Raw genomic sequence first — 57671 nt, 5'->3', positions numbered from 1 at the left:
TAATGATACAAATAAAAATTCGCTTTCACAAATTGAATGTCTTCCCCGATTTATAAAAATGGTCTTCAGAGAAAAACAAGCGATTACCTTCACACACTATTTCAAGCAGACCCACTCTTTTTATGAGTTCATTATCTGCCAGTCGTCCGAAAAGTACACCATAGATATTTTCGGGGTTGACATCACAGCACGCAATGAAGCGGAAAATGCGTTGCGGGAAATCAATAAGAAGTTGGAAATGACCTTGAGCGTGGCCCGAATCATTCCTTGGCGCTGGGATCTGAAAAGCGATATGATTACTTGCGAATCCGAACAGATACTGGCCCATATGAATTTTGCCAAAGAAGAAGGATCCACTCCCCAGGCACACATCATAAAAGCCTCCGAATACTTCCGGAAAATACACCCGGAAGATGTGGAACGCATGGAGCAAGTGCATGCAAATCTTGTATCCGGAGAATTACAGCATGCCCAAGAAGAGTTCCGCATCATCACCGAAGTGGAAGGACGGAAATTTATAGACTGGCTGGAAACCAATGCTGTAGTAGACCAATACGATGAGCAAGGATGTCCGGTATCCTTGGTAGGCTCACTGCTATTGATTACAGAACGCAAGAGGCAAGAAAAGGCATTGATAACAGCCAGAGAGAAAGCCTTGGAATCCGAACGGCTAAAATCTGCATTCCTGGCTAATATGAGCCACGAAATACGTACGCCATTAAACGCTATCGTAGGATTCTCCAGCCTGCTGACCGCCACTGAAGATGAACAAGAACGTGAAGAATTCATCAGTATCATAGAGAATAACAACCAACTTCTCCTGCAACTTATCAGCGACATTCTGGACTTGTCAAAAATAGAAGCAAATACACTTGAGTTCAATTACCAGAACGTTGACCTGAACGGATTGGCAAGAGACGTGGAAAGTACAGTACGGCGCAGGCTGAAAGAGGGCGTCGTTCTGGAATTCATTCCCGGAGTTAGTGAGTGCCATGTGCAAACCGAAAAAAACCGGCTCTCACAGGTACTGATCAATCTGCTGGTCAATGCCACAAAATTTACTCCGGCAGGCAGCATCACATTCGGTTATGAAATCCGTGGAAAAGAACTTTATTTTTATGTAAAAGATACAGGTTTAGGTATTTCACAAGAAGACCAAAATAAAATATTCGAACGGTTTACCAAAGTGAATACTTTCACCCAGGGAACGGGACTGGGGCTTTCCATCTGCAAAAATATTATCGAAAAGATGAAAGGTCGTATCGGAGTAGAATCCAAAGGAAAAGGTAAAGGAACTACATTCTGGTTTACAATACCGTATAAACCGGAAGTAGTTGCACAACAGAAGATACAGCAGCCTGTTGATTTTGCCCCCAAAGCACCTCAGCAAAAGCCTGTCATCCTGATAGCAGAAGATAACGAAAGCAACTACCTGCTATTCAATTCCATTCTTAACAAAGAATACGATCTGGTGCATGCCTGGAACGGTGAAGAAGCCATAGAATTATACCGGAAATTCCATCCGCATGTCATCATTATGGATATCAATATGCCCAAAATGGACGGATATGAAGCAGCGAGAGAGATACGGAAATTCTCAGAAACAATACCTATTATTGCCGTTACGGCATATTCTTTCTCTTCGGATAAAGAAAAAGTCATGAAGAACGGATTCAACGGCTATGTGCCCAAACCGGTTGACGCACATGTCTTGAAAGAGAAACTCTACAGTACAATCAAACAAAACATTGCAGCAATATAATAGTAAGGAGGGCCTCCCCCTCCTACTATTCATTTTCTTGCCTTAATCCGAATTTTCTTTTTCTGCCGTTCCTTTTCCCCTATATTCACTGGGGCTGACCCCGAAGTGCTTCCGGAATACTTCCCTGAAATATTTCGCATCGCAGAAGCCGGTCATATCCGCAATTTCCGTGATAGAGCGCTCTCCTTCCTTCAACATCCGGGCAGCACACTGCATACGTATGAGACGAACATAATCTGCCGGAGAACAATCAGTCAATGCTTTCACTTTGTTGTAGAAACTGCTACGGCTCATATGGTGAAGTGAACAAAGCATGTCTACCGTAAAATCCGGATCGGCCATATTCTTCTCCACATTTTCACGGACAGAAACAATGAACTTCCAGTCAAGCGTATCCCGGCACCCTTTCGGCCATTTTTCATTCTCGAAATCCGGACTGCCATACTTTTTATACAGCAAAAGCCTGTTGGCTATCAACCGGTCGATACTTGCCTTCAGGATATTGATGCTAAAGGGCTTGGCCATATAGTCATCCGCACCGATTTTCAGCCCTTCCAGCATGTTCTTTTCATCTCCTAATGCAGTCAGCAGAAGCACCGGAATATGAGAGGTCTCGATATTCCCCTTTATAGCCGCACATAATTCATCTCCCGACATTTCCGGCATCATGATATCCGACAGTACAAGATCCGGCTTGAACCCGGGCAAAATTTCAAGCGCTTCTTTCCCGTTAAGACAAGACTGCATCTGATAATCCTCACCAAGCGTATTTGTCAGGTAGATGCGTAAATCATCATTATCTTCCACTACAAGGATACGTCGCGAAGAATCCGGATTCTGTTTGGGCGTAACTGATGGAGAAAACGGAGAAATAACCTCGGGCACAGTGACGGGATGCTCCGATGTCTGGGATATGATAGTGGCTTTATGAAAATGTTTGTTTCCTTTAGGGAAAATGATTTTCACTTGCGTGCCCTGCTCCGCTGTACTCTCTATAGAGATTTTACCACCATGTAAATGTACTAATCTATGCACCAGCGCCAAACCGATGCCACTGCCACTCACTTTAAGGTTGATGACATTACTACCCCGGAAATATGCATGGAATAATCCTTTCTGCTCATTACGGGGAATTCCGATACCCGTATCTTTCACTTCAATACACCAGTTATCCCCACACTCCGAAGCGGAAACATGAATACTTCCATTTTCCGGCGTATACTTCATGGCATTCGACAGGATATTCTTCAAAATAGAATCCATCTTGTCTCTGTCAAACCAGACATTCAGATAACTGAAATTATCCTCATAATCCAGCCTAATATGCTTGACACTTGCATACGAACGGAAAGTATCGCAAATGCCGGACATATACGCACCCAGTTCATACTCGGACACATACAAGCGGGATGAGTAAGTGTCGATACGTTCAAAATTGATGAGATTGGTCGTAAGCCGCAAAAGTACATCCACATTCCGCAATGCCATACTTACATGGCTCTTCCCTTCTTCATTCACCATGTCCCCATTCCGCAGTTCCTCCAACGGAGCTTTTATCAACGTCAGAGGCGTCCGGATATCGTGGGCTGTATTGATAAAGAAACGTGCCTTTTCTTCTGACGCTTTCTTCTGCTTTCTCAACGTGATGATACGGAACAGAACCACACATACCAGAACCGCCAACAGGACATAACCGGCTATAGCCCACGGAGTAGCCCATAGCGGAGGGGAAATGATAATCAATATACTGCGCTGTTCATAACTCTTATATTTCTCTTCATTAGAAACCGAACGCACATGAAGCATATACTTACCCGATGGAATATTGGTAAAACGCATCAGTCCGTTGGCCGAAGGAGTAGTCCACTCTTCATAAAAGCCTTCCAATTTCCAAGAGTATAACACATTGGAGGGATAATCATAATTAATGGAAGAGGCCCTCAGTGAAAAGGTATTCTGTTCATAATCAAGCTGCAAGACTTCCGTACTGTTGATATCCGTCTTCAGGGGAGATTTCTCATCACCAGGATACATCAGCTGATAAGATATACGCAAATCACTGAGTATCATCGGAGAAAAACTGGGAACCGGAATGTGCATATCCGAAGGAAAACCGATAACCCCATCATTACTTCCCAAGACAAAGCGCCCGCTGCTATGCAGAATTCCGGCACCGGGATTGAAGCAGACACTCATAAGTCCTTGCTCACGGGTCCAGTTATTGAAAGACATCTTGCGGGGAGAGAAGTGAACAATTCCGTTTTCCGTACTAAGCAATAAGTCTCCATCCGGTTTAGGAAGAATCGTATAAATATTGTTGGAAATAAGGGCGCAATTGTCCGTATAGTATTGGGCAAAAGCTTCTTCTTTAGGGTCATAAAGCACCAGACCGGAACCGCTGGTACCCACGTACAGCACACCGTCGTCTCCCTGATACAAAGCACAAATATGCGATGATTCCACCGGCATATCAATGCTGCGGTACTTCCCGGAGACCTTGTCGAGCAGATACAGTCCCATCGAAGTACCGATCCACATTGAGGAGCTATCCTTTTCATGAATACAAGTGATAGAACTCAGTCCCGGATATAAACGGGATTTTCCACCCGCCAGATCAAAGCACTTCAGGTTATAAAAACCGCCTGACCAGATATTGCCTTCCGAGTCTTTCTTAATATCACGTATATACTGATCGGGACGCAAATCCAGATGAAAGAAAAGCGAAGAAGCTATATAATCTACCGTAAGGGTACGTTTGTTTATTTGGTAAAGTCCGGAAGTGAAACCGCCTGCCAGAATAACACCGGGAGAAATTTCACAAAGTGTAAGAAAGATGTGGTTCTTATCTTCCAACTCATGATCAAAAGTACTGATAAAAGAATGCCAGTTACCCGTAGCAGAGTTATACAGACTTATCCCATTACTTGTACCGAACCAAAGATCACCATCACTGTCTTCAATGACATCATGCACCTGATCATTGACAAGCGACTGGCGGTTACCAACCGAATGACGAGTCCAGCGATAACCTCCATAGCGGTTGTCACGAATGGTTATACCACTGGGATAGTTGGCAATCCAGATACGCTCATCACCGTCCACATACACATCATTAATATTGTTACCATTCATTCCATTATGGATGGTATAATCAGCTATGATATAAGGAACCGCATGACATGAATCCACATTCATACGATAAATACCTTTTCCATCAGTAGCTATCAGTACTTCTTTCTCACCAAAAGGCACAATCCGTTTAACGTTCACATCATTCAGGGTTCTATCTGAACGCGTCTCCGAGGACGTTTTAAGATCACAAATCCATATTCCCTGTTTAAAAGTACCGACAAAGAGTTTTTTCAAGGCAGTCGAGAAAAACAATTCACTTACCGGTATGTGAAGATTGTAGGCTGGTTGACATGTAAGTGAAGTATCTTGTTCATCCAACACAGCCTGATACAATCCTGATTCGGTACCGATAAAGAAATTCGTTCTGTCGACCTGTTCTATGGAGGTAATATTACCGACTATACTACTTCGCAACGAGGTTACCTGTCCCGTGTGCGCATCAAACAATGATATATGTTCCTTGCTGCAAAGCCAGATACGCCCGGTTTGATCCATATAACTGTAGGTTATATTCGGTGAGGCAATTCCCTTTTCCGGTAAAGACGGCATATACACCTGTTCAAAACGGTCGCGTTCGGGTTCATAACGAAAAATACGCCCTTTCCGCCCTATGCCCCACAAAGCACCGTCAGCAGTCATATAAAGCCAATTCAAGTTAAACTGCATATTAAGCTTTTTCCCTTTATCCGTCAGCTCGTAATGTTTGATTTCCTTGCCGTTGTAACGATTCGGCCCTTCCTGCGTAAGGAACCACATGTATCCTAAAGTATCTTGCAGGATACGGTAAACTTTCTGACTACCCAGACCATCCTCCATGCTTAAATATCTATATGCCTGGGCCGCACATACTTGAGTAAAGAATACAAGTATGGTAAACAGCATGGAGGTGTTTCTCAATAGATGGAATTCTCTCCTGTTCATTACAATTCGTGTGTGTTATCACATTAAAATACAAGATTAATATGCAAATTTAACAAAAAAGGAAGAAAAAATCATAGGATAAAAAACGTTTTTTTTCATATTACGAATCAGCTATTATCACCTTGGTAATATTTTTAAAATGACAAAATATAGAAATCAATAAATCATAAAAACAAAAGGGACTGGTTTTCATAAAAATAGAATATAATTAATGAAAAAATTCCGTATTTGCATGTAAATAACATTACAATAGAAATAGAAGCACAGTAAAAGCACACTTCAAAGCCAATATCAAAGTCACCTTTCTGTCATAAAAAAGAAACTTTAGAAAACATAAAATACCAATCATTAAGTCATAATACTTTTCTATTTATTATCCTACTGAAAAGTTGTATATATTGTCAGTTTATATCCACACATAAGACCTACCTCATAATATTACTCACTTGCGGCTGACAAGCCTGCCTCTTTCTCTTATTACTCTTCTTAATCACTTATTTGACAACTTTTTAGCTCTTCCGTTTGTTTAAGATAAATAGTAATCTATAATCCATAATCCATGAAAGTACATGAATATCAGGCAAAAGAGATTTTCTCCCGTTATGGTATCCCGGTAGAACGGTACGTGTTATGCAACACGCCCGATGAAGCTGTGGCCGCCTTCCGGCAATTAGGAGTGAACAAAGTAGCCATCAAAGCCCAGGTGCTGACCGGTGGACGGGGAAAAGCCGGAGGCGTCAAGCTGGCAGACAGCGAAACACTTGTGAGGCAGCATGCTCAGGAAATCCTGAACATGACCATCAAAGGATTTCCGGTGACCCGAGTCCTGATTAGTGAAGCCGTAGACATCGCGGCTGAATACTACACCAGCTTCACCATCGACCGCAATGCCCGCTCAGTCGTCCTCATCATGAGTGCAGCGGGCGGAATGGATATTGAGGAGGTGGCCCGTAAAACTCCGGAAAAGATTATCCGCTACAACATTGACCCGTTGATAGGACTACCCAAATATTTGGCACAACGTTTTGCATTCACGCTCTTCGAACAAGCGGAACAGGCCAAACGCATGACCACTATCCTACAGGACCTTTACCAAGCGTTCATAGAAAATGACGCTTCACTGGCCGAAATCAATCCACTGGTACTGACGGCTAAAGGCACATTGCTGGCTATCGATGCAAAAATGGTATTCGATGATAACGCACTCTACCGCCATCCCAACGTACAGGCTCTTTTTGAACCCACTCCGGAAGAACAACTGGAGGCTACGGCCAAAGAGAGAGGATTCAGTTATGTACGCATGGACGGTGATATCGGCTGCATGGTGAATGGAGCCGGACTGGCAATGACCACAATGGATATGATTAAACTCTATGGCGGTTCACCGGCAAACTTCCTGGACATCGGAGGCAGCTCAAACCCTGTGAAAGTGATTGAAGCCATGAAGATACTGTTGAATGATTCGAAGGTAAAAGCTGTCTTTATCAATATATTCGGCGGAATCACCCGTTGTGATGATGTGGCTATCGGCTTGATACAGGCTTTCGACCAGTTGCAAACGGACATACCCGTAATTGTAAGGCTAACGGGAACCAACAAGAATATCGGCAGGAAATTATTAAAGGACAGCAACCGTTTTCAGGTGGCGGAGACTATGAATGAAGCCACCCTGATGGCAGTAAAATCTGTGAAAGGAGGAACATTATGAGCATACTTATCGATAAATCGACCCGCCTGTTGGTGCAAGGAATCACAGGCCGAGACGGGCATTTTCACGCTATGAAAATGAAAGAGTACGGCACTCATGTGGTAGGCGGTACCTCTCCCGGAAAAGGCGGCAGTACCATTGATGGACTTCCCGTTTTCAACACCATGTACGAAGCGGTAGAAAAGACGCAGGCCAATGCCTCCATCATATTCGTACCGGCAAGCCATGCGGCAGATGCCATCATGGAAGCGGCGGATACGGGAATCAAACTGATTATTTGCATCTCCGAGGGCATCCCTACCCTCGATGTAGTAAAAGCCTATCGCTTCACCCAACTAAAAGGTGCAATGCTCATCGGACCGAATTGCCCCGGCTTAATATCTCCGGAAAAGAGTCTGGCAGGTATCTTGCCCGGTAATGTCTTTAAAAAGGGAAATGTCGGAGTCATCAGCCGCAGTGGCACATTGACTTACGAAATCGTTTATCACCTCACTGTCAATGGCATGGGACAGTCCACCGCCGTCGGTATGGGAGGCGATCCCGTAGTGGGCCTTTACTTCCGTGAACTGCTGGAGATGTTCCAGAACGATGAGGACACAGAAGCCATCGTCATGATTGGTGAAATTGGCGGGAATGCGGAAGAACTGGCAGCCGAGTATATAAAGAAACATGTGACCAAGCCTGTCGTAGCCTTTATAGCCGGGCAATCGGCTCCTCCGGGGAAACAAATGGGGCATGCAGGAGCTATTATTTCCGGCAGCTCAGGTTCGGCAGAAGGGAAGATTGCAGCACTCACAGCAGCAGGCATACGGGTGGCCAAAGAACCGGCAGAAGTTCCGGTCTTACTAAAAGATTCACTACCAAACAAATAACATAGCTCATAAGGGGTTGGTCCGGAAGCGGATTCAGCCCCTTATCCCAATCAGATCAATTCGTAGCTGGCACTTTGGATAGGCATATCCAGATTATGCAGCACCTTTTCAAGCAAAATACCTTCCCGGTTATCATACTCATAACCGAAAGTGGCACGGATGCCCTGAAGAATAAATTGCGTGGCACGGTCCAACGCAATGGGAAGACTGTCGCCTTGCAATAAAGCTCCAGTAATGACGCTCGTAAAGGTATCTCCCGTTCCCGGATAATGGGCGGGCAGATATGGGCAGGTAATTTTCCAGTAGCGATCTCCTACCCGGTTGTAGGCATATACCGAAGTTTTGTGGCTTTCACCATGGACGGGAACACTCGTAATAATGACTACCTGCGGGCCTGCATCGGATAAAAACCGTAGATAGGTCTTCAATTCTTCATCGGTATTATCCGCTTTGTAAGGCTTATCCATCAGATAGAAGAGTTCGGTAAGATTCGGAGTAATCACGTCCGCCTTTGCAGCCAGATGGCGCATTTCCCGAATCATCGACTCATCAAAGTTAGTATATAACCGCCCGTTGTCTCCAAGTACCGGGTCCACCACTACCAGGTCATCCGGCTGGCGAAAATCATCTATAAAGTCCGAAACAATCTGCACCTGTCGCGGAGAACCCAGATAGCCTGTATAGAAAGCATCAAACTTTACATCCAGCTTTTTCCATTCGGCAATAATCCGAGGCATTTCATCCGTCAGGTCGAGGATGGAAAACTGCGGGTACTGCGTATGGCTGGACAATACGGCTGTCGGCAAAGGACAGACCTGAAAGCCCATTGAAGACAAAACAGGGATGACAACCGTGAGGGATACGCGTCCAAAACCAGACAGGTCATGAACGGCAGCTATTCGCTTTACTTTATTTGTGTACATCTTGGTTACTGCATTTTTCTTTCACATAAAAAATTCCCCGCAAAGATAATCTTACGGGGAATAAACAACAAGCTAAAAGAGGAAATGTTTAACTTGAATAATTCACACTCTATAGTTAGAGGAGTTAGCTGTATCATTCAAACCGGAAAACAATACGTCCTGTTTGCGGGCCATCCACCCATTTAGGTTGTGAAGAAGGGCCGCACAAATCGGTGGAGTTTACTTTATTACGTACCGGAGGTATTACATTCAAAACAGATATTCCGCTTTCGGGAAGTGTATACAGTAACCGGTCACGACCATCACGGGGCTGATATACTCCGATATAGGAATCAGGAGTTTCATTCGTCAGGCAGATGGTCCCCTCTTTCGTACGAATGTTCATCCAGGAGACACTGCCAAAATATCCCTTGAATTCAGGATAGGTGAATGTCTCACCCGGAATAGGATCATTATAATCATTCTCCCAGATATCATACTGCGTACCATGAATACGATTCTGCCATACACGATACGGACCTGCTCCCAACCAACGCTTGCTGACCACTTGTTCTTCAGGATAATCAAAGCAAATACCCATCAGGTCTACCACACCGGAAAAGTTGTAGGTATAATCAAGGGTGGCCACACCATCCGGATGAATAGTCCACCGAGCTTTGTCTAAATTACCCAGTTTATAATTAGCGGTGATGATCAGATTACCACCCTCTTCTTTTACATCCAGTTTCGTGAAGACTGCCGCATCGGGAAATTCAGTGTAAGTACGGTCCTTTGCCTTGGCTTTTCCGTCATCATGATTATAGAACTGATCCAGGGAACGGTCTGCACGACGTGCACCGATAAAACGGGGACCGTTGGCAAAACTAATCTTACGGTTATTGACAGATACATCTTTCAGCTGCCCGTCTTTCTTTGAAAAGACAAAAGTACGCCCGTTCGCTTTTGCCGTAATATCATTTTCCGTTTCCGTATAGGATGCACGGCCGGATAATGCAGAAAGCTGTTCAGTTTCCCGATTCAGTTTATCTACGGGGAAAGTCCAACGCCATAGCTCATGTCCATATTTATCTATAGCTGTCAGGAAAAGAGCATCGGCTTCGGGGAGGATGGAAGTCTTGATATCCACCACTCCCACTCCATGGGCTGCTACATCGTTTCCCCGCACTTCACCTTGTTTCAGAATCCGGGTAGTTGTATTGGAAGCATCCGTTACTGACGGGAACTTCACTTGCTGCCAGATAAAACGACAGGTGTTCAGGTTCAGATAATCATAACGGTTCTCCACAGAGAATCGGCCGTTGAAATTCCGGTCGATAGCGGTATTCGTAACCTGCACCGGACTCCATAACTGCTTGATAGTGTAATAGCTGCCTTCCTTTTCATGGTGAGGGCCTACAATTCCGTCAGCTCCGAAGTTTCCCTGATTGTCTATGAAACCGTCCATATCCACACGCTTCACGCCTTCATCCGCCAATACCCACAAGAAACCACCGATACAGCGCGGATGTTTGCGCATCATCTCCCAGTAATCATACAGGCCGGCACCATGGCCTCCGTCGTACAAGCCATGCAAGAACTCGGTAGGCATAAAGATTTCCGGCAGACGCATGTAGTTCTGGCTTTCTCCATACGAACGGTAGTGCATCGTTTCGAAACCAGAGAAGTTGCCTTGCGGATGGATAACCGGACGCTTTTGCGGGTCGTATTTATGGAATTCCCCATCCAGTTCGGTGTTCCAGCCTTTTTCATTACCATTGCTCCACCAGATGATGGACGGATGGTTCACATCACGTTCTATCATACCTTCAATCAGGCGTACTCCCGTAGGGGTGTCGTACTTGCCATGCCAACCACCCAGTTCATCCATCACATAGAGTCCAAGAGAATCGCACGCTTCCAGAAATTCCGGGTCTGCCGGATAGTGGCTCAGACGGACAGAATTCATATTCATGCCCTTCATCAGAAGTACATCTTCTATATTCTTCGCTTTACTTAGAGTACGGCCGCTTTCGGGACGGAAACAATGACGGTTGACACCACGCACGTTGATACGCACCCCGTTCACATACAATCCGTCACTTTCACGAACTTCGATAGTACGGAAACCGAATGTCTCGGTCTCATGGTGCAGGACTTTACCTTCTTTATCCAGCAGTGAGAAGTGAGCTTTATAAAGGTTCGGAGTTTCGGCTGTCCATAAGTCGGGGGCAGAAACATTCAATTGCAGAGCAGTCCAGTCGCTTCCGGCTTTCAGGGGTACGATGGTATCTGCCAGCCGCTTCCCTTTCTGGTCCAAAATCTGTGCGCGGATACTCATTCCTTCACCGGAGATATTCGTGTAGCAATTAGCACGGAATGATCCGTCCATTTGTGCATCAATAGCAATATGACGGAGGTTGACGGCAGGTTTTACTTCCAGAAATACCGGGCGGAAGATACCGCCAAAGTTCCAATAATCGGCGCGCCGTTCGGCAAGGTTCACACTGGCGTTCTCACTCTCTTTGGAGACGGTTACTTCCAGCAGATTCTTCTTGCCGTATTTCAGTAAATCCGTGACATTGTATGAAAAGCGGTAGAAGGCTCCCTGGTGTTTCGATCCTGCCTTACGTCCGTTAACCTTAACTTCCGTATCAGTCATGGATGCTTCGAACACAAGGTTGACCTGCTTACCACGGAATTCTTCGGGAACTTCAAACTCATATTTATACATTCCTTTCTCACCGGCAATGCCTTCGGGAAAGGCTTTACCATAAAAACTGATTCCATACTGATAGGTACCAAAACCCTGCAACTCCCAGCAAGACGGGACGCCTATTTTGGCCCACTTGCCGGAGTTACGTCCGTCGGTACAGAAAAAATCCCATTCTACCATGTCATCACATCCGTGTCCGGAAAGGTATTGCCGCTCTGTCTGCGGAAATGTCTGGGCAGTCAGGGTGGTGGCTAATGCCAGGGTTGATAATAAAGTGGTTACTTTTCTCATTGTTACTTTCATTATTGTATTAGTTATTCTCATTTATTGATACCAGCGCAGCGCTGAAGCAGGTTTTCCTCCGGCGTGCTGTCTTGTAGGCATTACTATCTCAATTCCCCTCCTCCAGCACTATGCCGGCTCCTATTTCTCATTACGAATCCGTATATGCAAGGTATGTTCCTTCTTATCAATGGCATACTTCTTCAGTACGCCCGGCCCGCAACTGCTGTTACCCAATCCAAGTACGGCGGCATCCAAACTCAGGATAACCTCAGGACGTGGTTTCAGATTACAGTCATGCGTTTCTTTATATAAATCCTGTGCGGTATAGTGCAGGGCGGAAGCAGAAAAGACATCTTCTACAGCATCTATACGAATACCTTTGCCGTGCCTGTCGGTCAGCATAAGGCGACGCACTTCTTCTTTATTCCCACCGTCTTGCGGACGGGGATAATGTACATACTGGTCGGCAACCGATCCTTTCCAAAGCCCAATGGCGGCAGAAGTCTTACGGTCAGGATAGTTATCCTGCGGACCGCGGCCGTACCAGATAAAGGTATTGTAATCGGGTGAAAGGCAGAATGCTATTCCCAGACGAGGTAATTCTGGTAGTACGCCCTGCGGTTGGAAAGTAGTCTTCAGGTCTATGGTTCCATCCGAAAGGATGGTATAAAGAAACCTGGTTACAATCATACCTTCTTTATAATGATTCCTGGTCTGAACCCAGACAATGACTGCCCCATCCTCACGCATCTCATGCTTCAGAAAATCCAGGCTGATACGGGGATTATCCATTTGATGCAAGCTCCAGTCTTTGGCCAGCCAGTTGCCGAAACTCTTGTCATTATCTGTCGGTGCACGGAAGGCCTGCGTTACGGGTTGGAAGGGGAAATCAGCCGGATGAGCCAGCATTTCTTTTCCATCGTAGATAAGGGAGGTCAGACTACCAGCTGTATGTCTCTCCCATTGGATGGAAAAGCCACTCCCGCTGATGGACAAACGGTCTCCATCTTCCCTGACCTTCAGTTTCCCTCTATTCTCAAGCTTGGAAGACAACAGTGTGCCTTCCTGAATGCAGAACTGTTCCCATGCCACTTCATGCCCGGCTTTTGCCCAAAGGGCATCCGACTTCAACAGGATGCTTATCGTGAGGCGGAGGTCAGAGGTAGCCTTTGCCGAAGCTCTCTTGCTGGCTATGGAAGCGGGTAAAGAAATCGTTTTACTCTTCCCAGGGGCTACTTCGGGCAGTGTTATTTCGCCTTGAGCCTTCTGCTTCCCATCTATGGACAACGTCCACAAACAGCGATATTGGGACAAATCCGTATGATGATTCCTATTCGTCACTTTCAGCTCTCCACTCTCAACTCTCAACTCCACGGGTGAGTATACTTTCTTCACCTCCCAATATTTCGGGGTCGTTTCGCGGTCACTCATCAGCAGACCATTGAAGCAAAAGGCCTTCAGATTCGGTTTGTCACCAAAATCACCGCCGTAAGCTACCATGGTACGCCCATCGGGTAATTCCTTGTAGATGCCCTGATCTACCCAATCCCAGATAAATCCGCCCAGCATACGGGGATTACTGTATATCTCGTCCCAATATTCCTTAAAATTCCCCAGAGCGTTTCCCATGGAGTGGGCGTATTCGCTCGTCATTACGGGGCGGTTGTCATTGGTACGTTCGGCAATTTCCAACAGCCGCTCCCAACGTGCATTTTCCGCACGTTCCTTATCCTCTCCCTCGGCAATGCCGGGGTTCAGATATTCCTGTTTCACCCGGGTATAGAAACGGCTGATTACATCTACCGTCTTCGGATCGGGTGCACCGCCGACTCCCTGTGCGCCTTCATAATGTACGGGACGTGTCGGATCGAAGTCATGCAGCCAGGCGGAGATGGCGGCAAAGTTGGAACCATAGCCACTTTCATTACCCATACTCCACATTACGATACTCGGATGGTTTTTATCCCGTTCCGCCATCCGCACGGCGCGGTCCAGAAATGCGGCATGCCAATCGGGAGTGCTGGCTAAGGTTCCGCGCAAACCATGTTCCTCTATGTCAGCCTCATCCATAACATAAAGCCCCAGACTGTCACAAAGCTCATACCAGCGGCTGACATTGGGATAATGGCTGGTTCGCACGGCATTGATATTGGCTTGCTTCATCAGGAGGATATCCTGCAACATACGTTCTTCGCTCATGACACGAGCCGTACGGGGATCGTGTTCATGGCGGTTCACCCCACGGAAACGAACCGGTGCGCCATTAACCAGCAATTGTCCGTTTCGTATTTCCACTGAACGGAAACCGACAGATTGTTCTGCCTGCTCTATTACTTCACCTTCGGCAGTTTGCAGAGTCAGGTGCAGTTTATACAAATAAGGAGTTTCAGCAGTCCACCTTTTCGGAGATTTCAGGGTTGTCGACATGCGCCCCAGTTTACGGGGACCACGTTGGGGATACCATTCGTTCATCCTGCCCGCTTTATGTTCCAGGTCGAGGATGTCTTCCACATCTCCTTTCAGGGATGTGATTTCCCGTCCGGAAGCATCCCTTAATACTGCCTGCAAAGTATAGCCTTTTCCGGTCATACCTCTGTAAACGCTGAATTGGGGATCTATCTGCAAGATGAAATCCCGATAGTCCGCAGAAGCGGGAAGAGTGCGGACTGTATAGTCGCGGATGCGGATATCAGGTGTGTGCAATAGATGGATGCTGCGGTGAATACCGCCAAAACGCCAGAAGTCCTGGTCTTCAAGATAGGAGCCGTCGCTATAGCGGTAAACTTCCAATGCGATCTGATTCTCCCCGGCATGCAGATGGTTCGTAATGTTGAATTCGCTTGGCTCCATACTTCCCTGGCTATACCCTACCCGTTCGCCATTTATCCAGACATAGAAAGCGCTCATCACTCCTTCGAAACGAAGAAAGGTCTGGCCTCTTGCTTCCCAGCCGGCAGGCAGCAGAAACGAACGGCGGTACTGTCCTACGGGATTCCGCTCTTTGTAAGTGGTATACCCCACCTTCGGTTCACCCATCACCCGGGGCGGATCTATCTTGAACGGATAGCCTGCCGAAACGTATATCGGCGTACCATATCCGTTTACTTCCCAATTGGCGGGTACGGGAAAGCTGGCCCAGTCTTTATCATTGAAGTCCGTCTGATAAAATTCCACAATCCTTTCATCGGGCACAGGTGTCCAGCGAAACTTCCATGTTCCATCCAGACAAATGGAACAATCTCCCTTCTGTGCGTGGAAAGGAGTAAATGCGGCCCGCGCCGGTTCGCGGTTGATTTGAAGTACATGGTGATTCTCCCAGTCATGCACAGTTTGTGCTGACAACTGACTGAAGAGCAATAGACCAAAGAGTAAAGTATATATCTTCATTCGTTATGCTATTAATATTAGGATAGACGGATGAAGATGTATTTTGTACTCTGATATTTATTGAAGTGGTTAGGCGAATTGATGCTTTTCGGACAGGTTATGAATATATTTTAGACACGGATTTCACGGATTACACTGTTGTTTTTATATACTGCAACAGTGTAATCCGTGAAATCCGTGTCTAAAATATCAATTAGCTTTTACCTCCTTTCTTTTCCGAATGGCGCTGATCACTTATCACTAAACCCTAATCACTTTACTGAATATCCAATGCGTCAAACGCCAATCCCTCCATATCTTCCGCCGAAAGCAGCACTTTATAATAGCCCGCATTGATGAATGTTCCGGTAGTGGTACTCATCATCTTCCACTTATCGGGCGTCTCAGGGAAAGTAAGGATATCATCTTTCAACGTCACACCTTTGGAGTCGATGAACTGCATGCGTACAGGCAACGGCTTGCCCGCTGTATTCATATACTTAAACCGGAGAGCGTAGATTTGGGCCAATCCGGTAGAAACACTCCACTCGATGCTGTTCCTACTTCCCTTTCCGAAGAAGATACCCGTCTGCTTACGATGCTCTTTCTTCGTAAAAGCACCTTTTACAAAAGCCGTCTCAGCCTCATACGCCACACTGGTACGAGCGTTTTTATCTTCCGGGAGCATCTCTTTAGGTGTCTTTTCCAACCGGTCCCTGCCGGCCTTCTCCCAACTCCAATCGGTTGCCGGGAGTGGTGTAGACTTCGGTTCCAGTCTCGGTTCCCGATTCGTCGAAGCGATTGCAATCCCGGAAATCAACGCCTGTCCGGCCTTCACTTCGGGGAAGTATATCTTCAGAATGCCTTCCCCCTTTACCGTAACGCATACAACTTTTTTACATGCACCGTCATGACCGCTTTCAGCCCATACATCCAGATCATCCAAGACGAGGGAGTCGTTCACCATTACATCAAATATGCGCAAACCTTCACAATCGGTAGAAGCACTTCCTCCCGTACCATGCCAGGGCTCTGTAAAGTAGAGTTCGATACGATAGGTTCCGTCGGCTACAGGAAAACGATATTCCAACTGGTGACGGCCAAAGCGGAAGGACTGGAATAACGTCCAGTCACGCGTGCCACGTATCGGATCAGACGTCGTACGCTGGCTGGCAAGATAAGGATTCAGACCTTCAAAATTTGCAGCCCATGAGCGGGAATACCCCAGGTTATCCTGTGACCAGAGTTGCCCGAAACTATCCGTATATTCATCTCCACCGCAATTGATGCGATACAGGTAATTATATCCCTCCTCTCCCTTCAGTACAGGCTTTGCTTCCTGATAAAGCGCATCAAAGCGAGGCGCCTGCTCTAATCCTTCCAGAATGATTATATCTTCCGCAACAGGTTTTCCTTTGTAATAACCTACTGCACGAAGTACATTGTAGCGGATATCCCGGTTCTCCCACACGAAGTGAGTTCCTATTCCATTATTTTTCTTCCGTCCGAGGAAAGTGACTTTCCCATCAGACATATCGTTATAGAGCAATACAGAATCGCAATTACTGTAAGCCTCGACGGTAGCCCGGCGACGCCCCTTCTCAAAACGATCCGTCCAGGTATGTGATACAAGGTAAACCATAGGATCTTTGGCTGCCGGAACATAGTTGGCACGATACATGTAATATACATCCAGCGGCTCTTCCCACGGAGTTACCAATCCTTTATAGTTGAATGGCCCTACTTTATCTATCCTCCGGTAAGCCTCATCCGGCTGGCGGCGTCCGGGATTGTCATGACTGCTGTATATCCATTGGAATTGTCCGCAAACACTATCTCTTACCTGCTCTGCCAGACGGATTTTAGTCTCCATCAGCCGGCACATGCGGTCTTCACTCCATACTCCGTTCACCTCAAACTCTCCGGGTTCCGTATGCAATCCGATGCTTCTCCATGCACCATATTCTCCGTTCAGCAGTTGGTTCTTCCGGGAGAGTTCTTTTCCATATTCGGTAACATCTCCCCCATACGTGCCGCTCCAGTTCTGGATTACATTCCAGTCGGTTCCTTCTCCACCATTACAGGTAGTGATGACACGCATCGTACGCGCCGTTGGATCCATCTCCCGGATAATCTCACTACATTCCTGTGCAAATTCACGGGGCAATGTACTTTCATTCTGCAATCCCCACATCACTACTGAGGGGGAATTGCGACGTTCTTTCACCCATTGGCGGAGCAGCTTCTTGAAGTTCTCCCGGAATTCCGGTGTGTCATACCATACATGTGCGGAGAATTGCGTCCAGAACAAAATACCTTTTTCATCCCAGTATTTCTGATAATCGAGATGATGGGGCTGATGGGCGTCACGGAAACCGTTAAAGCCTGCCGCACATATCTGCTTTACCCTTGCAGCTACCTGCTCCCTGCTGAATGCATGGCTTTGTCCGAACTGATGCTCGTACTCGCAAACTCCATTGATAAAGACAGGCTTTCCATTCAAATAGAAACGTCCGTCTCCGTCATTCCGTTTCACCGGCCAGCTGATGGTACGGATACCGAAAGGAGTCGATATCTCATCCGTAGTCTTCGCATCCCGCTTAATCATGCTTGCCAGTTTATACAGATAAGGATTGTCCGTGCTCCACAACACCGGATTCTCTACAGGAGAGTGCTGGCGAACCACCTTCATCTCTCCCGGTGCCAATGTCACTTTCCTGGCCAGACGGAACACTTGCTTTCCATCCGCATTGCTCAATTTATTGACCACTTCAATCGTTTCCGTAGTCCCGCCATAGTTCTTAACCTCCGTATCGACAAATACATTAGCTGCTTTCTCATCATTCCATATGTGTACCCCGAAAGGTTCGATACGGATTTCATCCGTAACTTCCAACACCACAGGCCGGAAGATTCCCAAGGGTTGCGAGCCCTCACTGAATCCCCATTCCGAAGAACAGCCGCCACACACCCAAGGCATATCGGCAATCATTTCCGGGTGCTCAGCTTTTACTTCCAGATGATTGCTACCTTGCCTCAATGCATCGGTCACATCCAAGGTCAATGTGGTGCGTCCTACGGGATGCCGTCCAAAATCCTGACCGTTCAGCTGAATCGTGGCATAAGTGCCTACTCCTTCGAAACGAAGAAAGTAGCGCTTCCGGGATTGGTAATCGTCCAAAGTAAAATCTTTCACATACATAGCAGTGCCATGCAGATTGCCATGAGTGAGCTGACGATAACCATAGTAATCATCCCAGTTGTGAGGCAGTTGACAATTGATTGCATTATCACGCTGCAATGAATTAGTATTTGCCGGTCGTGAATGATCAATCAGCCATGTTTTCCAATCTTCATTCAGTTCGGTCAGCATACGACGGTTCTTCGTCTCCGGTTTTGGGAAACGGACGGCAGAACGTCCCATCGGTTTACTGGTAGCAACCGCAATCCCCCGTTGTTCCGCATTATTAACCGCACAATAGAAGTGATAGACCACTCCATCATGCTTTACCACATAACTTTTATGGGCAAACAGTTCATCATAGTTTTTAGAGGGAATAATAAGGTCTTCTCCGGTCCAGTCGGTCCAGTGCACCAAGTCATAGCTGGCAGCAAAAGTATTGAAAGCCTTGTATCTCCGTGAGGGTTCAAATGCTGAGAAGTAGAACATCACATACACATCTCCCATCTTCTGTATATGGGCATCTCCTGTGATGGTTCCATCGGCTTCGTGCGCAAAGACGGGATTCCCGGGATAACGTTTCCAGGTTTTCATATCTTTGGAAAGGGCTATCCCTACACGTTCTCCCTTCAGGTCTGTTTCCGGATGGCGGCCTCCCGCATTATAGAACATAACAAAGGGAGCACCCAACGTCTTATCCTTATCCCAATAGACGGTACTCTTATATTGAGTCAGCTTTTCCCACCATTGGGCATCCTTGTCATGGATACTCAGAATGGGCTTATTCAGAGACTCCCACTCGTGTGCAGTAGACAAATCTCCTTTCGTCCATGCCAGACCGACAAAAAGCGGTGCCTTCACAGCCTCGTACCCCGTTCCTTCTCCACCGATGTAAGTCATCCAATGACGGTCCTTATAAGTCTGAAGTTCATAGCTTCCTCCCCACTCCATATCCGGCAGGGCAGGAAATCCTCCTCTTTGATTGCAATCCCATTCACCATCCCGGTACGAGAGAACCCGCCCCAATGTGCGCCACTCAAGCAAATTATCACTTTCCGCCAGCCAGGTTTCATAACCACGGCCGTCTGTCCCTCCTTTACCGTTATAAACAACATAGGTCATCAGCCATTTGTCTCCCTGACGGAAGACCGTAGGGCAATCTATTTTATGGTGGTTGTCCTCCGGGGCAACTACCAGTCCATATTTATAGGGTGTTTTTGCTTCTTCGAAAATCTGTTCCATCCGCTCCTGCGCAACATCACGCTGAGCAAAAACGGACCAAACAGATATCATGCAAAAGAGTGTCAGTGATAGTTTTCTCATGATTCAGTATTAATAAAACAACCAATCCATTGTTTCTTCGTCTCCGGCCAATCCTGCATTACGGGCTTTCATATCCGCATCCGTAAATCCCAGAACCTGAAGATATCCTTTCGGCAACATCAGCGTATGCTTGCCTGCCTGAAAACTATATGCATGTACATTGGCCAGTGGCATTCCACTGATACGAACAGCATTCGTCAATATCGGTTCGGCCTGACCGTAATCATTAGCCGAAGCGTCAATCTCAAGTTTCGGTGCTTTGGCATATTTCTTCTGGTCATCCTTGAAATAGGCAACCAGCAATTTTACCGGCGCATCCGTTTCAAAAGTAATACTTGTTCCCTTTTCACGCTGCTCATTGGCATTGAAACGAAATGCTTTCAATCCTTCCAGTTCAGGAGCCATGGCTTCTATCTTTCCCGGCAGATTAGTAAACAGGGAAGCGCCCTCACTTAATTTAACGGTCGGATAACCGGATAGAATTTTCACGCCAGCGGAAGTCCAGGCCGGAATATCCACCGATTCAGCAGTTGCTTTTCCTGTTTGCTTTTCCTCCAGCAGGGCAAGGTTTGCCTTGAAATTCTCCAGTTCCTTTTCGTAATGTACCAGCAATTCTTTCCAAGTCTTATTGTTGCCGCCGTCTCCACCTATAGGAATACGGCGTTGAGCTGTCTGCATACTGTTGGCATACAGATAATGCGCATCTGTAAGTTCCACTAACTTACAATAATGTTCCAGACTCTGCTCCATCAGAGGGATGGCATTTTCCAGATTCTTCAAATCTTTCCCCCACTGATAATCCAATACCAGTTTGGCAGCTTTCACTTTCAGATTAAACGCGTAGGCAAACTCGCGATAACAATGCATATCATTCTGCAAACGTGCGAACTCATCTTTATTGGCAGATACGGAATTCGCTGCCTTATCAATGGCGGCTACTGCTTTATCTCCATGCTCTATGGCCTGTGCTATGATATCCAAGGGCAACTCACCTGCATGAGATTGCTTTTTCCATTCCTTTTCCACATATTCTATCAGTTTCTCGCCTTCCGGTCCGCAACTTTCATAGAATCCCGGATAGATGGTGTATTTGTATGGATTGACAAGCTGGCTCATAAACATGCCCAGCAACAATGTCTGGCGATTTCCTTCCGTGATGCCGAAACGACGCAGTAGCTTCGGTGCAATCTCACCGCTTTCTTCATACGCCTCACGAATAGATGCAGCCTTCTCATCAGATATACCATAGAATTTGGCTAACTGATGATTCCAGTAATCAATTTCCTGCGAACGATCACGACGACAGTTCCATGCATATCGTCCCCAGGTCTGATACCATATCCAGTCACGGTCAAGCTGAAATTCCCGCTTGCCGTCCGGTAATTTGTCGGCGGTGTATGGCCAATCCCAGTAAGAAGCCTGCGGATAAAGATGCAGAGCGTTCGCACCATGAACATCGTGCATGGCTGTCACTGCGCGTTGCACAAAATCGGGAGAACCCCAACGGAAAGGTTCCAGATTCGCCAGAATATGAACATTACTGATATGTATAGAACCGAGTGAGCTCAAATCCGTATGTATCTTTGCCCAGGGGCCGCGAGGCTCATAAGTGGTCAGTGATTCACCGTTATACTTATGCATGGTATAAAGATTCTTATAGAGTGGCAGGGCGGCATCCATCACTAATTTACAGTCCGTATCGTGTGCACGCAACAAGAGAGGCGGCTCATCTGTACGTCCAAGTGCCTGTAATCCATCCTTTACTCCGGGAATAATTGTCTTTGTGAACCATTCCACATCATCCTCCACTGTACACATGGCTTCACCCAGGCAAACAAGCAATCCTACATTAGGATATTTCTCAATAAAAGCGGCAATGCTCTTACGGGTATAGTCCGCAATTAAAGGAGTAATAGGACGGTTGCGGTCCTGTGTTCTCAGACCGTAATGTTCGGCAAACGGCTTTGACAGGATGATATTGTAGAACATTTGTATCACAAAGATACCACGTTTATCTGCTTCTTCCGTGAGGAAAGAGAACATCTCTTCGTTCTTCTTGAAGGTCTCCTCGTCCACTTCCAATGCAAACGGGTAGTCGTCCAACTTCACTAACGAAGCAAACGGATGCCCGTTCCAGAGATAAAGTGAGTTCATACGATTAGCAACCAGCATATCCAGATATTTAATCCATTGTTCTTTATCATAAAACCAGGGAAAACTCTCCGGTGTATAAGGATATTCATATACGCCGTGGCCCGGCAGATAAGTCATCTTCTGCAATCCTACGCAAGCACCACGCAATACCATCTCCGGCCCGTCCGTCAGTTTCTCGGGGAAGTTCAGTTTGCCTTCCGAACTACTCACACGGTCTATCAGTTCACGGCATCCATAGATGACACCGCTGCCATCCCTGCCTGATACTTTCGTCAGATTACCAACAGTTGTAATCTGAAAGCCTTCTTTCTTTAAAGTCGTATCATTGGTTTCTGTCAGTAGGATGGTTCGGACATCCGGGTTGGAGAGTATAGTATCTCCCTGTTGCATCACAACCTGATAGCCCGCTTTATCCAGAGTGGTTTGTAACTGTTCCGCACCAAACAGAATACGGTTCGACGCATCCGGCGGAGTTATAATCTTCACGGTTTGCTTGCCGCACGCTGCAAAAAGAAGTGCACATGCCGCAAACATGAATAATCTGATATTTCTCATATTTCTATTTATGATTACTGTCTCTCTCTTTTTCTACGGAAGAAGGGAAAGAGGAGAGTTTATAGTAAAAGACGCAGTAAGTACCCGTTTGTACTCACATACTGCTTCTCAGTCCTTCAATCCGGTAACAATTCTCTCTTCCGGAGTATCTATCCGGAGGCGCCAGGTATTCTCATCAATCTTTTCCACAGTTCCGATATTGGCCTTTGGCTGCCGACGGCTTTTTATCGTCAGATAACCTTTGCCTTCGGTCGCGCGTACCTTAACCGTTCTTCGGTCCATATAGATATGTATATTTCCGTTCGGTGTAGGTACACTGCCTTCCATCCATTTCAGACCTCCCAGTACCGGAGTTATAGAGAATTCCTTATAGCCTTCTTTCACAGGTTTCACTCCCAGGTAATATTTGCCGATCAGATAAATAGGACTTGCTCCCCAGGCATGACACAGACTCTTCCCATAAGGACGACCATACATGGAAAGATGCTGCGTACCGCTTTCCTCCGGATTATATTTTTCCCAAAAGGAAGTGGCACCTTCTTTCAACATTCCTCCCCAGTACGCTTTCATTTCCTGCATCACTGTTTCTTGTTCACCAAGCGCACAAAGGGCTTCTAACTCATAAAAGCGCATATAGGGAGTCGTGATCTTCAGGATGCTGTCATTCAAAAGAACGGAATGTTTGATGGCCTGCTGTTTCTCCGGACTCAGATAGTTGAAGAAAACGGAAAACATATTGGCATAACGGGTGACGGCATCACTCTGAACGCCATTGATACGGTTATGTACAAGGGCCTGTTTCGAGGCATTCCAGAATGTCGTTTCCAGCTTGGCTTTCAAGGCGGCAGCCAGTTTTTCATATTTCTGTTGGTTGATCCGGTCTCCCACCAACCCTGCACAGAGCGCCATTGTCTCAAGACTCCGGCAGAACAGGACTTGCTCAAAGGAGAGTTCTCCCTTTTTATCCAGATAACCGTCCGCCCAGTCTACAAATACCCAATCACCGGACATACCTTCGACCATGCCGTTCCGGTTGGTGCGTCCCAATACATAGTCCATCATTGTCTGCATACGTGGATAGAGTTGATTGACGAACTGCCGGTCACCACTATACAGGTAATAATCGTAGACGCTGAGAAACCAATAGAATGTATAATCCATAATCGTATTGCTATGACTGGTCACGGGATCTTTGCCGCGAAGCAACCAGATGGTGCGTTTCACCGACTCACTGTCAAAGAAGAGATAGTAGTTCATCAGATAGCTTTGGATGGCGTCTCCGCTCCACACCCAACGGTCGCGCTTGATGCCATCGATGAAGAACTCGCGGGTGGTGAGGTGCATGGTGTAGGCACCCACTTCCCAGATGCGGTTCAACTCTTCGTCGTTGCAACGGAAATTTCCACGATATTCTTCGGGAAGGTATTCGTATTGCATGGCTACTTCGCCTATCTGCACGCCCGGTTCGTGGGTGATGTAGACGTAGCGGAAAGCTTTGCTATTCTCCAGGGTATACTCGTTTTCGGAAGAGGAAGAGGATGTACGCCCGTTTTCGGAAGAGGATAAGGGGGATGTCCGGCGGATGGCAAGGTCGGTGACTTGTCCCGGTTCCAGTTGCAGTTTATCCAGTGTTTCGCAGTATGCCTTGTCTTTCGCTTCTTCCGGACTTTCACCGTAATAGATGTCGATGATGCCTTTGCCGGAGAGATTCTTCAGAGTGAGGTAACCGAATGTTTCTTTTCCGAAATCATAGAGGATTCCCCCTTCGGGTTGCACGGTGCGGGAGGTGGGTTGATGGGGTGTCCGCATCAGCCGGAATTGGGAAGGGCGTTCGGTGGTTCCGTCAAAGTTCCAGCAGCCGGCATCCATATAGATGGTGGCTGAGGTGTCACTGGCTTTGCCGCTTTCGTCAATCCATTCCTTGTCTTCGTAGGTCACGCGCCAGGTAGCATCGGAGTTTACGGTCTTGCCTTTTACGTAGATGGCAGGAGGAGTCGACTGATTCCAGACTTTAATATTCAGGTTATGTTTCCCGGCCGGAAGCAATAAGGTTTCCGGCATGCCGAATTGGAGTTTCCCATCCAGTTTAACGTTATACTTTCCTTCGGCGGCAATGAAGATCTCTTCCGGTTCGGAAAGGTTCAGTTGTTTGCTGAATTCCACGACTACATAGTGGCTGTCGGTCTTCCAGAAAGGAGGGAAAAAGGCACCGCGCTCCGTGCGGCGGTTATTCATCTGATTGCCTAACCATATTTCATAATCGCCCGGATACCATATCCAGGTCTGGGCTGAGGTGCAGGCGGCCAATGACATGGCGGCCAAGGTTATTATCCATTTGTTCTTCATTGCTACTATATATTTGAGTTATGATTGTAGAAGTTTGGACAAATGATGATTTAGCGGTGTGCATTTCCTAAGCCTGTAAGGCTTTTATCTTACAGCCCAGGGTAACACCCTGGGTAATGGATGATCCCACAATCTTACGCCCTGTAAGGGCAAAAGCCCATGTGGGCTGTTATGCCCTTACAGGGCGCAAAGAGAAACACATGGCAATCCCCCAGGGCGTTGCCCTGGGCTATAAGATAAAAGGCTTTCAGTCTACCAGGCACTATCACGTCAATTAGTATGCCGAAAGGAAACCTTGATCCAGCGCTACGCTGGTAAATCATCATTTATTCTTCAAGTCTCTATATTCCTCTTCCAGCCCTGCCCGCTCACGGATTGCCGCATCCACTCCCGGCCCGTTATTCTCCCACACATTTCCGGGGCCGTTGGCGTTTTGCAGATACTTCTCCCCTTCCGTCCAGTTATCGCGGACGGTGATGAAAGACGAACCTTCATCGGTATAGAGATAGAACCAGTGGTTGGGGTCGTGCACATAACCCGGCTTATAAATGCTATGCACACAATTCTCCGTCACGTATGTCTTGGGCTGGGAACCTAACGTATAAATACCTGCCACATCGTACATGTGCTTCGCATAGTGATGGATCAGATTGGCATGAACCTGATTGTTCTTCATGCAATTCACAGTCTGCGTCCATCCCCAGCCGAGGCTGATGCCGCTATAGGGCACTTCGCATATTTCATTGTGCACGATATGGATGTCGCTTACATATCCCGCGGCAATGGCGAGGCAGCCCCAATCTTCGTTACCCGTCTCCGTAAAATAACAGTTCTCGATTCGTTGATGTGTACACACTTCGCGGCGGTCGGCAGGATCATACGGAAGATGTGTCTCGTGGGCAGCCGGGGAGAAACTCCCGACCAATAAGCCATTCCCCGCAATATCACGGAAAAGGCAACCACGGACGATTCCTCCATGCACCGCTTCTTCATAATCCAACCCTGTGGAGCCCAGATGTTCGAAACGGCAGCGTTCAAAGTCTATCACCCCGGCAGCAGCCACCCGGACTGCCGCCGCAGGACGTCCCAGCCAGCCCTGGTTATCCAATGGATGATTCCTGTAATCCCGTTTCATCTTCGGGGTGATGCGATACCCGTCCGTCAGATACATGCCGGCCTGAAGGGGGACGTGCCCTTTCGCAGAAGGACGCATCCAGGTGGTATGGGAGAAAGTGATCCGCTCGAAACGAAGATTAGTAACCGGGCGATCCAAAGTACCTTCAACTTGCACCAATGTCTCAATGGCAGGCACAACCGCTTCCGCCGATTGCATATCTTCTCCCTCACGCGGATAATAATAAAGTTTACGGGTATCTATATCATGATACCACTCTCCCGGAACATCCAGCAATTCGCGTGCATTGGTCAGATAGAAAGCTGAATTGTGCCCGTCGGTGGTTACCATGGGGCGCGGCCAGGGATGTTCAAACTGGATACGACTCTCGGGCTGATGGAAACGGACTGCCGCACTGTCTCCCAAAACCTGTACTGAACGAATCCGGAGATTGGCCACACACCACATCTGGTGAAGCACCATTTCGGCATATCTTGACTTTAACGCGCCTTTCCCATCCGTAATCTGACGGACGGCGGAGGCAGGCACATAAAGCGTCTCAGTCTTCTCGTCGATACAGCAAATGCGATGCATCCTCTCGAAGTTCTCCACATCACGGGCACGTGTGGCCTTCCGCCCGTCCACCCACAGTTGGCGGAAATCCAGCGGACGGCCATTGAACATCGGTACATCCGCCACCCATAGTTTTCCTTGTCTCTTCCAGTTTCTGATAGGCACACCTCCACTTAATACGGCATCCTCGCCCGGAACGGAACGGATAACGGTGGGCGATTCCCGCGTCCCGCTATCTTCGGGACGGATGAATACCGGTTCATAGAGAGGATAGGTACCACCCTCCATATACACTGTGATGCCTCCCTGCACATGATTATCTCCTGTCCGGCGCCATTCGCGTGCCTGACGCAGGGCGGAGGCCAGTGTTGCCTTTGGAGATTGGCGGGTGCCATCGTTCCGGTCATTTCCACGTGGGGAAACCCAGATGTCGCCTGCATGCCCCGCAAGGGTGAGGAGCGGCCTCCCCAGCGGCATCCAAACGGTCATCTCCCCTTTCCCCCTATTGCCCCAGGCATAATAAGGAATCAAGCGGATATCCACCGTCTTCGTGGCGGAACCGACAGGCCGGTAAAGTACCCCTTCCCAAGAATCGGATGAAACCAGACGGGCTTTGCCTTCAAGGGCGACAACCGGACTGCCCGCAACCGTCACTTTCTTTGGAACGAGTCTGATATCGGCAGGGATCAGTACATTGTCAATGCTTTCGCCACCTGCCATATCCGCACTCTCCAAGCAATATACCAGCGGCCCGCGCTTCACCACTACCTGATTGCGTATTTCCTCCGCCAGCGGATGGGCCTCAAGCAAGCGGACAGGCATATCCATCACCCACTCTACCACATCCCCCTTCTTCCAGGTACGTTTTACTTCCGCATACGTATTTGCTTTTGCGGCAACCGGAACCGGCTCTCCATTTACGGTGAGCGTGGCCTTCCCGCACCACTCCGGCACGCGGAGGAAAAGGGAGAACGCACCGGCCTTGCGGGGCACCCGGTCGAACTCTACACGTACATTGCCCTCCCAGGGATAAGCGGTCTTCTGCGTCAAAGCAATTTCCCCTTTATCTCTCCAGTTTGTAGTCAATACATTCGCGCCATACAAGTTGCAATAAATGCCTTCGGCACCCAGTGTATAAGCATAGTTCTGCGCCTGGCAGAGTGTACGCAGCGTATTGGGCGGGCAGCAGAAGCAACTGATATACTCCGTGCGCTCCTTCGGCCAGCGAAGTGTATAAGGCAGGCCGGCACTGATGCGGAGCGGATTCGTATAGAAGTACTTCTTACCGTCCAGACTGATACCACTCAGAACGCTGTTATAAAGACATGTCTCCACTATCTCCGCATACCTGGCATCTCCCGTCACCTCCAGCATGCGCCAGTTGAAAAGCATATTGCCGATGTTGGCGCAGGTTTCATTATGGGCTGTGCTATTGGGCAATTGATAAGGGCGGCCATAGCTTTGGTGTACCTTCTGAATACTATCCGGCTCATAGCAGGTGCCGTCGGGCGAAGTCCCGTCATAAAGGGCACCGCAAGCCCCGGTCACGTACATCTTCCGGGTGACGATGTCGTTCCAGATATGGGTCAGATTCTTCATCAACTGCTCTTCACCGGTTTCGGCATACACATCCGCCACCCCGGCATACAGGTAATTGGCACGCACCGCATGCCCCATCGCCCGGTATTGTTCACGGAAAGGAATGCGGTCCTGATTATCATCCGTACCATTTTCCACCATTCCCCGGATATCTATCAGATTCTTCGACAGTTCCAGGTAACGCGGATTCCCCGTGGCGCGGTACATCTCGACTACGCCCATATAATGGGAAGGGCAGATGGCGTTACGGGCCAATTCGGCGGAAGCGGTCTCATAGAAATGACAAAGGAAATCGGTGGCACGGACGGCTGCCTCAAAAAGGGTGGTCTTCCCGGTGGCACGGCGGTGGACGATAGCGGCCATCATCAGATGTCCCAGGTTGTAGGTTTCAAAGTTCAGCCGGTTGGCAAAGGCTCCTTTCTCGTCTTCGGCACCCACCTTGGTTCCGATGACTGTTTGCCCGTGCGTCTCTTCCGGCAGGGCATGGGTGTCGATGCCTTTGTTCAGTTCGCCGATGATGACCGGGGTATGGATATATCCGTCCGCCCGCTGGGCTTTTACGACGCAGGCTATGAAACGGTCCATCAGTTTGTCCAGTTCGGGGTCTTTGTTGACGGCATAGACTGAGGCTACGCCTTCCATCCATTTATACATGTCGCCGTCGTGGAAGGGCGGCCCCCAGTGTTCGCCCTGGCTGATGCCGGCGGCAATCTCGAAGTTGCGGAATCCGTGGGAGACGTCGGGTGTGTTCCAGGTGTTCCACATGCTTTGCAGGGAGGTGCGGCTGAACACGTCGAAACGTTCTGCCCAGAAGCCATCCGTCCAGTGCACGGCGTCGATGCCGGTGTTCACCATCCGGGCGTAGCGGCTCCGGCTCATGTCCGTCAGTCCGTTGCTCTGTGCGAGTGCTCCCGTGACGGAGGCGGAAGCTAAGAGAAGTATCAGTTTAATCTGTCTCATGAATAGGGGGTCGGTTGGTACATACTATATTCTAAAAGAGGAGACGAAACAGCCCGTGTTTTGTACTCAATAGAGGAAGCGCCGGGCGCACCGGCATGCCGCCAGGCTATTTCCGCAGTATCTCAAAGGGGGGAAACAGTGCATTGTAACTCATTGCGGCACAAGCGATTCCTATTTTGGGAGTTTAAATACCTATTTTGAGAGTTCACTTTCAAATGCTTTACCTACCTTCATCCCGGCTTACGACAAAGCCGGGGTGAAACCGGGCACACTAAGCACATTCATAGCATCGGAATTATAAACTCTAAAAGACAGATAACACATGAAACCATTCACATCCATCCGCCACATTGCCGCCATCTCCGTTGCGGCAATCTCCCTCCTCCTGACCGCAGGATGCAACGGGGAGGAAAACGAACCCGGAGGCAACACCTCGAACGCAGCCATCATCACCGCTTCTGTCGGCAAGGCAGACAACGTGGTGTCCTCCCGCGCCGCAGACACGGCGTGGGATGTCGATGACTGTATCGGCATTTCCACCTCTTCCGTGAAGGGGAAGACAAACTATGTCAATATCCGCTACAAGACCGACGGCAGTGTGTTCAGCCCCGTACCCGGTGCGGCGGGCGAAGACAACACCATCTACTTTCAGGACAAGTCCCCCACAACCTTCACCGCTTACTACCCCTACGAGGGCGCGAACGGCACCAAGCCCGGCAACAACGGCGTCATCACGAAAAACCTCACCGCCGCCGACCAGAGCCCGGAGAACCTGCCCGCCATCGACTACCTCTGGGCGCAACAGACAGCCCAAAGCAGCAACCCGAAGGTCGATTTCCGGTTTTCACACCGCATGAGCCGCCTCATCCTGAACTTCAAGGCGGGTGCCGGAACAACACTCCCGACAAGCGGGCTGACCTACACCCTCACCCAACTGGCAACGGAGGGAACCTTCAACACCTCCACCGGTGAAGCCAAAGCCACAGGCACGGTGTCCAACCTCGAAAACCTGCCCACCTCCACCACCGGGGGACGGATCACAGGCATCGCCATCCTCTGGCCGCAGGCGGTAAGCTCCATGCGCCTGCAACTGAAGCTGGGCGATACCACCTTCGGCGCCGCGCTCACTTTCCCGACCGGCACGGCAGGCGAAGCCCTTGCCCCCTCCACCTCCTATACCTTTAATGTGACCGTGGAGCGCACCGGCATCACAGTTGGCCAAGCCGATATTGATGACTGGACGAGCGGCGGCAGCAAGGACATCACCCTGCAGGAAGCCCGCACCCTGACCTTCGACCCCAACGGCGGCAGCGGCACGATAGCGGGCGACAAAGTCTTTGAAGGCGCTGCGGTACTCCTGCCCGACGGCAACGGTCTGACACCCCCAAGCGGCAAAACCTTTGTGGGATGGAACACCCTGCCCGGAGGCGGCGGCGAGTTTTATGCTGCGGGCAGCACGCTGACGATGCCTGCCGGAGACCTCACCCTCTATGCCCTATGGTCGGGCAACGGCTCTGCCGAAGACAATCCGATTCTTATCACGGATGCGAAGGGGATGAAGGAGATCGGGGCGAGTGACGAAAGTCGGAAGAAGCATTACCGCCTCTGCAACGACCTGGTGCTCGATGACTGGGAGGCTATCTATTACGGCTATGGAGTCGGTCAAGGTTGGGCTTTCTCGGGAACATTCGATGGCGGAGGTCATACCGTTACTCTCAATGGGGTGAAGCCCATACGGGCACAATTCAACAACGCCAGCGGTTACTTTATGTCTCTCTTTGTCGAGATTCAAGGAGAAGCGCGCCGCCTGCGGGTGGACGGGCAGATAACGGTGAACGGCACGGATGAAAACGCAGATTACTACGCGGGAGGAATCTGCGGGTATAACGACGGCACCGTTACCGATTGCATCTCCAACGTCACGGTGACTGCAACGGGAAAGATGGGTATCCTTCATGCCGGAAGCATCGCGGGATACAATGACGGTGGTCGCATCTTTAATTGTTATGCCACCGGAAAGATAGAAAGTACGGCTACTACCCAGTACGTCTCTTTGGGAGGCATTGCAGGAGATAGCAACGACCGTATAGCCAACTGCGCCGCACTCAACAGCAATATATCAGGCAAGGATGGGCAGACGAATACCTACATCCACCGTATTACAGGAAGCACTGGCGGTTACATAGTCAACAACTATGCCTCGGCAACACTGTCCGCTTCCGGAGATAAAGGACTCGATAAACCGGACGGCGCGGATTGCGATGCCAAGCCCGCCGCCTCGTGGTGGAAGGAACCGGGTAGATGGGCGAATAGCTACACAACTCTCGCCGGCAACACCTACTCCCTCACCCCTTGGAATTTCGGCACCACCTGGGAAGTCACCGACGGCAACCTGCCCATGCTCCTTCGCAAGTAGCCGCGCCCGCCATTCATCAAGAACAAGAAATAAAAGCATAAGAGAACATGAATATACACAACCATACCCTCCCGAAAGCCATCCGGCGGCACAGCATCCGCCGGTGGCTTGCCACGGCGACAACGATGACGGCAATGCTGACGGCGACACTGGCAACCCTCACGGGGTGCAGCGCGGACAACGATCCGGAAACAGCCATCGGCGGTGACGGTACCTCCGTCACCTTCGGCGCCACCATCGCCGCACGCGAAGGGCACGACAACGGCAATGCTCCCGCTTCACGTGCCATCCCCGACGGAACCTTCGAGGAAGGCGACCAGATTCTCGTCCACATGGACGGCAAGCTGAAAGCCTTCGTTTACAGCACAGCCCGTGGCTTTGTGCACGACCCCAGCAATAAAGGCGCGAACGTCGACCCCACACCTCCCGTGTGGCAAGACGGAGAAGCCGAAAAAAGCCTCCTTGCTTACGGTCCCACGGCCTGTATCTCTTCTGCAGGGGACGGAGCGTTCTTATACGAAGTCTATGTAAGTGCAGCACAGAATGATGACCGTGAGTATAAGTATAGCGATTATGTCTATACCGCACAGACACTCTACCGCAGCAATCCCGCGCTTAGTTTCCGCCACGGCATGGCGCGCGTCGTCCTGCGGTTGCGTTCCGGCGGCTCCCTCACGGATGAGGACGTGGTAGGCGCCTCCGTGCTGTTGGGCGACAAGAACCTTTTTACAAGAGCGGACATCGACCCGCAGAACGGGACATTGACAGCCCATAAGCCTGAACCTAATGGCTTGCAACCGCAAACCATCACGCCCCACCGCTGTGCCGACACCCCCACGGGCTACGTCGTAGCTTACGAAGCCCTGATGCCCCCGCAGGACGTAAGCGGGAAAGCATTCATCAAAGTCCGGCTCTCCGATGGCACCGAACTGGGGCATATGGCGGCGAGCGGCAGCATGCTGAAGGGCGGACACGAATACGTCTACAACGTGACCGTGGAGGCGAACCGCCTGGCAGTGACGGTGACCGGCAGCGACGTGCCCTGGCAGGACGGCATCCTTACCACGAAGATTGACAAGAAGGAGTTCCGGCTGATTCGCACGGCGGAAGACCTGGCACGGTTTGCCCGCGATGTGAACGGCGACGGGGTGACGGGCAACACGGCACAGACCGAACTCAACGCCCTGCAAACGGCGGACATCGACCTGCAAGACCTTGCCCGGTCCGCCCACCCCGACTTGCAAAAGCTGGCGGAGGACTGGGTGCCGATAGGCAGCAAGGTAGGCGTCTACGCTCCCACCTACGAAGGCATCTATTGCGGCAACGGGTATACCATCTCGGGGCTGCGCATCAAATCCAATCACGGGACGGGTAATAACGGGCTCTTCGGCTCTATCACTGGCAACGCCTTGCTGACGGGCATCCACCTGCGGGATGTACGGATAACGGGCACGACTGGCTTATGCACCGGCGCTCTTGCCGGCTATGTCCATAGCGGAACGGTGACCCTTTGCTCGGCGGAGGGAACGATAGAAGCCACATTGTCCGGCAGTAGCGCCAGGTTCGGCGGGCTGGTGGGCGAGAGCGACGGCTGTTCCATCAACCGTTGCCGCACGAAGGTGAACATCAAGGCGGATGTGACGCTGAAAGGCGACGGCTGGGCCTATGCGGGGGGAATCGTGGGAGATAATCGCGAGGCTAGTACCCTCTTTGCCTGCCAGTCCGAGGGCGAGGTGAGCCTCACCGGGGCGGGGACATCGACGGATACTCAGGCCCTCTGCGCCGGGGGGATAGCCGGACGCAACAGTTACGCCAGCGAACCCAATGATTCCTACATCCAAGCATGCATGGCGACGGGCAACGTAAGTGTCACCTATACGGGCACCGATGCCGTGAACGCTTATGCCGGTGGGCTGGTGGGGTATAACAAGGATAGGGGATACCTCCAATACAGTTATGCCCGGGGTACAGCCACAGCCGCCACCACAGGCAGCAAGGCAAAAGGTTATGCAGGCGCTATTATAGGGGGATATAATAACGATAGGAACACAAATCTTTGTTTCGGTGCGGGAAACGGAGGCGCCGGGACGTCGGGGCTTGAGGCGGCATCAGGGGATATTGTCTATAACAGGTCGCCGGGAGAGAGGGAGATAAGGAATGTAATAGTGCAGAGTGGCATCAATTACCCTGTATCCACCACCCTCTACGATGCCTCCGCCACGCCTGCCTACGGCATCAGTGTAAGTGGTTGGAGGATGCATTTGGATAATATCTGGCTCACCACCGACCCCACCTGGCCCGCACTCGATATGGAATACAACGGCTATTAACAATCCCCTCAATCCACCTGATTTATAAACTTGCAAAAACAATATAACCCTATGATACGCAACATCTTCTTACTCGTGCTCTCCGCCCTCGCGGCGTGGAGCTGCACCGCCACCGACGACGAAATGCCCCAAGGCCCCGCCAACGGAACCCAACCGGCAGACGCCCGAAACTCACTCTGCATCACCATCGCCCCGAAGCCCGCATTCACCCAGGCAGCCATCACCATGCCCGACGGGAAAAACAGTACAAACACCCGAGCACTGCAGACGGAAAAGGAGACGAAGTGGGAAAAGGGGGATGTGGTGTGGCTGTATGCCAGTTTCACTACTGGAAGTGGGGAAAGACCCTACTACTCCGCCTTAAAATACACCGGCACCACATGGCGCTACCTCACCGAGAACGAAGCCGACGAGTTCGGACTAAAGACCTTCGGCAGCTATCACTTCAACCGCACCCTTATCTACGACAACCTCGGAGGAAGTGGCAAATTCATAAGTGTAAAAATCTACGCCTACTACACAGGCAATGGCAAGCCGGACAAGAACGGGATAATCACTATCCCGTCTCCCGATAGCGGCACCTCCGTCCCGGTGATGCAGGCGTCCAGTGTTTCCGGCGATTTTAGCCGGCCCCTCACGCTCAGCTTCACCTACCGATGCTCCCGCCTGCGCATCCCTGCCGGATACAGCCTGGAGATGGAAAATTACGGATACTACGCGAGTTATCAGCTTGGAGACATGTCCTTGCCTGGTCCGAACTACTCTACCACCCCTCTCCAACTCTCCGCCGCCGACAAGGACAGGGATGTCTTCCTCCTCCCGGTGGCGGACGCCAACGGCACCCCCGTCCCCGTCACCCTCACCCTTAACGGCGGCGCAAAATGGACCTTCACGCCCCAGCTCCCCACCGGCACCGGCAGTGTCACCGACTACTACGGCCAGTCCTACACCCTTCCCGCCCTCGGAAGCGGCAGCGTGACGCCCGGAGGGATGTAAAAAACAGAATCTCTCTTCAATGAACCGCCCTGCCCCTCCTCTCCATCGGCAGAGTTCCCGAAAGGAGACGCAAAAGGCAGGGCGTTTTATGAACCCGCAAAGCCGACGGAAAACTCCTTGCGCAAGGAGCAAAAAATGGAAGCGCAAGGAGTTAAAAATGGAAGCGCAAGCATTTTTAAACGGAAGCGCAAGCATTTTTGAACGGAAGCGCAAGGAGTTTTGAGTGCCTGCCTCTTGACACCCGCCGTGCCATCGTAGTAAAGAATGAAATCCCCTCCACGCAGACCGGGGCAGGCAGCGTGGAGGGGATTTTCGGTGTTACGTAACCGGCTATAAACCGGATTGCAAATTTAGAGTCTTTCTATGTCTTAATTCAAAGTCTTTCTATGTCTTCGATGGGTAAACCCGTCACTTGGTGGATGACTGCGGAGGGGATGTTCAGGGATTTCATCGTTCGGGCATTCTCTATTTTCTCTTCTTGTCTGCCTTCCTGCATACCTTTCTGCATACCTTCTGCCAAACCTTCCTGTTTGCCTTCTGCCAGCCCTTTCTGTCTGCCTTCTGCCAGCCCTTCCTGCCTGCCTTCCGCCAAACCTGCCTGTCTGCCTTCTTCTCTTCCTTCATCCGCCGCTGTACTCAGCACATCATTCTGAATCATCACGGCATTGATATGTTCGTCATACGCCAATTGTTCCGCCCTGTCCATATTATAATAAATCAGTTTGCGGCGTGCCTCTTCCAGCCCGGGAGCTTTCGTATCGGGGCGAATGATACCGGTTTTCAGATACTCTATCCACTCCTCAAGCGGGGTGACGGCCACCTTGTTGAACTCATTCACACGAATCAGGAAGTATTCGGGGAAGATTTCAGCGGGCAACTTGCGCACGATGGCGTCCTTCTCTTTGGTAGTGACCTCCAGAAAATCGCCCGTATGCACGCCCACAAAGGAGTTCTGACCGTGGTACAGGTAATCGTTCCCCTTGCCAATGTCGAAATAGAGAATGCTGATGGAGTACACTTTCTTCACTTGGGAGTAAAGCTCTCCCAGCTCGATATGCTCCGTGATGGCCTTGGCAACGCCGAAGAGGATGCGCTCCAAGTAGTATATCTCGCGCGTGTTCTGCACCTCGACGATGATGATTTCGTCCTTGCTGTTGCGCGCCTTGATGTCCACGCGGTTGAATTTGTCGTTTTCACGTTGCTGGTTACCCTCGCTTTCCAGTATCTCGACGATGCGGATAGGCTCGCCCAGCAACACGGTGAGGAAACCTTCGAGCACGCCGAAGTTGGCTTTGTTGCGCAGCAAGCGCTTCACCGCCCAGTCGAATCGTATATATCTGTCTTTCTGTACCATAACCTTTGTTTTAGAGTTTCTGTCTTGGTCTTCCGATTACGCACAAAGGTAAGCATAATTTCTGTTCCCGACATGCCGGGAAGCAATAATTTATTTCATTCCTACGCGGTTATGAATTAATTCACCACAGAGTAACACAGGGTATCACAGAGTTTAATCAATTTGAAATCAAAAGAATAGAACTCCGTGAGACTCTGTGTTACTCTGTGGTGAAAACTCATTACTTTCCCGTTATTAATATATTTTAGACACGGATTACACGGATTGCACTGTTGCAGTATATAAAAACAACAGTGTAATCCGTGTAATCCGTGTCTAAAATATCGCTTATCATTTGCCTCTTTTTCTTTTCCGTTGTCAGCAACTCCCCCCCTGGGTACAAAATTCTCCTTCATCCGTCATCTTACCATAAACTATAAAGCAACACCGAAAGACAATGAACAGAAAGAGATTCATCAACTGTCTGTTAGTCCTGTTATCTGCGGGGTGCCTCCGGGCACAAGCCCCACATACCTCCGCACAGGAATACAAACTCTGGTACGACCGCCCCGCACAAGTCTGGACGGAAGCCCTCCCTTTAGGGAACGGACGGTTAGGAGCCATGGTATACGGCACGCCCGCCACGGAGCAGATACAACTGAACGAAGAAACCATCTGGGCGGGACGTCCCAATAACAACGCCAACCCCAATGCACTGGAATACATTCCCCGGGTACGCGACCTGGTATTTGCCGGCAAATATCTCGAAGCACAGACCCTCGCCACCGAGAAGGTAATGGCAAAGACCAATTCGGGAATGCCCTATCAAAGCTTCGGCGACCTGCGGATCGCGTTTCCCGGACACACCCGCTACACAAACTATTACCGGGAGTTGAGCCTCGATTCCGCCCGTACACTCGTCCGCTATGAAGTGGACGGAGTGCAGTATCGGCGCGAAACCATCACTTCATTCACCGACCAGGTAGTCATGGTACGCCTCACCGCCAACCGTCCGGGACGGATTACTTTCAATGCCCAACTCACCTCCCCCCATCAGGATGTCGTCATCACTTCCGAAGCTGCGGGTATCACTCCCGAAGCCGCCAACATCGGAAACACCTCCCCCCTCCTCCCCTGCGTAACACTTTCCGGCGTATCTTCCCTGCACGAAGGTCTGAAAGGCAAGGTGGAGTTTCAAGGAAGACTGACCGCCCGGAACACCGGCGGCCGGATGTCGTGTGCCGACGGTGTGCTTTCCGTGGAAGGAGCCGACGAAGCCACCGTCTACGTCTCCATCGCCACCAACTTCAATAACTATCAGGACATCACAGGCAATCCCTCCGAACGTGCCAAAGATTATCTGGCAACAGCAACGGCACATTCATTCGCCGAAGCCCGGAAGAGCCATACGGACTTCTATCGCCGATACCTGACACGCGCCTCTCTCGATTTAGGAGACAACCGCTACGAACACGTGACCACCGACAAGCGCGTGGAGAACTTCAAGCAGACCAATGACGCGCATCTGGTGGCCACCTACTTCCAGTTCGGACGTTACCTCCTGATCTGTTCATCCCAACCCGGCGGGCAACCCGCCAATCTTCAGGGAATCTGGAACGACAAGCTCTTCCCCTCCTGGGACAGCAAATATACCTGCAACATCAACCTCGAAATGAACTATTGGCCCTCGGAAGTCACCAATCTGAGCGAACTGAACGAACCCCTGTTCCGTCTGATACGCGAAGTCAGCGAAACAGGCCGCGAAACCGCCCGCATCATGTATGGAGCCAATGGCTGGGTGCTGCATCACAACACCGATATATGGCGCATCACGGGCGCAGTGGACAAAGCCCCGTCAGGCTTATGGCCCGGCGGCGGCGCATGGCTCTGCCGGCATCTTTGGGAACGTTACCTCTACACCGGAGACACCGGATTCCTGCGCTCCGTCTATCCCATCCTGAGAGAGTCCGGACGCTTCTTCGACGAAATCATGGTGAAGGAACCTGCGCACAACTGGCTGGTGGTCTGTCCCAGCAACTCACCCGAGAACGTGCATTCGGGCAGTAACGGCAAGTCTACCACAGCTGCCGGATGCACCCTCGACAACCAATTGATATTCGACCTTTGGACGGCCATCATCTCCGCCACGGAGATATTGGGAACGGAGACGCCGGAGACGGGGATGTCGGGGACAGGGATGCCGGGAACGGAAGTCTCGGCTACAGACCGTGAGTTTGCCGCACGGCTCTCCCGCCGCCTCTCCGAAATGCCTCCCATGCAAGTGGGCCGTTGGGGTCAGCTACAGGAATGGATGCACGACTGGGATGACCCGAACGACGTACACCGTCATGTGTCCCATCTCTACGGCCTCTTCCCCAGCAACCAGATATCCCCTTACCGCACCCCCGGACTCTTTGATGCCGCCCGCACCTCACTCATCCACCGCGGCGACCCCTCCACCGGTTGGAGCATGGGATGGAAAGTCTGCCTGTGGGCACGCCTCCTCGACGGCGACCATGCCTACAAACTGATTACAGACCAGCTGACCCTCGTGCGTAATGAAAAGAAGAAAGGAGGCACCTACCCCAACCTGTTCGATGCACACCCGCCCTTCCAGATCGACGGAAACTTCGGCTGTACCGCAGGCATCATCGAGATGCTGATGCAGAGCCACGACGGCTTCATCTACCTTCTGCCCGCACTCCCCACGCTCTGGCGGGAGGGCACAGTCCGCGGCATCATCGCCCGCGGCGGCTTCGAACTGGATCTCAGTTGGAAAAACGGGAAAGTGAAGCGTCTGGTGGTAAAATCTCATAAAGGAGGCAATTGCCGCCTTCGCTCAGCGAGTCCGTTGACAGGCAAAGGTCTGAAACGTGCCAAAGGTGAGAATCCCAACCCGCTTTATGCAGTTCCCGTCATTGCCCGGCCGTTAATCAGCCCCGAAGCCAAGTTGAACAAAGTGGAAATAGCAAAGACTTATTTATACGATCTGCCCACCCAGGCAGGACAAGAATATACATTGATTGGAAACTAAATACTGAACTCATATGAATCGTATCTCACTGAAACTACTGACGGTGTGCGGAATTGCCTGTTTCATGGCCTGCACAGCCACCCAAAAACCAAAGACCGAGAAATGGAGCGAGCGCATGGCACGCTCCGAAATGGAGCGTTTCCCCGAACCCTGGATGATTGAAAAGGCTCGGACACCCCGCTGGGGATATACCCATGGCCTGGTAGTAAAGTCCATGCTCGAAGAATGGAAGCATACGGGCGACAGCACCTACTACGACTACGCCAAAATCTATGCCGACAGCCTGATTGACGCCGACGGACGCATCCTGACCATGAAATATCTTTCATTCAACATCGACAACGTCAATGCCGGAAAGATTCTCTTCGACTTCTATGCCCGGACGGGAGATGAACGCTATAAAATAGCCATGGACACCTTGCGCAAACAAATGAGGGAGCAACCCCGCACAAGCGAAGGCGGTTTTTGGCACAAGCTGAGGTATCCGCATCAGATGTGGCTGGACGGTATCTTTATGGCCTCTCCTTATCTGGCGCAATATGGCGCCACTTTCGGGGAGCCGGCCCTGCAGGACGAAGCTGTGAAACAAATTCTACTTATAGCCCGCAAGACCCACGATCCTGCAACCGGACTCTACTACCACGGCTGGGACGAGAGCCGCGAACAGAAATGGGCGAATCCCGAGACAGGTTGTTCACCCAACTTCTGGAGTCGCAGCATCGGATGGTACGGAGCCGCCATAGTGGATGTATTGGATTACTTACCACAAGAAACCGCAGGACGTGACAGTGTACTACAAATTCTGCAAGGTCTGGCACAGGCAATGGTGAAGTATCAGGACCCGCAATCCGGAACCTGGTATCAAGTGACCGACCAGGGAGCACGCAAGGGTAATTATCTGGAATCATCAGCCACCGCCCTGTTCGTGTACACACTTGCCAAAGCCATCAACCGGGGATATATCGGAAATGAATACATCGCCCCCGTGCAGAAAGCATTCGACGGCATGACCCGTGAGTTCACCCGTCTTGAAGAGGACGACACTTACACCCTGACCAATTGCTGCGCCGTAGCCGGACTGGGCGGGAACTCCGGAAAGTATCGTGACGGCTCGTTCGAGTATTACATTGGCGAACCCGTGATAGAGAATGATCCCAAATCCGTAGGGGCGTTCATATTGGCGGCAATAGAATATGAACGAATGAAAGAAAGAGCAAAATGATAATTTAGCGGCTTTGCCGCTAAATTATCATTTAACTAACATCACCCAAATAACAATAACCCAATAATAACTCAAATCGTAATGAAAACATTCAAACTAATCCCTTTTCTTCTACTTTTGCTGACTGTGGCAATGCCCGCCTCTGCACAGAAGAAAACACAGAAAACGTATATCCCCTGGAACAATGGCAAACTAATGGTCTCCGAAGAAGGCCGCTATCTGAAACATGAAAACGGCACTCCCTTCTTCTGGCTGGGCGAAACCGGATGGCTACTGCCCCAGCGCCTGAACCGCGATGAAGCCGAGTATTATCTGGAACAGTGCAAACAACGGGGATATAACGTCATTCAAGTTCAGACTCTGAACAATGTCCCCTCCATAAACGCCTACGGACAATATTCCATGACCGACGGCTACAACTTCAAGAACATCAACCGCCCGGGCGTCTACGGCTATTGGGACCATATGGACTACATCATCCGCACCGCTGCCCGTAAAGGCATCTACATCGGCATGGTCTGCATCTGGGGAAGCCCCGTCAGCCGTGGCGAAATGACCGTAGACCAAGCCAAGGCTTACGGCAAATTCCTCGCCGAGCGCTACAAAGACGAGCCGAATATCATCTGGTTCATCGGAGGTGATATTCGTGGCGACGTAAAAACCGCCGAATGGGAAGCTCTCGCCACCTCCATCAAAGCAATAGACAAGAACCACCTGATGACCTTCCACCCACGCGGCCGCACCACTTCCTCAACGTGGTTCAATGCCGCTCCCTGGCTGGACTTCAACATGTTCCAAAGCGGGCATCGCCGCTACGGACAACGTTTCGGTGACGGTGATTATCCGATTGAAGAGAATACCGAAGAAGATAACTGGCGCTTCGTAGAACGCAGTATGGGCACAAACCCCATGAAACCCGTCATCGACGGTGAGCCTATCTACGAGGAAATTCCTCACGGTCTGCACGATGAGAATGAGCTGCGCTGGAAAGATTACGATGTGCGCCGTTATGCCTACTGGTCGGTATTTGCCGGTTCCTTCGGACATACCTACGGTAATAATTCCATCATGCAGTTCCTCAAACCCGGTGTTGGCGGTGCATACGGTGCAAAGGAACCTTGGTACGATGCCCTGAACAATCCGGGCTTTAACCAAATGAAGTATCTCAAAAACCTGATGCTAACTTTCCCCTTCTTCGAACGTGTACCCGACCAGTCCATCATTGCCGGCACAAACGGAGAACGCTACGACCGTGCCATCGCCACACGCGGCAAAGATTATCTGATGGTGTACAACTACACCGGACGCCCGATGAAAGTAGATTTCAGCAAAATCAGCGGTGCCAGAAAGAATGCCTGGTGGTATACCACCAAAGACGGCAAACTGGAATATATCGGTGAGTTTGACAATGGAATACACAATTTCCAGCACGATAGCGGCTACAGCAGCGGAAACGATCATATCCTGATTGTAGTGGACAGCAGTAAAGACTATGTAAATAAGGAATGGGACGAACTGCCCGATGCACAACAGCGATGGGAGAAAAAGTAAGTGCAACGTCACTACATCAATGATAATTTAGCAGCGTGCATTTCCTAAGCCTGTAAGGCTTTTATCTTACAGCCCAGGGTAACACCCTGGGTAATGGATGATCCCACAATCTTACGCCCTGTAAGGGCAAAAGCCCATGTGGGCTGTTATGCCCTTACAGGGCGCAAAGAGAAACACATGGCAATCCCCCAGGGCGTTGCCCTGGGCTATAAGATAAAAGGCTTTCAGCCTACCAGGTACTATCACGTCAATGAGTATGCCGAAAGGGAACCTTGCTCCAGCGCTACGCCGCTAAATTATCATTTATAAAAGCAATCTTGAACTATTACTCAATATCATAACGCAATCAATATGAATAAGAAGATATCAATATCCCTTCTTTCCCTACTCCTCCTTGCCTGTACGGCACACGCAGCCTTGCGCGTCACCGACCTGCGAACAGAGCAATTGAAGAATCCACTGGGAATCGATATCCGCCACCCCCGTCTGGGCTGGCGCATCGAATCGGACGAGCAAAATGTGATGCAAACCGCCTATCATGTTCTTGTAGCCTCCTCCCCCGAACTCCTGGCACAAGGCAAAGCAGACTGTTGGGATTCGGGCAAGGTGAAAACAGACACTTCCCAATGGATCACTTATCAAGGTGAAACGTTGAAGCGCAACACCCCTTACTACTGGAAAGTGAAAGTCTATACCCATACCAATGAAACCGACTGGAGCGAACCCGCCTCCTGGAGCATGGGACTACTGAATGAAGCCGACTGGCAAGGGCAGTGGATCGGCCTGGACCGCCCCGCCCCCGGTGACAGCGAAACACAATGGAGCCGCCTTGCCGCCCGCTACCTCCGCAAAGAGTTTGCACTGACCAAAGAAGTGAAACGAGCCACGGTACACATTGCCGGAATGGGACTTTACGAACTCTTTATCAACGGTCAGCGCATCGGTGAACAAGTCCTGGCACCCGCCCCTACCGATTACCGGAAAACTATTCTGTACAACACGTATGACGTCACCCCGCAACTCCGAAAAGAAAATGCCATCGGTGTCATCCTCGGCAACGGACGCTTCTACACCATGCGCCAGAATTACAAACCCTACAAGATACCTACTTTCGGCTATCCCAAACTACGCCTGAATCTGATTGTTGAATATACGGACGGCAGCAGGCAGACAATCTCCTCGGACATCTCCTGGAAACTAACCACCGAAGGCCCTATCCGCAGCAACAATGAGTACGATGGCGAAGAATACGATGCACGCAAGGAATTAGGAGACTGGAACCGGACAGGCTACGATGATACGAATTGGATATCCGCACAGCGCGTCAGCATTCCCTCAGGAACCTTGCGTGCGCAAATGATGCCGGGCATGAAAGTTACGGAAAGCCTGAAGCCTGTTTCTATCCGGAAACAGGGAGACAAACACATTTTGGACATCGGTCAGAATATGGCAGGATGGCTACGTATTCGTATCAAAGGCCAGGCAGGAGACAGTATCCGGCTGCGCTTTGCCGAGCGCTTGCAACCGGATGGCGAAATCTTTACGAAGAATCTGCGCGATGCACATTGCACGGATATATATGTTGTCAGCGGACGTGAACCACAAGATGCCACCTGGGCTCCCCGCTTTGTATACCACGGTTTCCGCTATGTGGAAATCAGTGGTTATCCCAATGCCAAAACCGAAGATTTTACAGCTGAAGTAGTAGATGACGAAATGGCTCATACCGGAACCTTCACCGGCTCGGATGAAACACTCAACCAGGTATTGCGCAATGCCTTCTGGGGTATCCGCAGCAACTATAAAGGTATGCCCGTCGACTGCCCACAACGCAACGAACGCCAACCCTGGTTGGGAGACCACGCAATAGGTTCCTGGGGTGAAAGCCTGTTTTTCAACAATCATGCCCTATACAACAAATGGACACGTGACATTCGTGAAGCACAGCGTGAGGACGGCTGCATCCCGGATGTAGCTCCGGCCTACTGGAATTACTATTCGGATAACGTCACCTGGCCGGCTACCCTCCCCCTGGTATGCGACATGCTTTTCACCAACTACGGTGACCGGCGCGCAATCGAAGAGAATTATCCGGCTTTAAAGAAATGGGTATCTCATATCCACGAGTATTACCTGAACCGGGAATTTATCATCACCAAAGACAAATACGGTGACTGGTGCGTGCCTCCCGAGTCTTTGGAAATGATTCATAGTAATGACCCTGCCCGCAAAACGGATGGTGCGCTTATAGCTACCGCCTATTATCTGAAAGTCCTGCAACTGATGCATCGTTTTGCAAGCCTGCAAGGCCTCACCGCCGAAGCCGAAGAATGGGGAGCACTGGAACGTAAAATAAAAGATGCTTTCAACGCACGTTTCCTTCATGTGAAGGAAGGTACTTCGCCCGTACCCGGACATACTTTATATCCGGACAGCATCTTCTACGGTAACAATACCGTTACCGCTAATATTCTGCCGCTTGCTTTCGGACTTGTCCCCAAACACTACATTGACGAAGTTGCCAAAAATACCGTGGCTACCATCATCACTACCAATAAGGGACATATCAGCACCGGAGTCATCGGTACACAATGGTTGCTGCGCGAACTAAGCCGCCGTGGTCATGCCGATGTCGCCTACCTTCTGGCCACTAATAAGACTTATCCTTCGTGGGGATATATGGCCGCGCAAGGCGCTACCACCATCTGGGAACTCTGGAATGGCGACAAAGCAAATCCCGGAATGAACAGTGGAAACCACGTCATGCTCTTAGGCGATTTGCTTCCCTGGTGCTTCAACAATCTGGCAGGCATCCGTGCCGACCGTTGGAAGCCCGGCTACAAACATATCATCTTCCAGCCTGCCTTTGACATTCAGGAACTAAGCAATGTAGACGCCTCCTACACAAGCATCTACGGAAAAATAACCAGCCGGTGGACAAAGACTCCGACACATCTGAAATGGGACATTGAACTCCCCGCCAACACTACAGGCGAGGTATATCTTCCCGGCGGGCGGAAAGAAATGGTAGGTTCAGGAAAGTATCACTTCAGTGTAGATATTCCTACCCGGAATGCAGCTATCCTGAGTGACGAGTTCCTATATGAGAAAGCCTCCTTCCCGGAATGCCATGGAGCCACCATCGTAGAATTGAAAAACGGGGATCTTGTCGCTTCATTTTTCGGCGGTACCAAAGAGCGCAATCCGGATTGTTGCATCTGGGTGTGCCGCAAGCCGAAAGGTGCCAAAGAATGGACCTCTCCGCAACTCGCTGCCGACGGCGTATTCTCAATAAAAGATGCGCAGGCAGCTTTGGCAGGCATTGATTCCACTTGTACTCCTGTGACAAATGCCCGGGGAAAGTTGATTGCCCGTCGGAAAGCTTGCTGGAACCCGGTACTTTTCCAGATTCCGGGAGGTGATCTGATTCTCTTCTATAAAATAGGCTTGAGCGTAGGCGACTGGACAGGCTGGCTCGTGCGCTCTCGCGATGGAGGAAAAACCTGGAGCAGGCGTGAACCATTGCCGGAGGGCTTCCTCGGTCCTATCAAGAATAAACCGGAATACATTAACGGTCGTATCATCTGTCCTTCCAGTAGAGAAGGCGGCAAGGGATGGCGCATTCACTTCGAAATTTCCGATGACAACGGCAAGACCTGGAAGACAACGGAATCACTGGCTGCGGAACTTTCCGTACTTACTCAGCACCGTAAAAAAGGAGGTGTCAACGTAGATGATCAGGAAGGCGGCGAAGCCGTCAAAGGTGAAGGCGCAAAGCCAATATATGCGATACAGCCCAGCATACTGATACACAAAGACGGAAGATTACAAGTATTGTGCCGCACACGTAATGCACAGATTGCTACAGCCTGGAGCAATGATAATGGCGATACCTGGAGCAAAGTAACACTTCTGGATGTTCCGAATAATAACTCGGGAACGGATGCCGTAACATTGCAGGACGGTCGCCATGTGCTCATCTATAATAATTTCTCAACATTACCCGGCACACCGAAAGGACCTCGAACTCCTCTCTGTGTAGCCATTTCAGAAGATGGAATAAATTGGCAACCTGTGCTTACATTGGAAGACAGCCCTATCAGTCAATATTCCTATCCAAGTATTATTCAGGGAAAAGATGGTAAGCTTCATGCTGTTTATACATGGAGAAGGCAACGGGTAAAATATGCGGAAATAGATTTATCAAAACTTCAATAGGTCTTTTCTGAATATAATAAAGAAGCCCCGGAACTCTTATAACGATTGAGTTCCGGGACTTCTTTATTTATAAAAACATCAAAGAATACTATAGAACTTAACTTCTATGAATTATCTTACGGTAAATACAAACAGAATTATTGCAAACCAGACAGCCATACTCTCGTTTTTTCACATCAGGACCGATTCCTATAATTCCACTGACGGACTTGACAGGGATCATCAGACAGGAGTCTGTTAATGATATTCCGGTCGGGTTATCCCCTATTAAATGAAACAAGAGTTGCTGAGAAGATAAATGCCAATTGCAATATCCCGGACTGTATCGATTAGTGATTTTCAAGTCTTCGTTACCAAGCATTTGTTCTAATTGCTTTTGAACTTTATCCATTGCCTTTTCTACAGTCAAAGACCCTATTGTATCCACAATAAAAGCTTCCATAAAGTCTCCTTTCTGATTCATCCGTTCCGACAGTCGGCTAAACAAACTTCCGGCGGTACACGCGAACAAAGCCAAATACTCAGCCTTTTTTATATAAGCGCAGATCTGCCTTCCGACTTTAAGTTCTTGGCCTTCAACGGTAATCATTCCTTCGTGCAGAGACATCTTTTCCACCCTTTTTAGGATGTACCCCCCTTTTATATCAGGATTATCCGCCAACTTAGGTAATACAGCTCCGATAAATACATTCACAGGGTGATCGTCATCCAGTTTATCAGATTGAAGGAATGTCTTTATTTCCTCCACAGAAGGACAGACATCCTCAAAAGCAAACCGGTAGGATTGAAAGCTCTGAACCATTGCTACTTGTTTTGCTCATTAAAAATCTTCACTTCTTCGAAAAAAGCCAGTAAGTTCTCTTGAGATACATGAGGCGGAAGATCGCATCCGCTGGAAATTACAAAATTATCATATCCCCTTGTGTCAGCCAACATTTTCTTTGTCGCAATACGGACTTCCTGCCCGGTTCCGTGTTTGAATATGCCTACAGGATCAAGATTGCCCATAACGGCTACATCAGACGGACATTCTTTCAGGACATCCGTCATATTGATTTTATTTCCGAAATGTAATCCGCAGGCTTTACTTTCTATCATAGCTTGAGTAGCATGCCCCGTATTTCCGCAATTATGAAGAATAACTGCAAAACCGTCATCTTGCACAGCATCTACTATCTGTCTCACAAAATAAGTAGAATAGGTCATGCAATCATCATTCGAAAGGAGCCCTGCCGCCGGCTCTGCAATGATTACTCCGGCCGTCCCTGTATTTTTGAGTTCCCGGCAATACCGTATCAGAAAACGGGTACATTTGTCCAACAGTTTCAAGATGGTCTCCGGATCAATATAGATAGCGATCATTATTTCCGTCATGTCATATAAACGTCCGGCAAGAGAATAAGGTCCGATGCATCCCGAAAGAACAGGTTTCTGAATATTTTCAGCCGCCAGACGATTTGCTAATAAATATTGAGGAATACGTCCTTTCGTCATATCCGGTATTTCCAAAGCATTTACCGATGCTTCATCGTGGACGATTGCTCCCGCAACGCTGGGTATTTCATCTTCCGGAATCATAACCCGGGCTCCGAACGCCTCAGCCTCCACTGTGAGATCCATAATTGTCGTACAAGCTGCCGAATCATAAAGATCCGCCAGGTATTTGACAGCTTCATAATGTGTTTTCCCATCAGTCACAGCATCTTTAACAGTTTTGCCAATTGCTTCAATTCCCGGATGTATCATGATAGGAATTGCCGGACAACCTTTTGTTCTGAGTATATAATTAATAAAATTCATGCTGATTGTTATTTTAAGATACTAAACTTTCCAACCATACAACATCATCCTGAGGATCAGAGCCATAAGCATCTGCTCCAATGGATCGTGCAAAATCCGGGGTAAGCGGAGCTCCCCCGACAATCACCTTCGTCTGTGGAGACACTTCCTTTATTGCCTGGATAATTGGCTCCATGTTTGTCATTGTAGTTGTCAGAAGAGCAGACATTCCCACAACCGCATCCGGATATCGCTGAAGTGTTTCAAGGAATTTTTCCGTTTTCACATCAACTCCCAAGTCAATAACCTCCCAACCGGAACCTTCCACCATCATTCCCACCAGATTTTTACCGATATCATGAAGATCTCCAAAGACAGTTCCCAAAATGAAGGTCCCTTTTCTTTTTACTTCACCGGAAGAGAAAAAAGGTTTCAGGTGCACCAAAGAAGTATTCATAGCTTTTGCAGAAAGTAACATCTGGGGAACAAAGATTTTATTTTCAGAAAACTTTTGCCCAACCTTATTCATAGCGGGTATCAGAGCAAGGTTCATGATGTCAGAGGGAGTGATTCCTTTATCCAGTGCTTCCCTTGTATACTCATCCGCTCCCGGCTGCCCTTTCAACTGAGGAGGAAAAGGCGATGCCTGATTGATTTTCCCAAGCTCTACATATTCGAAGAGTTTTTCTAACATTTCGTTCATCGTTTATTATTTTATTAGAGTTAATCCTATTTTTAATTGAAAAAGATATATACACTTACCATAACAATAATCAGCAGTCCCCATACCAATTTAACATTTCTGTCGGTTTTCATTATTTTATATTCCAAACTTGAATTTACCGGAGATTTATCCGCCAGTGAAAACACCCCAATAAAACAAGCCAGGATTATAAATATAAAGAAAGACAAATACAAATAATGTAATCCCTGGAAAATAATCCCGCAATAGTACAGGACTCCTGTGCCAATACTAAATATTGTCCCTACTGTTAATGCCAGATTGATAGCCCGGGTCGAAGTTTTCTTCCAGAACACAGCACAAAGAAAAGAGACAGCCATTGGAGGTGCAATGAAGCCTAATACAGACTGAAATATATTGAAAAAGCTCAGTCCCTGAATAAAGGTGATACCGATTGCCAGAAAAACAGATATAACAGCACCGATCAAAACAACGACTCTACCAATAGCAGTAATCTCTTTATCAGTAGCCTCCGATTTCATCTTTTTCACATAAATGTCCATCGTAAAGACAGTACTCAAAGAATTTAAGGCAGCTCCAATCGTACTGACAAGTGCAGCTGTCATTACCACAATTACCATCCCTATCAATCCTGGAGGAAACACCAACTTAACAAGTTGCAAATAAGCATCAGTAGAGTTTTGCAAGTTAGGAATCAGTATAAAACATAAGACTCCCGGTAAAATAAAAAGAGGAATATCTATTAATTTCAGCCACCCGCAAAAGTTTGCTCCCAATTGCCCTTGTTGCAGATTTTTGGCTCCGAGTACAGATTGAACCATAGACTGATCCGTACACCAAAACCAGATACCCATGATAGGATAACCAATCAGAATAGCCAGCCAGGGAAAATCCGGATCACTCAACGGTTGAAACAAGTTCCAATATCTTGCAGGAGTCTGTGCTATCACCGAATGGATGCCACCGACTTTCGTTATAGCCATGACAGCCAACAATATGGAAACAGCTATTAATAAAAGCATCTGAAATACATTGGTATAAGCAATCGCTTTCAAACCTCCTGCCATCGTAAAAGCTGCTGATACAACTACAAGTATAATTATACATGCCCATAACGGAAAATCCAGTATTTGCGCCATGAATACTCCCCCTGAAAACAAAGTCAGCCCTAGCCAGGATATAAGAATGGTCAGCATAGTATACCAGGCAATATAACTTCGTGTATTATCTCCAAATCTTTTACCCATATATTCAGGCAAAGTCATTACTTGCGCTCCAAGATAACGGGGAGCAAAAACAAAAGCAAGCAGGCATATCAAAGGGAAAGCATACCAAGAAAAATTCCCGGCGACAATACCACTTTCATAACCACTACTGGCATTAGCCACCAACATCGACGGACCGACATTGGTCCCCCACATAGTCAGCCCGATTGCAAACCATCCGAGTGATTTGTTGGCTAAAAACAGGTTACCTTCCTTTTTATTCTTTTTCTTTCCGAAACTTGCACGGTAAGCAATTCCCAGCAAGATGACGATATACACAACAATTACAACAATATCCAGACTCGTTAACTCGATAAGATTTTTCATAGTTTTATTGGGTTATACTATTAAAGTGATGAATACATTACGCCATCTCAGAAAGAGTCTATAATTTTCAAAGCCTCATCAATCTCCTTTTCCGATTTGAAATCCATCTGAATATTCAGTCCCTGATTTCCTACATTATCTAAAAGAGGTTTCAGTTCATCCAATGTCACCCAGTTTGCCATCACTGATTTTCCGGCAGCCAAAATCTTTTTATAAAGACCATACCATCGGGCATCTCCTCCCTGAGGCTGGCCGACTCCCGGTGTCCACTGAACAGCATTCAGATTTTCCAATTCAAGAACAGCATCCAAATGCCGCATGGCATCTACACCATCAAGATGATACAAAGTATAATCTATGTAATCACATTGTTCTCTCAAAAAAGGAAGAGCAAATGTCCGGAAATCATCTTCGGAAATCATAATCGAAATATCGCACTGCAATTTAGATACCTTTCCAGGTCCCCAAATCGAAAAATAACAAAAAGCCATTTCATCCTCTTCATTTATAATCTCATAAATCCGGTCAAAAGCTTTAAAGTAGGCTTTATTTATTTCTTTAAGCTGATGAAGCGTTGTATCCGGGTCAATCATCAAGTCCATCAGTACATTATCAGAACCTTTCAGACTGGCAAGTACATCCAACCCCTCGACAAGATCTGGACAACCAATCAAATAATTTCCCCGGGCTTTTTCCTTACATTTTGCGAGCAGTTCCAAATGAAGTTTCCACCACTTATCGTCTTCATTAAAAACAATGTTTCCATCAAAATCTTTTTTGTCACGTATCCAAATCGTATCTTCCCTACCCTCCAGATCAGCACCCAGAATAGCTCCAAGAGAGCCGGGACCGAGCTGTGTATTTGCCACAGGAAGAATATCCGCCTTATATGAGTACCGCGACATTTTATAATGAAGATACTCCGAACGCCATTCCGGATCAAACCAGAACTGATTCATATCTTTGGCAGGAGTCGGGGCCTGCACTGCTTCATGTGGAGAGCCATCTTTATCCAAATGTTCCCACATGGTCAGCACAACACCTTTTTGATTCCACCAATCCATATAGTGTTTCTTTGAAACTTCAAAATTATCTTTCCAAGTTTTCATCTGCTATTTTAATTCAGTAATTAGTAAATAATATATTCTGTTTTTGACAAGTCCATCTGATCCGTACAACAGACATCTTCAGGATACATAGGAATTGAAGCACCGCATTTTACAAAAACCGGCATCTTCTCCAAAGGTACATATTGATCTCTCAACCATTGCCTGCCTTCGTAAACCTCCCCGGAGAAGAAATGAACCCATTTTCCTTCCGGCAGATAAATATCCCGTTTGTTTTCGGCATTCATAACGGGAGCAACAAGCATATTATCACCGAAATAATACTGGTCATCAATATGTCTGCAAGTTCTATCATCAGGATGTTGTATGATCAGAGACCGCAGTACCGGGAATCCAGTTCGGGTAGTTTTTTCACTTTGTTCCACAATATAAGGAATGAGCTTATACCTTAATTTCCACCACTTCTTTATAATATGTGCAATTTCAGGATAATACCAAGGTTCCCGTTTGGCAGAACCATGATAGCGAAGATGAGAAGAAAACACACCAAATTGTGTCCATCTGACATATATATCGTCCGGTAAGACAGAATTCATGAAGTTAGGTACACCATGAAATCCTGGTACATCATGACTCCAAAACCCGAAGCCTGACAAGCCTAAATGAAGTCCTCCCTTCAAAGAACCGGCCATGCCATCCCATGAACAAGCTGAATCTCCTCCCCAATGCAAAGGATAACGTTGACATCCTGCCCAACCAGCCCGTGCCCAGATAATACCATCACCGGTGATTTCTTTCGTAATTTCGTAAGCTGCCTTTTGATAAAGTAATGGATAAAGATTATGCAGTTTGTCAGGAGACATCGAATGGTAAGCCGCATCCAGATGAATATCTTCTCCAAAATCAGTTTTTATACAAACTACTCCCATATCCAGTAATTCTTTCAATAAGTTCTTATACCATTCTACGGCTTTATCATAAGTAAAATCAATTGTACCGGCATAGTCCTGCACACTGAAATTAGAAGCTCCCTGTATCTTTTTCTCACTCTTACTGATGTAATTATTCTCAGTAGCTTCCTTATACTGCCGGGCAGTATAGGCTATATATGGTAATTGCCAAAGGCTTACACGATAACCTTTACTTTTCAGTTCCCGGATATATTTTTCCGGTTCAGGAAAACGCTCTTCATTAAATTTCCATTCACAGAGCCAATCAGTTTCAAACCAGCCGGTATCCAGATGAATAACATCACAAGGATAATCTTCTTCACGTAACCGATCACATATCTGTTTCACTTCATCTGCCGAGAAATACGTCATTCTGCTCATCCATACACCAAAACTCCACAACGGAGGCATCGATGGAAATCCGCTTAACTGACGATAACCGAATAATATTTCTTCCGGAGTTTCACCACCGATAATAAAACAATCTATAAGCGCCTCATTCACCATTATCTGTGCAGAACGGGTGGAATGGTCGGCCAAGGAAAATTTAGCAAATGATGAAGTATGGAGGAATAAGCCATAATTTTCGCTGGATAAATAGAAAGGAATGTTTTTATAGGCTCTCCGGTTATTGACTCCCTGAGCATCCTGATTCCGCAATTGAATCGTTTTTCCTGAAAGATCCATTTTAGCAAACCGTTCTCCGGTTCCATAAAAACATTCATCTGCTTTTGCATGAAAAGAAAGAGTTGCACGGGCCGCTTTGCCCTTTCTCTCTACAAAAGCGAGAGCAAAAGCATCGTGCCGGGCAGGTGAAAACATATCGTATGCCGATATTTTTACTTCGTGCTTTCCGTCCGGAAAGAAACGAATATCAATTGTTTCCTGAGGAGCCGGTTGAAGATCACTCCACCACTCTATTTCCGGTTCACTAAAACTCACAACCGACTTTTTAGTCCCTTCCAGATTTCTGATAATCCATTCTTCCTGCTTTTTATCATAAGTAAGAGGCATCTTTCCCAAGCGGGAATCCAACTGGAGCATTTCAGAAGTTTCCATCACTTCATCACCGATTTCCATAGAAACACGAAGTATCTTATCACCGTAAGCACTTAATCTTAATAAATAGTTTTTCCTGGCTTCGGTAAGGTCCGGAGTTATTTCATTGGAATTGTTTTGCTTCTGAAAGGGAACCGTAATGTAGATATCCCCGTCTCTTTCTTCAATGGCAATAGGGCGGCAGGCTCTCCATAAGCTATCTCCTTCATTCAGTTCCGGATTAAAATCGAGGAAATCAAATAATTGATAGTTTGTTTGTATCATAGTTATTCTTTATTATTCATGACAGGATTAAATAAAACCCATTTTTCATCAGGAGCACTTCCTTCTATACCTTCCTGATAGTTGGCCATAATGGTGTTCCATTCATTTACTCTCGGATTGTTTTCTGTTGTTTTCGGATCCAACTCGTCCAGACTCTTGCCTTCGGGTATGCTGATAACCAACATCAGTTGTCTCCCATTTCTGAATACCAGTAATTGTTGAAAATCGGCTTTGCAGAAACCATAGGCCACTTCCGGCCACTTCTCGAACTGAGTGGCATGATAATCCATATATTCCTGTTGCATTACCGAATCCTGAACCAGATTAGCTGTCATAATGGTATGTTTCCACTTTACAGCTTCTGTCTTCGATTCACAACAGTTCCTGTCGAAGACATAAAAAGGTGTTTCATATATTTTGATTATAGAATTCGGAGAGACAGCCGAAAGTTGCTTCCGGATACCCTCAATTTCTGAATCGGACATAACATCATAGACAATTAAATGATTTTTCCATCGATAGACTGACGTCACGGGAATATCGCATCTTGCGCAGACTGCCATCAATTCTCCAGACAGAATCGTATCATTAGTTTCAATGACTTCTATAATAGAAGCATAAGATATATCCTTGTTTTTAGCTGATTGGGAAGTACATGCTAACAATATACCCGACATTCCCAAAAGCCAAATCCCAATTCTCAACGTAAGTGTTTTCATCCAATTATGTTTAAGGTTTGTATTTAAAAGCGGAAAATGTTACTTTTTTGCTTTTTCCGCTTTTCTCTTATTTACATAGTCTTTGAACATCTGACGCCAGTTACGGCCATGCTCATTAAAATACTGCTCACACTTGGTTTTATAGATTTCGAAGATTGCGGAAATCTGCTTCATGTTCTTATAATCAATAGCCTGTTCACGAGCCAACTTCAACTGTTCCAGCACAAAAGCTGTTTCCTCTTCCGTCATGTTGGGAACAATAGCCTGATATCCCTTTAAAGTGAAAGCCACTTTACCAACCGTATATTTATCAAGGATCTGTTCCACTTGTTCTTCTGTCAGCACTCTGCGTAAATCTTTCATCAACTTTTCATGAACTTCTTCCGGCATGGCAGAATCGGCTATCATTTCACGGTCCAGCTTGCTCAGCGGTTTGCCGGTCAGAGGATTGATACCGGCAGGAATAGTAGTATAAGGATGTTCATTATGCCAGTCACGAACTTTACGCAAATGATTGTACACAGCGGTTGCAGCAAAACCGGCTTTCTTGTCATCGTCCAGATTCAAAGAAGCCACCCATTCGTTTGCCTTTTTCTCAAGAGAAGCATCTGATTTCAATCGGGCAAAAGCTTTCTTATCAAAGTAGACGGCTATTCCATCAAATGAACGAACCGCGCTTTCCGGAAGCAACTCACCTTTCTCGCCAAAACTATACATGGCAGATTCCGGCTCAATAGTGATTTTACTCTCATCCAGCATCTTCTTATCCAAATCGAAGACTTCGGCAAAGAAATCATAAACAGCGTTCCGCTTATTGGGACCGAAATCATGTTTCTCTTTCGGCAGATGCACATTCACCACTTTATCTTTTGCACCGTAAAATCCATAAACACGTTGCAGATAGGGAAATTCCAGCGTAGGGACGCTTGCAGTCCAATCTCCGCCATCAGACACTACCAACTGCGGACGAGGAGCAAAAATTGCAGCCAGTTCGGCATTACAGGTTCCTCCCGCAGCAAGCTGGATAGGCATACCACTCTCACAGGGACACCCTCCGTCGAAATGAGAGGCAAGGCTCACCACCGGTGCCGAAGCCGCAAAACGCCCGTCGAGCACACTCAGCAAAACTGTTTGCGTCCCGCCACCGGACCCTCCGTTTACTCCGATACGGTTCACATCAATATCTTTACGGGAAGCAAGCATATAGTCAAGAATCAGAAGTCCGTTCATAGCCTGAATGGTATGTGCCGCACTACTGCGATGTGCCGCACTGCCCACCTGCAAGGCGGACTCTCCCCAGCCGAAAAGGTCATAATCCACACAAACGGCACCCATACGCGCCAAGGTTCCCATACGCTGCTGCTGGTCTTCGCGATAACGCCCGCCACCGAAATGTCCGTTCGGACAGATGATAAGCGCATGTTTCCCTTTCGATTTAGGGACATAAACGGAACCGCAGACGTAGAGTCCGGGAAGCGTTTCGAGTGCAAAATTCTGTACCGTATAGCCGTCAAATTTCCTCACCTTCGAAAGAACCGGCTTTGACTTCACACATTGAGCCAGCAAAGCGTCAATGCCTAAACGCTGGCGAACCTCTTTTCTCAAAGAATCGGCACGGAGTTCCAAAGCCTCTTTATCCGCATAAAAGGAATTGAGATAGGCCAGCATCTTTTCACCATCAGCATCCGTCCGGCGGGGATATTCATAAGCTTTCAACTTATACATATCCGCCCCCTGCTTGACAAATTTGTAATCGAAAGGTGACAATACATTCGTCAGGGATTCTTCTACTGAATAAGGATGGATACGAAAATCCGCGTATGGTAATACTTTTCCTACCGTATCTATGTCATACTTCAAACGGATGCCAAAACGTTGTTGAATATCCGCCAGTACTTCATTCAGCGGACGGGCAAATGCCGTCTCATAAGTTTGCGTTTGTGCTTCTGCCGAAAGAGATGCGGCAAGAAGCACGGAGAAAATAATTCGTTTCATATTTCTGTATCATGTTATTTAAGTTTCACTTCTTCACCGTTGACGGTGACATCATCCAGCGTAATACGCTCACAGTCTTCAAACACACACTTCTGCCCGGCACCCCGGATATGGATGTCACGCAGTACAATGTCGGATATCGGAGCTTCTTCCAGGCCGGCAATCTTTATCGGAGTTTTAACGTCCGTCACAGTCATCCCGCTGATGTGCACATTACGAAATATGGGAGTACGCTCGCTCTTGGGTTCGAGAGGCATCTTGCTGTACTTCAAATCCAGAATCACGGCTTCCTTTTTGATATTGCTCATCACAATATTGCTGACACGGATATCTTCGACGACTCCTCCCCGCCCGCGGGTCGATTTAAGCCGGATGCCACGGTCGGTTCCATCAAAAATACAATTAGAAATAGCCACTTTACGGACTCCTCCGCTCATTTCACTGCCAATCACTACTCCGCCATGTCCGGCAAGCATGATACAATTGGTTATTGTAATATTCTCACAAGGTACTCCCAGACGGCGTCCTTGCGCATCCCGACCGGATTTAATCGTTATACAATCATCGCCTACCGAAATGTGGCAATCGCTGATATACACGTTCCGGCAAGATTCCGGATTAATTCCATCCGTATTGGGAGAAGGTACGTTATGAATGGTGATTCCTTTTACCACCACGTTCTCACAAAACTCTGGATTCACTGTCCAGAATGGAGAGTTGATAATCTTCACACCCTCTATTTTGACTCCCTTACAACGGACAGTCTGTATGAATGGAGGACGGAAGAAACGACGTTGCAGCGTACCGACATAATCTTCGTTCGTATCAGCATAAATGGCCTTCGTATCGTTCTCCCTATCCCACATCGGCTGGTATTTATTTATATCGCGAACGCCGTTATCTTGCAGGTCAATCATGACGCGAAAGAACTCCATCCACCACTTCTTTCCCTGGCCATCCAGAGTTCCTTCTCCCTT

Annotated in this window: 30 protein-coding genes and 3 pseudogenes (2 of these 33 only partly in view); 14 read left to right on the top strand and 19 right to left on the bottom strand. The window is 48.4% G+C overall.

Features of this window, described 5'->3' with window-relative positions; all coding sequences use genetic code 11:
- Positions 1-1762 (top strand): annotated as a pseudogene (locus BUC01_RS04210) (response regulator) (it extends 1339 nt beyond the left edge of the window).
- A 42-nt stretch (positions 1763-1804) separates the two neighbouring features.
- On the opposite strand, the gene BUC01_RS04205 reads toward BUC01_RS04210, so the two are convergent.
- Positions 1805-5815: a hybrid sensor histidine kinase/response regulator transcription factor gene (locus BUC01_RS04205; RefSeq protein WP_083595434.1), complete on the bottom strand. Its 4011-nt coding sequence runs from the start codon at positions 5813-5815 to the stop codon at positions 1805-1807.
- Between the two features lie 559 nt (positions 5816-6374).
- Between BUC01_RS04205 and sucC the strand changes: the two genes are divergently transcribed.
- Entirely contained in the window at positions 6375-7523 is a 1149-nt protein-coding gene (gene sucC / locus BUC01_RS04200; protein WP_025834792.1) for an ADP-forming succinate--CoA ligase subunit beta, read from the top strand.
- Positions 7520-8395 carry a succinate--CoA ligase subunit alpha gene (gene sucD, locus BUC01_RS04195; RefSeq protein WP_025834794.1) on the top strand — a complete coding sequence of 292 codons (876 nt, stop codon included), beginning with the start codon at positions 7520-7522 and terminating at the stop codon, positions 8393-8395. Before sucC ends, sucD begins: the two co-directional genes overlap by 4 nt.
- A 50-nt stretch (positions 8396-8445) precedes the next feature.
- Here sucD and BUC01_RS04190 read toward each other — a convergent pair whose 3' ends face one another.
- The 6 genes from BUC01_RS04190 to BUC01_RS04165 all read right to left on the bottom strand — a co-directional run bounded on the left by BUC01_RS04190 (position 8446) and on the right by BUC01_RS04165 (position 25220).
- On the bottom strand, positions 8446-9318 hold the full coding sequence (locus BUC01_RS04190) for a pyridoxamine kinase (RefSeq protein WP_025834796.1): 873 nt from the start codon (positions 9316-9318) through the stop codon (positions 8446-8448).
- Positions 9319-9451: 133 nt separating this feature from the next.
- Positions 9452-12301 (bottom strand): glycoside hydrolase family 2 TIM barrel-domain containing protein, encoded by a 2850-nt coding sequence (locus BUC01_RS04185; RefSeq protein ID WP_073312822.1) that lies wholly within the window; start codon positions 12299-12301, stop codon positions 9452-9454.
- Positions 12302-12433: 132 nt separating this feature from the next.
- A complete protein-coding gene (locus BUC01_RS04180; RefSeq protein ID WP_073312801.1) occupies positions 12434-15682 on the bottom strand; it encodes a glycoside hydrolase family 2 TIM barrel-domain containing protein in 3249 nt (1082 codons plus the stop codon).
- Positions 15683-15938: 256 nt separating this feature from the next.
- Entirely contained in the window at positions 15939-20165 is a 4227-nt protein-coding gene (locus BUC01_RS04175) for a beta-d-glucuronidase/beta-L-arabinofuranosidase (RefSeq protein ID WP_073312799.1), read from the bottom strand.
- A gap of 9 nt (positions 20166-20174) precedes the next feature.
- On the bottom strand, positions 20175-22874 hold the full coding sequence (locus BUC01_RS04170) for an alpha-d-galacturonidase (protein ID WP_025834798.1): 2700 nt from the start codon (positions 22872-22874) through the stop codon (positions 20175-20177).
- A gap of 108 nt (positions 22875-22982) precedes the next feature.
- Positions 22983-25220 carry an alpha-L-rhamnosidase-related protein gene (locus tag BUC01_RS04165; RefSeq protein ID WP_073312797.1) on the bottom strand — a complete coding sequence of 746 codons (2238 nt, stop codon included), beginning with the start codon at positions 25218-25220 and terminating at the stop codon, positions 22983-22985.
- Positions 25221-25336: 116 nt separating this feature from the next.
- Here BUC01_RS04165 and BUC01_RS25395 point away from each other — a divergent pair, with 116 nt between their 5' ends.
- Positions 25337-25498: a hypothetical protein gene (locus tag BUC01_RS25395; protein WP_175560860.1), complete on the top strand. Its 162-nt coding sequence runs from the start codon at positions 25337-25339 to the stop codon at positions 25496-25498.
- Between the two features lie 44 nt (positions 25499-25542).
- Here the strand turns inward: BUC01_RS25395 and BUC01_RS25800 are convergent, their stop codons facing one another.
- Entirely contained in the window at positions 25543-29466 is a 3924-nt protein-coding gene (locus BUC01_RS25800) for an aceric acid hydrolase (RefSeq protein ID WP_073312793.1), read from the bottom strand.
- 240 nt (positions 29467-29706) lie between these two features.
- Positions 29707-30000, bottom strand: coding sequence for a hypothetical protein (locus BUC01_RS25795; protein WP_244895729.1), 294 nt, complete (start codon positions 29998-30000; stop codon positions 29707-29709).
- Here BUC01_RS25795 and BUC01_RS25790 point away from each other — a divergent pair.
- The 5 genes and pseudogenes from BUC01_RS25790 to BUC01_RS26060 all read left to right on the top strand — a co-directional run.
- A pseudogene (locus BUC01_RS25790) lies at positions 29945-30646 on the top strand (fimbrillin family protein); the annotation flags it as partial. The gene BUC01_RS25795 and the pseudogene BUC01_RS25790 overlap by 56 nt on opposite strands.
- A gap of 12 nt (positions 30647-30658) precedes the next feature.
- Positions 30659-31882: an InlB B-repeat-containing protein gene (locus BUC01_RS25785; protein ID WP_243462764.1), complete on the top strand. Its 1224-nt coding sequence runs from the start codon at positions 30659-30661 to the stop codon at positions 31880-31882.
- A 47-nt stretch (positions 31883-31929) separates the two neighbouring features.
- On the top strand, positions 31930-34212 hold the full coding sequence (locus tag BUC01_RS25780; protein ID WP_317044862.1) for a fimbrillin family protein: 2283 nt from the start codon (positions 31930-31932) through the stop codon (positions 34210-34212).
- 51 nt (positions 34213-34263) lie between these two features.
- Positions 34264-35208: a hypothetical protein gene (locus BUC01_RS04140; protein WP_025835434.1), complete on the top strand. Its 945-nt coding sequence runs from the start codon at positions 34264-34266 to the stop codon at positions 35206-35208.
- A gap of 197 nt (positions 35209-35405) precedes the next feature.
- Positions 35406-35534 carry a hypothetical protein gene (locus BUC01_RS26060; RefSeq protein WP_262484049.1) on the top strand — a complete coding sequence of 43 codons (129 nt, stop codon included), beginning with the start codon at positions 35406-35408 and terminating at the stop codon, positions 35532-35534.
- A 47-nt stretch (positions 35535-35581) separates the two neighbouring features.
- On the opposite strand, the gene BUC01_RS04130 is transcribed toward BUC01_RS26060, so the two are convergent.
- Positions 35582-36562 carry an Rpn family recombination-promoting nuclease/putative transposase gene (locus BUC01_RS04130; protein ID WP_073312791.1) on the bottom strand — a complete coding sequence of 327 codons (981 nt, stop codon included), beginning with the start codon at positions 36560-36562 and terminating at the stop codon, positions 35582-35584.
- Positions 36563-36998: 436 nt separating this feature from the next.
- On the opposite strand from BUC01_RS04130, the gene BUC01_RS04125 reads away from it, so the two are divergent.
- The 5 genes from BUC01_RS04125 (at position 36999) to BUC01_RS04110 (ending at position 46566) form a co-directional block, all read left to right on the top strand.
- Positions 36999-39575, top strand: a complete 2577-nt coding sequence (locus BUC01_RS04125) for a glycoside hydrolase family 95 protein (RefSeq protein ID WP_073312789.1) — start codon at positions 36999-37001, stop codon at positions 39573-39575.
- A 13-nt stretch (positions 39576-39588) separates the two neighbouring features.
- Positions 39589-40797: a glycoside hydrolase family 88/105 protein gene (locus BUC01_RS04120; protein WP_025835438.1), complete on the top strand. Its 1209-nt coding sequence runs from the start codon at positions 39589-39591 to the stop codon at positions 40795-40797.
- Positions 40798-40878: 81 nt separating this feature from the next.
- On the top strand, positions 40879-42348 hold the full coding sequence (locus BUC01_RS04115; RefSeq protein ID WP_025835440.1) for a glycoside hydrolase family 140 protein: 1470 nt from the start codon (positions 40879-40881) through the stop codon (positions 42346-42348).
- 93 nt (positions 42349-42441) lie between these two features.
- The gene (locus BUC01_RS25060) at positions 42442-42657 is read left to right on the top strand and encodes a hypothetical protein (protein ID WP_139261797.1); all 216 of its coding nucleotides are present in this window, start codon (positions 42442-42444) and stop codon (positions 42655-42657) included.
- Positions 42658-42699: 42 nt separating this feature from the next.
- Positions 42700-46566: a family 78 glycoside hydrolase catalytic domain gene (locus BUC01_RS04110; protein WP_073312788.1), complete on the top strand. Its 3867-nt coding sequence runs from the start codon at positions 42700-42702 to the stop codon at positions 46564-46566.
- Between the two features lie 97 nt (positions 46567-46663).
- Here the strand turns inward: BUC01_RS04110 and BUC01_RS04105 are convergent, their stop codons facing one another.
- From BUC01_RS04105 to BUC01_RS04065, 9 genes and pseudogenes are all read right to left on the bottom strand, one after another.
- Entirely contained in the window at positions 46664-47368 is a 705-nt protein-coding gene (locus BUC01_RS04105; protein ID WP_025833489.1) for a vitamin B12 dependent-methionine synthase activation domain-containing protein, read from the bottom strand.
- A gap of 2 nt (positions 47369-47370) precedes the next feature.
- Entirely contained in the window at positions 47371-48366 is a 996-nt protein-coding gene (locus BUC01_RS04100) for a methylcobamide--CoM methyltransferase (protein WP_034524534.1), read from the bottom strand.
- A 13-nt stretch (positions 48367-48379) separates the two neighbouring features.
- On the bottom strand, positions 48380-49048 hold the full coding sequence (locus BUC01_RS04095) for a cobalamin B12-binding domain-containing protein (protein WP_025833492.1): 669 nt from the start codon (positions 49046-49048) through the stop codon (positions 48380-48382).
- 32 nt (positions 49049-49080) lie between these two features.
- Entirely contained in the window at positions 49081-50640 is a 1560-nt protein-coding gene (locus tag BUC01_RS04090; protein ID WP_025833493.1) for a sodium:solute symporter family transporter, read from the bottom strand.
- 50 nt (positions 50641-50690) lie between these two features.
- Positions 50691-51749: pseudogene (locus BUC01_RS04085) on the bottom strand (corrinoid protein); the annotation flags it as partial.
- A gap of 20 nt (positions 51750-51769) precedes the next feature.
- Positions 51770-53980, bottom strand: a complete 2211-nt coding sequence (locus tag BUC01_RS04080; RefSeq protein ID WP_025833495.1) for a glycoside hydrolase family 31 protein — start codon at positions 53978-53980, stop codon at positions 51770-51772.
- A gap of 2 nt (positions 53981-53982) precedes the next feature.
- Positions 53983-54699: an L-rhamnose mutarotase gene (locus BUC01_RS04075; protein WP_081795829.1), complete on the bottom strand. Its 717-nt coding sequence runs from the start codon at positions 54697-54699 to the stop codon at positions 53983-53985.
- Between the two features lie 39 nt (positions 54700-54738).
- Entirely contained in the window at positions 54739-56694 is a 1956-nt protein-coding gene (locus tag BUC01_RS04070; protein WP_073312787.1) for a 6-O-methylesterase, read from the bottom strand.
- 14 nt (positions 56695-56708) lie between these two features.
- On the bottom strand, positions 56709-57671 hold the 3' portion of the coding sequence (locus BUC01_RS04065; RefSeq protein WP_073312818.1) for a glycoside hydrolase family 28 protein. Its footprint extends 375 nt past the window's final position; 963 of the gene's 1338 nt are visible here — the last part of the coding sequence; the start codon falls outside the window, past its right edge — the gene reads right to left on this strand; it ends in the stop codon at positions 56709-56711.

Origin of the sequence: Bacteroides stercorirosoris (assembly GCF_900142015.1) — a bacterium.
Taxonomy (GTDB): Bacteria; Bacteroidota; Bacteroidia; order Bacteroidales; family Bacteroidaceae; genus Bacteroides; species Bacteroides stercorirosoris.
Note: the sequence above shows the minus strand (reverse complement) of the source record. Positions and strands in the feature narration are given on the sequence as shown.

What these genes read in the sequence shown, in the direction of transcription:
- BUC01_RS04205 (WP_083595434.1), bottom strand. Translation starts at nt 5,815, where the DNA reads ATGAACAGGAGAGAATTCCATCTATTGAGAAACACCTCCATGCTGTTT.
- sucC (WP_025834792.1), top strand. Translation starts at nt 6,375, where the DNA reads ATGAAAGTACATGAATATCAGGCAAAAGAGATTTTCTCCCGTTATGGT.
- sucD (WP_025834794.1), top strand. Translation starts at nt 7,520, where the DNA reads ATGAGCATACTTATCGATAAATCGACCCGCCTGTTGGTGCAAGGAATC.
- BUC01_RS04190 (WP_025834796.1), bottom strand. Translation starts at nt 9,318, where the DNA reads ATGTACACAAATAAAGTAAAGCGAATAGCTGCCGTTCATGACCTGTCT.
- BUC01_RS04185 (WP_073312822.1), bottom strand. Translation starts at nt 12,301, where the DNA reads ATGAGAAAAGTAACCACTTTATTATCAACCCTGGCATTAGCCACCACC.
- BUC01_RS04180 (WP_073312801.1), bottom strand. Translation starts at nt 15,682, where the DNA reads ATGAAGATATATACTTTACTCTTTGGTCTATTGCTCTTCAGTCAGTTG.
- BUC01_RS04175 (WP_073312799.1), bottom strand. Translation starts at nt 20,165, where the DNA reads ATGAGAAAACTATCACTGACACTCTTTTGCATGATATCTGTTTGGTCC.
- BUC01_RS04170 (WP_025834798.1), bottom strand. Translation starts at nt 22,874, where the DNA reads ATGAGAAATATCAGATTATTCATGTTTGCGGCATGTGCACTTCTTTTT.
- BUC01_RS04165 (WP_073312797.1), bottom strand. Translation starts at nt 25,220, where the DNA reads ATGAAGAACAAATGGATAATAACCTTGGCCGCCATGTCATTGGCCGCC.
- BUC01_RS25395 (WP_175560860.1), top strand. Translation starts at nt 25,337, where the DNA reads ATGGATGATCCCACAATCTTACGCCCTGTAAGGGCAAAAGCCCATGTG.
- BUC01_RS25800 (WP_073312793.1), bottom strand. Translation starts at nt 29,466, where the DNA reads ATGAGACAGATTAAACTGATACTTCTCTTAGCTTCCGCCTCCGTCACG.
- BUC01_RS25795 (WP_244895729.1), bottom strand. Translation starts at nt 30,000, where the DNA reads ATGCCGATACAGTCATCGACATCCCACGCCGTGTCTGCGGCGCGGGAG.
- BUC01_RS25780 (WP_317044862.1), top strand. Translation starts at nt 31,930, where the DNA reads ATGAATATACACAACCATACCCTCCCGAAAGCCATCCGGCGGCACAGC.
- BUC01_RS04140 (WP_025835434.1), top strand. Translation starts at nt 34,264, where the DNA reads ATGATACGCAACATCTTCTTACTCGTGCTCTCCGCCCTCGCGGCGTGG.
- BUC01_RS04130 (WP_073312791.1), bottom strand. Translation starts at nt 36,562, where the DNA reads ATGGTACAGAAAGACAGATATATACGATTCGACTGGGCGGTGAAGCGC.
- BUC01_RS04125 (WP_073312789.1), top strand. Translation starts at nt 36,999, where the DNA reads ATGAACAGAAAGAGATTCATCAACTGTCTGTTAGTCCTGTTATCTGCG.
- BUC01_RS04120 (WP_025835438.1), top strand. Translation starts at nt 39,589, where the DNA reads ATGAATCGTATCTCACTGAAACTACTGACGGTGTGCGGAATTGCCTGT.
- BUC01_RS04115 (WP_025835440.1), top strand. Translation starts at nt 40,879, where the DNA reads ATGAAAACATTCAAACTAATCCCTTTTCTTCTACTTTTGCTGACTGTG.
- BUC01_RS25060 (WP_139261797.1), top strand. Translation starts at nt 42,442, where the DNA reads ATGGATGATCCCACAATCTTACGCCCTGTAAGGGCAAAAGCCCATGTG.
- BUC01_RS04110 (WP_073312788.1), top strand. Translation starts at nt 42,700, where the DNA reads ATGAATAAGAAGATATCAATATCCCTTCTTTCCCTACTCCTCCTTGCC.
- BUC01_RS04105 (WP_025833489.1), bottom strand. Translation starts at nt 47,368, where the DNA reads ATGGTTCAGAGCTTTCAATCCTACCGGTTTGCTTTTGAGGATGTCTGT.
- BUC01_RS04100 (WP_034524534.1), bottom strand. Translation starts at nt 48,366, where the DNA reads ATGAATTTTATTAATTATATACTCAGAACAAAAGGTTGTCCGGCAATT.
- BUC01_RS04095 (WP_025833492.1), bottom strand. Translation starts at nt 49,048, where the DNA reads ATGAACGAAATGTTAGAAAAACTCTTCGAATATGTAGAGCTTGGGAAA.
- BUC01_RS04090 (WP_025833493.1), bottom strand. Translation starts at nt 50,640, where the DNA reads ATGAAAAATCTTATCGAGTTAACGAGTCTGGATATTGTTGTAATTGTT.
- BUC01_RS04080 (WP_025833495.1), bottom strand. Translation starts at nt 53,980, where the DNA reads ATGATACAAACAAACTATCAATTATTTGATTTCCTCGATTTTAATCCG.
- BUC01_RS04075 (WP_081795829.1), bottom strand. Translation starts at nt 54,699, where the DNA reads ATGAAAACACTTACGTTGAGAATTGGGATTTGGCTTTTGGGAATGTCG.
- BUC01_RS04070 (WP_073312787.1), bottom strand. Translation starts at nt 56,694, where the DNA reads ATGAAACGAATTATTTTCTCCGTGCTTCTTGCCGCATCTCTTTCGGCA.